Below are 57,671 nucleotides of genomic sequence, written 5' to 3'. Positions count from 1 at the left end.
TACGAGAATTGCGTTAATCTGTATTCAAACTTGGCTAGGGTTCCCGTTCATCTTTGCGATGACAACCGGTGTCCTACAATCGATTCCGGCAGATTTGTATGAAGCTGCCACTGTTGATGGTGCATCCACCTTTCAAAAGTTTAAAAACATTACCTTACCATTGGTCTTATTTGCAACAGCACCAGTGCTCATTACGCAATACACATTCAACTTCAATAACTTTAGTATCATTTACTTATTTAATGGCGGCGGCCCGGCAGTAACTGGGCAGAACGCCGGTGGTACAGATATCCTTATTTCATGGATTTACCGTCTAACGATGACTTCGGCGCAATATTCAAAGGCTGCAACATTGACGATGCTCTTATCTGTGATTGTTATCACCGTGGCGATTTGGCAATTTAAAAGAACAAAATCATTCCAAGAAGAGGATATGATGTAATATGAGTACGAAAAGACAGAAAATCACCAGACTTACCCTGACCTATCTAGTCGTATTGATTATGTTTGTGATTATTTTATATCCGTTGGCCTGGATTATCGGGTCATCGTTTAACCCTGGGCAAAGCTTATCGGGGTCAAGTATTATTCCGAAAAACGCGACACTTGCCCATTACCAGCATCTGTTTGATACAAGTAAAAGTAATTATCTTTTTTGGTACATCAACTCGTTAAAAGTAAGTATTTTAACGATGGTATTTACCGTTATTCTAGTCAGTTTAACAGCCTATTCTTTCTCCCGCTATCGCTTTGTGGGACGGAAAAATGGCTTAATGACCTTTTTGATTTTGCAAATGATTCCAAACTTCGCAGCACTTATCGCCATCTACATTTTAGCGACCCTTACACATTTAATTGATACTCATTTAGGTCTCATTTGTGTTTATGTTGGCGGTCAGATTCCAATGAATACATGGCTGATGAAGGGGTATCTCGATACCATTCCGAAGGAGCTTGATGAGTCAGCAAAGATTGATGGTGCCGGACATTTACGAATCTTTTTTCAAATTGTTATGCCGCTGGCTAAACCAATTATTGCCGTTGTGGCGCTGTTCGCATTTATTGGCCCATTTGCTGATTTTATTATTGCGAGCATATTGCTCCGGACCGAAAAAAATTATACATTAGCAGTGGGTCTATATGAAATGGTCGCTAAACAATTTGGCGCTGAATTCACGACATTTGCTGCCGGGGCCGTTCTAATTGCTGTTCCGATTGCGATTCTCTTCTTGTCATTCCAGCGATTCTTCGTATCTGGATTAACAGCAGGAGGAACGAAAGGTTAATATTGATAAATTGAATTACACCCTTTGAGAGGGGAAAAAATATGAACGTTACGATTAAGGATGTAGCTAGCTTAGCAAATGTTGCTCCATCAACAGTTTCAAGGGTTATTGCCGATAGTCCACGAATTAGTGAAGCCACAAAGCAAAAGGTAAAACAGGCAATGGAGCAGCTCGGCTACCATCCCAACTTAAATGCAAGAAATTTGGCGAGCCAATCAACGCAGGCAATAGGACTAGTGATGCCAAGCTCGAAGGACGTTGGGTTTCAAAATCCCTTTTTTCCTACTGTATTGCAGGGAATCAGTGAAGGGGCACAAGAGAAAAATTATGCCTTGCATATGACGACAGGGAAATCGGAAGAGGAAATTCTTCATGCCGTCGTTCAAATGGTGCAGGGAAAACGGGTCGACGGGATTGTCTTACTTTCTTCAAAAGTTGAGGACCAGGTCATCTCTTATTTAATAGAAAGAAGTTTTCCGTTTGTTTTGATTGGAAAACCATATAAAGATATCGAAGAAATTACTCACGTAGATAATGATAATATTCGCGCGATGAAAGAGGCTACTGCCTATTTAATCGGACTAGGTCACAAGCAAATTGGCTTTATCGGCGGAAGTCTTGAATTAATTGTAACGTCTGACCGTCAGGATGGTTATAAAAAGGCATTAGCGGAGGCAGGTATTGAGGCAAGAAGCGAATATATTATTCATCAGAAATTTTTAAGGGAGGGCGGACAGCAGGCAGTTCGGGAGTTAATGCAGCTCGAACATCCGCCGACAGCCCTTGTGGTAGCAGATGATTTTATGGCGCTTGGTGTTCTGAATACTCTGGATGAATTAGGAATTAGAGTTCCAGACGATATCTCGATTGTCGGCTTTAATAATGTTCTGCTTGCCGAAATGTCGAGACCGCCGTTGACTTCCGTTGATATTAATATCTTTGAACTTGGCTATCAAGCATCTAAAAACTTAATACAAATGATTGAAAACAGCAATGAACCGACAAAGCGCCTGATTATCTCGCATCGTTTGGTTGAGCGCTTATCATGCAGTCAGCCAAGTGTAGAGAAATCAGACAAAAGTAACGATTAGTGAGGAATTTAACATGAATAAATTATGGTGGAAAGAAGCAGTTGCATATCAAGTTTATCCCCGCAGTTTTATGGATTCCAATGGGGATGGAATTGGTGATATAAAGGGAATCATAGCTAAACTAGATTATTTAAAAGAACTAGGGATTGATGTGATTTGGGTCAGTCCAATGTATCAATCTCCGAATGACGATAATGGCTATGATATTAGTGATTATCAGGAGATTATGGCTGAGTTTGGAACAATGGCCGATTTTGATCTTCTATTAAAAGAAACACACCAACGCGGGATGAAGTTAATCCTCGATTTAGTCATCAATCATACAAGTGATGAGCATCCTTGGTTTATCGAATCCCGCACTTCGAAAGACAATCCGAAACGGGATTGGTATATTTGGAGAGATGGTAAGGACGGGAAAGAGCCGAATAACTGGGAAAGTATTTTCGGCGGTTCTGCATGGAAATACGACAAACAAACCGGACAGTATTTCATGCATATTTTTTCTAAAAAGCAGCCTGACCTCAATTGGGAAAATGGAGAGGTTCGGAAGGCGCTTTATGGAATGGTTAATTGGTGGCTTGATAAAGGCATAGACGGCTTCCGTGTTGATGCCATCAGCCATATTAAGAAGGAGCCAGGCCTTCTGGATATGCCAAATCCTGAGGGGCTGCCGTATGTATCATGCTTTGAAAAAATGATGAACGTCGAAGGAATTCATCCATTTTTACATGAGTTAAAGGAAGAAACATTTGCTAAATATGACATCATGACCGTTGGTGAAGCGAACGGAGTAACGGTTGATAATGTCGTTGATGTTGAGCAGTGGGTAGGTGAAAACCAAGGGAAATTCAACATGGTTTTTCAATTTGAGCATCTAAACCTTTGGGATGCAGAAACAAAAAAGGAACTTGATATCATCGAGTTAAAGAATGTACTATCCCGCTGGCAAAAAGGCTTAGAGGGAAAGGGATGGAATGCGCTTTTCATTGAAAACCATGACAAAGCACGTGTCGTCTCCACATGGGGAAATGATCAGGAATACTGGCGTGAAAGTGCGACGGCGTTTGCTGCAATGTACTTTCTTATGCAGGGGACACCATTTATTTATCAAGGTCAGGAAATTGGGATGACCAATGTCCAGTATGAATCAATTGAAGATTATGATGATGTTTCGGCAAAAAATATGTATCATTTAAAACGAGCGGACGGGGTTCCCCACGAGGAAATTATGGCAATCATCTGGGCGTCAGGCCGTGATAATTCCCGGACACCAATGCAGTGGTCAGATGAAGAAAATGCTGGTTTTAGCAATGGAACACCATGGTTGAAGGTGAATCCGAACTACAAGAAAATCAATGTAGAAGCCCAGCAAAATGATGCTGATTCCATCTTGAATTTTTATAAAAAAATGATTCGCTTGAAAAAGTCGAATGCCGTGTTTACTTACGGTATTTATGAATTGCTGCTTAAAGAGGATCCACAAATATATGCCTATACCCGGACTTCGACTGAGGAAAAGGTAATCGTAATCACAAACCTTTCCGTAGAACCGGCAGAGATTACAGGTGTTTCCTTGGACTATCAAAATTTGCTGTTAAATAACTATGAGGTTTCTGAGCATGAACCACTTCGACAGTTAACACTAAAACCGTATGAGACAAGAGTATATCGTGTTTAAATTTGGCTTTTTTCGTAAACATAAATATATTAATTGGGGATACCAAAGTACTGATGGTATCCCCTCTTTTTTTAGCAAAGTATTAACTTGGGTTTCGAAAGCAATTATGCTTTGCACAGCTAAGTGGTCAAATCTACACGTCTGTAAGCACCAGGGGCTACACCGTACTTCTTTCTAAAGACCCTGTGAAAATAAGGATAGGTACCAAAGCCACAGTCTTCGGCAATATGTTCAAGGGTCATTGTGGTATATTTCATCCGCTCGATTGCCGCGGAAAGCCGTACTTCTAGGGCATATTCTATCATCGTTTTCCCGACACTGCTTTTGAATAAATGAACGGATCGGGAAACACTAAGCCCAGCATAGCGCGCAACATCCTCTAATTTAAATGCCGTCGTAGCATGCTCTTCAATATATCGCATCATCCGTGTCACCGAATACGGATGACTGAAGGAGGGGCCGGTTTCGCTGACGGCACGTTCTAAAGTTATACAGAGAGCTCGCAGCAAATAGCCGGTAAGCTCTTCATTTTGACTGGGCTCTGGACGGCGTTTTTCGATCATGATATGACGCCATAAGGCTAGCAGCTTTTCATCAAGATCGATGCGGGAGACATCCGGCTTAGTGGAACGGTTCCACCATTGGTCTACCCAATTGCCTTCACAGACTAGGTGATAGTCCCCACTGTTTTGCCCCTCTTTAACGAGAAGTTCATAGTGATCCCCTGGTTTAATTAGAAGTAGATCGCCTTTCTCGAGGTTCATTTTTCTTCCCTTTACCACCACTTCACAATGCCCTTCTGTTTGCAAGCGGAATAGATACAAGGGGTATCCTGTTTTATGTTGAGAATGATATCCGTTTGTGTGATAAGAATAACCGCAATAGAATAGGTTCGTCGTCATAAGTTCCCTCAAAAATAATAAAATTCAAAAATAGCAAAATAGTAGATGTATTGATTATATCATCTATATTTATTTGCAGATACACAATATAAGATGGAAACAAATAAGTAATGTTCAATTTTTTCCACATTACGCGTCAATGGAAGCTTTTCATAAATTTCTTATTCTCTAAAACAAAAGTTAAAGAAATCTATTAAAAGGAGTGGTTTGTTTTATGTTGAGAGTAACTGTATGGAATGAAAACCGTCACGAACAAAAAAATCCGGTTGTCAGGGATATATACCCAAGAGGCATCCATGGAGCAATCGCTGAATTCCTTCAATCAGAAGGGATTCATACTAGAACAGCTACTCTAGATGAGCCGGATCACGGTTTAACGGACGAGGTACTCGCCAATACAGATGTATTAGTTTGGTGGGGGCATCTTGCACATGGTGAAGTTACCGATGAAATTGTGCAAAAGGTCCAGCAGTGTGTTCTTGATGGAATGGGGTTAATTGTTCTTCACTCCGGGCATTTCTCGAAAATTTTTAAAACGTTAATGGGAACAAGCTGTGATTTAAAATGGCGGGAAGCGGATGAAAAAGAGCGTCTTTGGGTTGTAAGCCCAAGCCACCTGATTACAGAAGGAATCACTGAATATATTGAATTAGATAAAGAAGAAATGTATGGCGAGCATTTTGATATCCCTCAGCCTGATGAGCTTATTTTTACAAGCTGGTTTGAAGGCGGCGAAGTATTCCGCAGCGGAATCACATACAATCGCGGGAATGGAAAAGTGTTTTATTTTAGACCAGGACATGAAACGTATCCGACCTATCATAATAAACAAATTCAGCGCGTCATTATCAATGCGGTGAAATGGGCACAGCCTGTCAAGCGTGAGCGTCCAGTCTATGGAAACGCGAAACCGCTAGAAGAAATCAAAGGGGGACAAATATAATGGAAAAGCTAAGAGTCGGAGTAATTGGATGCGGCAGTATTGCCCAGCACCGCCATTTACCAGAATATAAAGCAAATAAACAAGTGGAGCTTGTGGCAGTTTGTGATATTAACGAAGAACGTTCAATAGAAGTAGCCAAAAAATTCGATGCCGTGGCATATACAAGCTATGAAGAATTATTGAAAAATGGTGGAGTGGACGCAGTAAGTGTTTGTACTCCAAACTATCTTCATGCCCCAATCTCAATAACTGCATTAAATGCTGGTGTTCATGTTCTTTGTGAAAAACCGATGGCAACCTCTAAGCAAGAAGCAGAAGCGATGATTTCAGCAGCAAAAGAGAGCGGAAAAAAGTTAATGATCGCCCATAATCAGCGCTTCGTCCCTTCTCACCAAAAGGCATGTCAGTTAATTGCTAGCGGCGAAATCGGTAAAATTTATAGTTTCCGTACGGCATTCGGACATGGCGGCCCAGAAGGTTGGAGTGTTGAAGGAAAAGAGGGCTGGTTTTTCCAAAAAGAAAAAGCATTCGTTGGGGCGATGGGCGATCTAGGTGTTCACAAGACGGATTTGCTGCGGTATGTGTTAGGGGAAGAAATTGTCGAAGTAGGTTCCTTTGTGGAAACGAGCGCAAAGGATTTCGCTAATGTAGATGACAATGCCGTTTGTGTTTTAAAAACAGAAAGTGGGATTATCGGAACACTTGCTGCAAGCTGGGCTTATGTAAGCAAAGAAGATAACTCGACGATTATTTATGGCGAAAAAGCGATTCTTCGTTTAGAGGATGATCCGGTTAATTCCCTTGTTGTTCAATATGCGAACGGGGAAGTGGTGAATTATCAGCTTGGAAAAATCCAGTCTAATGATGAGGGCGGACAAAATAATTCCCACGTGATCGGGAAGTTTGTGGATTCGGTTCTTAATGACCAAGAGCCGCCAGTACCTGGTGAGGAAGGAATGAAATCATTATTGGTTATTTTGGCAGCGCTTGAGTCAAATGAAACAAAACAAATTGTGAGAGTGAAAGCATGATAAAACTTCGCATCGGAATTATTGGGGTTGGCGGCATTGCCCAAGGCCGTCATATCCCTGCATTTCTTCAGCTTCGTGACATATGTGAAATAACTTCCCTAAGTGATGTGAATATCGACCGAGCAAAAGAGATAGCCGAAAAATATAACATCCCTCATATCTTTGCTGATTACCGTGATCTCTTTTCAGAAGTGGATGCTGTTTGTATTTGTACACCAAATAAATTCCATGCCGAGATTACGGTTGCTGCCTTTGAAGCTGGAGTCCATGTTTTGTGTGAAAAGCCGATGGCTCTAAGTGCAAAGGAATGCGAGGCCATGATCGCCGCGGCCCAAAAAGCGGATAAAGTACTGGCGATTGCTTACCACTACCGTTTTATGAAGGAAGCTGTGGCGGCTAAGAAAGCGATGGATGAAGTAGGGACTCCGCTGGTGGTGAGAGTCCAAGCCTTGAGACGCCGCAAAGTACCAGGATGGGGCGTTTTTACCAATAAAAACCTTCAAGGCGGCGGCAGCCTGATTGATTATGGCTGTCATCTTCTCGATTTAGCCCTTTGGCTGATGGGAAATCCGAAACATATTGCAGTGTCAGGCACCATGTATAACAGGTTAAGTAAAATACCTAATCAAGTGAACCAATGGGGTTCGTTTGATCACGAATCGTTTAATGTCGATGATCATGTCACAGCTTATCTCAAATTTGAAAATGGGGCTTCGGTGTTGTTCGAAACCTCTTGGGCGGCGAATATCAAAGACGATCAAGAGCATTTAAGCATTTCCGGTGTGGACGGCGGTTTAAGTGTTTTTCCGTTTGAGCTATACATGACAAAGAACGGAATGCTGTTAAATAGTGAGGCTACTTGGATTCCAGGCGAGGAAAATCCAGGACTGCCGCAGGCGAAGAATTTTATCGATGCATGTCTAGGATTGGAAGAGCTGGTTGTAAAACCTGAGGAAGCACTTCAAGTTTCACAAATTATTGACCAGATATATGAGAATGGAGGAACTACTTTATGAAACTAGGTGTATTTACCGTTTTATTTGCTGAAAAATCATTCGAAGAAATGCTGGATACTGTAAAGGAAGCTGGTCTAAATGCGGTGGAAATCGGAACCGGGTGTTATCCTGGAAATAACCATTGTGATTTAGATGGATTACTAGAAAGTGAAAAAGCGCGCAGGGAGTATATCCGAAAAGTCGAGGACCGTGGGCTGATGATTAGCGCATTCAGCTGCCACGGTAACCCGATCTCTCCTGAAAAAGAATTTGCAAATCAGTCTCATGAAACTCTTTTAAAAACGATTAAACTTGCTTCACTATTAGGTGTTCCAGTTGTCAACTGTTTTTCAGGTACGGCGGGTGATCATGAAGGAGCGAAATTTCCTAATTGGCCGGTTACACCATGGCCGAATGAATATGGTGACGTGTTAAAGTGGCAATGGGAAGAGAAATTGATTCCATATTGGAAAGAAGTTGGCCAATATGCAAAAGATCATAATGTGAAAATTGGTCTTGAGCTTCATGGCGGCTTTTTAGTACATACACCATATACGATGTTAAAACTACGTGAGGAAACCTGTGATGCCATCGGCGCTAACTTAGATCCAAGTCATTTATGGTGGCAGGGAATTGACCCTGTTGCCGCGATTAAAATTTTAGCAAAAGAAAATGCGATCCACCATTTCCATGCAAAAGACACATCCATTGATCAGGAAAATGTGAATATGTATGGTTTAACTGATATGCAGCCATATGGGGAAGTGCGTTCGCGGGCCTGGTCCTTCCGTTCGGTTGGCTGCGGCCATAGTTTAAAAGAATGGTCTGACATGATGAGCGCACTTCGAACCTATGGTTACGATTATATAGTCAGCATTGAGCATGAGGACCCAATTATGTCGATTGACGAAGGATTTAAACGTGCGGTCGCAAATTTAAAATCTGTCTTAATTGAAGAACCCGTTTCGCAGATGTGGTGGGTGTAAGGGAAAATTAAGAGTTCCTCTTATTTGCCGAAAAAAAGACGATTCGGGCTTCCGAATCGTCTTTTTGTTTGGTCGTTATGCTGCTGCTTTAGGTTTTTTATGACCGACATGTTTTTTGCCAATGTTTCTGATGTAAGGAACGATCCATCTGTCTAAACCAATTCTTCCTGCATTATAACCAGCTGTTAAGATGATAAAGCCTAAGAAAATGTCTGTAGGGTTGTGAGATACAGTACCTGCTAGGAAGAAGCTAAAGTTCATCACTAAGCCAAAGAACATAGCCGCTGTCGTTAGACAGCCTAAGAGTAAACCTAAGCCAATTAATAGTTCACCCCAAGGGACGATGAAGTTAAAGATATCAACATTCGGTAGTGCAAAGTTTTTTAAGAATTCCACATACCAGCCGTAGACTACTGCGCCGTCTGGTCCTTTAACAGGGTTAGCCGTTACTCCCTTTAAGAATCCTGCAGCGTCAAAGCCTCCTGTTATTTTGTGTAAACCAGCTGTGAACCAAGAATATCCGAGGTATAAACGAATGACTGTTAGGATGACTGCTGAAATTTTATTCTCTCTTAATAATTTGTTAAACATGTTCCATTCCGCCTTTCCTTTTTTTATTTGTTTCTTTCTACTTCCAATATATTGGATTTCCACATAAAAAACATGGCAATAGTGATAAGTTCAAAGTTTGTTCGAAACTTTTTGACAAAATAATGAACAGCTCCCAAAAATCCTCTATATCAGGTGGGATATTCCACTGATAAAAACCAACAAGTCCTACATCCACAATATATGGGTAGGTGTGTAATCACTTCTAATTTTATAAAACTATTATTGTTAAATAAGTGAATTTTTGTTACTTTAAAGATGACTCATACTTTTTATGGCGTAGGGAGAAAACAAACATGGGAACCCGCAAAAAAGTAAATGAAAGACTTCTTTGGTTGCTAATATTTTGTTTGCTATGCAGTGTAGTGCTACTAGATGTGGTTATATCAAGCTTTTTTCCATCGATTACGTTCATTAAGTATATTTCCCTAATCATTCTTATCGGAACGCTACCTTATCTTATTCGCACTTTAAACAAGGAGCGAGAAATAAGTGAAGAGCATCGGGAAAATAAACTTAAATTGAAAAATATTTTTGATACACTAGATGTCGCCATTTGGTCGCATGATTTAAAGTCAGATAAGTTGTTAATTACTCCAGGGATTGAAAAGTTATATGGCTATTCATATAAGGATTTTTATAACGATTTTGACCTCTGGAAAAAAGTGATCTATCCAGATGATTTATATATAGTTCAAGCTAGAGAAAAAAAATTCGCTGCTGGGGAAACGGTCACAAGTGAATACCGGATCATTCGTCCCGATGGGGAAGTGCGCTGGATTCAGGACAGGGGGTTTCCAACGTTAGATAAACGGGGAAATTTTGTTGATTTTAATAGTGTCTTGTTTGATATTACCGATCGCAAGGAAAGTGAAGACCGCTATCGCAGCTTAGTAGAAATGTCCCCAGACATCATCGCCGTCGTAGGCAGCAAAAAAGTAGAATATATGAATGAAGCCGGCTGGAAATTAGTGGGGGCAACCAGCCCTGATGAAGTCATTGGCGAGTCTGCATTGAAATTTGCTTCTTCGCAAATTATTGAGACGATAAAAAGTAAAGTTGGTCGAATGGATAATCGTGAACCAGAAAGAGTAAGATTTGAATTTCAGGCAAAACGGCTTGATGGAGAGACGATTGATGTGGAAATGGCCGCTACGTCCATATTTTATGAGGGCAGGTTTGCCGTTCAAGTAGTCGGCAGGGACATTACCGAGCGCAAGAAAACAGAGAAAACGATTCAAAATATGGCCTACTTTGATTCATTGACAGGCTTGCCAAATCGCAATAGGTTTAGACACCACTTGAACGAAGCATTAAAACAACAAGCTGACCAAATGCTCGCTGTCTTATTTTTAGACTTGGATCGTTTTAAGATTATTAACGATACAAAAGGTCATTCAGTTGGGGATGTCGTTCTCCAAAAGGTTGCGAATAGATTGGAATTGGCAGTTCAAACTGGAGGGTTTGTCTCTAGACAGGGCGGAGATGAATTTATTATTTTGCTCGAGGACATCGACAAAGAGAAAACAACCAAGCTAGCCAAGCAGATTCTGAATGAATTCTCTTATCCATTAGAAGTAAATAATCAGGAGTTTTACGTCACTCCAAGTATTGGAATCAGCATTTTCCCTATTGATGGGATGGATGAGGAAACGTTAATAAAAAATGCCGATACTGCGATGTACCAAGCAAAAGAAAGAGGAAATAGCTTTTGTTTCTATTCCTCGAATTTGAATGGGATATCGATTCGGAAAATGGAGCTGGAAAACGGCTTAAGAAAAGCGTTGGAGCAGAACCAGCTGATGCTTTATTATCAGCCGCAGGTGTGCTTGGCAACAGGGAAATTAGTGGGGATAGAAGCATTAATTCGTTGGCAGCATCCTGAACTTGGCTTTATTGCCCCTTCTGAATTTATCCCGCTGGCAGAGGAAACTGGGTTGATTGTTCCAATTGGTAAATGGGTTTTGCAGGAAGCTTGCAAACAAAGAAAAGCATGGGAGAATGCAGGATTTCATAATTTTCCAATCGCCGTTAATGTTTCAGTTCGTCAATTTGAGGATGATTACTTTGTCGAGTATATTTCCAATCTTTTAGCTGAAGTCGGACTAGAAGCAAACCACTTAGAACTGGAAATTACCGAAAGTATTATGCAGAACCTTGAGAATTCAATGATTATTTTAAATCAATTGAAAGAGCTGGGCGTCCTGCTTTCGATTGACGATTTTGGGACAGGTTATTCTTCGTTAAGTTATTTATTGCACCTCCCGATTGATAAAATCAAAATTGATAAGTCGTTTGTCGATGATATTCTTTACCATTCAAACCAGGGAATAATGGTGAAAACCATAATTGATATGGGGCTAAACCTAAACTTTGCCGTTATTGCAGAAGGAATCGAGACAGATGAACAGCTTTCCTTCTTAAAGAAAAATGACTGCAGAACTGGTCAAGGATATTTATTTAGCAGACCTATTCCAGCTGAGCAAATGGATGAGTACCTCTTCAATCGCAAAAGTGGAATCCCTATATAACCGGGATTCCACTTTTTTTTAATAATTAACGTAAAGCAAGACCCTTCACTTTTTTCCTCCGCTCCCAAGGTTTCGTGAGCCAGCGTCTCAAGGCAAAGCAGCCTCGGAGCCATTCGTCGGTACCTTGTGCAAGCCATATTCCTAACAGTCCTAAGCCATAATGAACGCCAAGCAAGTAGCTAAGCGAAACAGCGACACCCCACATCGAGATGATTCCAATTATAACGGGGAATCGAACATCGCCAGCTGACTTTAACGAACTCATCAAGACAATATTCATCGCTCTGCCCGGTTCAACAAACACAATTGCCCATAATACAGGCAAACCAATAGCAATTATCATGGGGTCCATCGTAAAGGTCTCTAAAATAGGCGAGCCGATTAAGGCGATCATAAATGATGTAACTAACGAGGCGACCATGGCAATCTTTAATGTACGAATGCCGCGCTGAAGTGCCCGGCTGAACTGGCTGCCGCCAATATAACGGGCTACTAGCAATTGCGTGCCTTGAGCAATCGCTAGTGTGAATAAATAACAGAGCATGTTAATGTTTAAAATATACACGCGCGCTGCAAGGGAAGCAGTGCCCATCGAAACGACAAAGCTTGTTATCACGAGCTGTGACAATTGATAGGATAGATTTTCACCCGCTGAAGGAATTCCAATTGCAAGCAGCTCTTTCAAATCCTCTCTTTTTGCTTTAAAAATATCACTGATTGTTAGTTTCAAAGCAAGCCTGTTGTACACGAGGTAGACGAGCGCACATACTGCATAGGCACGCGCCGCAACAATAGCCCACGAAACACCGGTTACCCCTGTAATAGGTAAGCCAAAAACTCCCGAAATAGCGATGATATTTCCACCAGCGCTGATCAGGTCCATGACCACGGTCACGACCATTGATTCCTTTGTAAACCCATGACTGCGCAGAACGGCACTTAACGCCAGTGAAATCGATTCGAAAAAGAGGGAGATACCGCAAATACGGACAAATGTAAGTCCATAATCAAATACTTTTCCTTGGATGTCGAAAAGACGTAACAACTGCTCTCCAAAGAGGAAGACGGTGATGGACACAATAATACCAACCCAAAAATTTAAACCAAATACAGAGCGGGATAACTGTCTTGCATTTTTCAGACGTCCTGCTCCAAGGTTTTGGCTGATTAATACCGTTGCGCCAATCGAAGTTACGGTGAAAACTAAAATAAATATATTTAAAAGCTGATTTGCAACTCCTACTCCTGCAGCGGCAGCGTCCGAGTAGTGACTTAACATAAATGTAGCAATGATGCCCATACCCATATGAAGAGCCAGCTCAATAAAGAGCGGCCAAGAGATACTGAAAAGGGATTGTTCTTGATACTTATTAGTCAGATTTTCCAAAGGTAATACACCTATTTTCTATTAACTTATTAAGATACCATTTTACGCTTAAATTAATAAAAAAAAAATAGAAAATAATCACCTATGAAAACAAACAGGATCATCTGCTAACCTCGTTCATACTCCCCATTTCATTGCAATGGTTAAGGAGCAGCAATTTACTGATTGGTTTTGGCCGGTATCAGTTGATAATATAAAATTCACCCCAGTAGGAGAAAACTGGGTTGTTACAGGGACTTTTAGGCCAATGGATTTAATCATCCTGTCGACCTCGGCATTTTTCCCTTGCTGGGCGGCAGTCATCATGTTATGGGCAAAAGCTAAATTGCCCAATCTGTCTAGCAAAATACTTCCTTGTTCCATTAATAATCGAAACGATTTGACTGAGCTGGCAAATATTTTTGTATCCACTGGCGGGTAAGTACGGGGTATTTGATAGTTAATCAGATATGTCGGGTAGGATGGAATATGTGGATAGTTTGAATAATGAAATGGGTGTTGATACATGTGACCACTCTCCTTCCATACGAAACTTAATCCGTTTTTGCGGCAGGCACTATACGTTATGAATTTTTATGAGTAATGGTTACTTGTCATTTTTTAATAAAAGAGGGCGCTTGGAGATGGGAATCCATGCGCCCTCTTTAAATTAATGAATTCTGATGTTGCCGCTTGAGACATCCAGCTCGATTTGATACTTACCTGAGCCGTGCGTACCTTTAATTGATTTCTTGTTTAGGTTCTTTGTTGTTAATGGGAAATCGCAGGAGACATTTCCGCTGCTCACATGCCCGTTTAAAGTGAAATCAGCCTTATCCGGTAAGTCAAGTTCGGCATTCCCGGAACTTACATCCATTTCAATGGAATCAATTAACTTATCCAGTTGAATATTAAGCCTTCCTGAGGATACTTCCGCTTTAATTGCCCCGGTATAATGCTGAATATTAAGATTGCCAGAGGCAATATCAAAAGTGCCCGTTTTCGTTATTAATGAATCGATATCCACATTCCCTGAACCGCCACCATGGTCAAATTGCTTCACGTTCAGGTTTTTGAGTTTCATGTTGCCAGATCCAATATGGACTGTTAATTCATCCAAGTTCACCGGCTTGTTTTTTGACTCCCCGGAAAAATCGATATTCCCGGAGCCTAAATCGATGGACATGTTTCGCTGATAATCTTTCGGAATGTAGATTGTCAGCTTACTCTTTTCGGAAAAGGCGCTCCAGTCAAACCAATTAAAGCCCTTGCTTTTAAGTGTAATTTTGACTGTATCTCCATCTTCCTTAACCGTTAGCATTTGTTTTCCCGTATAAACAGCTTTCAAATCTTTTCTGTCTTCAGGAATTATGGTTGTATTTCCACTCGATACATCAATCGCAAGCATCTTGGTGTTTTTTGTTATGGCAGCCTGACCATTTGTATTGTTATTGCTGCTGCCTGTGCCAAACAGATTGAAATGAACGGACTGATTAAAGACAATATATAGCCCGGTAATGACCAAAAAAAGTATCAAAATTCTTTTCACTGTTTTCCATCCCCTTTTTCAACTATCTTCTATATTTATGATAAGAAATCCTTCGTTTTTCCTCAATGAACTAGGGATTTATTTATTCCTAAGGCTTGAGACGTATTTATCTACTCTAATTTATCGATTTCCGAAATATTTATATTAAGCCCATGATTTATTTGAAAAGAAATTATGGTATTCTTTGTAATGGAGGTGTGTGGAATGACAATTAGAAGAATTACACCGAGGGATCTCCATGAAAGGATGAAAGGTGGAGATAAACTAGTCCTTCTCGATGTTCGTGCCGAAGAGAAATACCATGAATTTCATATAGAGGAAAGTCGTAACATCCCTAAGACGACTATCTTTGGACTTAAAGATGACAGAGCAGATTCTCAGCTTCCCTTACCAAAAAGCGAGGAGATCATCGTTACCTGCACAACGGGAAATTCTGCTGCTAAATGTGCAGAAATTCTCGATAACCGCGATTATCAAGTAACTGTTTTAGACGGAGGTCTTACCGCTTGGAAGGCCTATATGAGTTCACTGAAGAACTAGAGGGAGAGGCAAAACATGCTGCAAAAGTTTAATAAACAACTAGAAAACATCATGCCTCTTATTACTCCCGTTAGTGTTGTGACGGGTGTACTGCTCAGTGCTTATCTGAAGGATTTCTCCTATTTAATTCCTTGGATTTTTGCCTTTATGACCTTTGCCGGTAGTCTAAGCTCCAATTTTCATTCAATAAAAGAAGTTATGGTACATCCATTTCCAATTTTCCTAGCGATGTTGATCTTACATGCCTTGATGCCGATTTGGGCCTGGGGCATCGGGCATATCGCTTTTTCTGGTGATGCTTACACGATTACCGGGCTCATTTTGGGAATGGTCATCCCAACTGGGGTCACGAGTTTCATTTGGGTATCCATCTATAGAGGAAACATACCGCTCGTCTTATCGGTTATTTTAATTGACACCCTGCTGTCGCCAATCCTTGTGCCGATCTCGCTTTCGCTATTTATCGGCCAACAAGTGGAAATGGATTTCCTGCATATTATGAAGGGTCTCCTGGGCATGGTCGTCATCCCTTCCCTGATTGGAATGTTATTAAATCAAGTAACAAAGGGGAAAATTAATCAACAATTAGGAACTCGTCTCGCTCCTTTTTCAAAAATCAGTATCGGCTTTGTTGTCATGCTTAACGGAGCGGTTGTTGCTCCCTATTTGAAACATATAAATATGAAACTTGTAAGTATTACGATGACCGTCTTTTTTATCGCCTTAACAGGGTACTTGTTTTCCTTTTTGTTGGGTCTGTTAATGAAAAGGGATCGAGATACAGTCGTCACACTGACCTTCTCAGGTGGTATGAGAAATATCAGTGCCGGTGCTGTACTTGCCGTCTCCTTTTTTCCGGCAGCAGTTGCCGTGCCGGTAGTTGTAGGCATGCTTTTTCAACAAGTCCTGGCCTCAACAAATGGACATTTTCTCGATCGCTACTTTAGTAAAAAAATAAAAAAACAGGAATCAGTATGTTTATAGAATAAGAAGGTGTTTAAAAAATGAATGACTTAACTAAAAAAGAAAGCGGCTTTTTGTCAGGGGTGCAGGGGATCCAGTGGGCAGTCTTTATGCTCACGAATATTATCGCGGTGCCTGTTGTTGTTGGAGCGGCCTTTCATATGTCGCCAGCAGAAATTTCGACCTTTATGCAGCGGATGCTCTTGGTCTCCGGCGCTGCCACATTAATACAAGTATTTATTGGTCATCGCATGCCTGTCGTCGAAGGAGCAGCCGGAATGTGGTGGGCCATCTTTATTCTCCTTGGAACGATGTGTGCTCCAGGAGAACAAGGGCTATTGCTGCAGCAATTAGAAATGGGCCTTATCATCGCAGGGATATTTCTTGCCATCCTAGGTTTTCTGCCGATTATTGAAAAAGTCCGCAATCTATTTACTCCAATTGTGACAGGTGTTTATTTAATCCTGCTGGTTGCCCAACTAAGCGGCTCCTTTTTCAAAAGTATTCTCGGCATCACCGCAACAAGCCAGTTAAATGGGAAAATCGCTGGAATTTGTTTAATTGAAATTGTCATTATCTTATTAATTTCCTTGAAAGCAAAAGGTATTTGGAAGAGCATGGGGCCACTTATTGGGATTGTTGTCGGCTGGTCGCTGTTCCATTTCTTCGGAGTCAATCATGTAGGAAAAATTTATGAGCCGCCAAGCTGGTTTGCAATACCGCAACTTTTAGAGTGGGGTTCACCTAAATTTGATGTCGGGATTGTGCTGACATCTATTATTACTTCGGTCGTTCTGATTTCGAACGTGATTGCCAGTATTTTAGTGGTTGGAATTGCCTTAGAAAAAGAAGTGAAGCCCAAACAGTATCAAAAGGGGATTTTTGGAAATGGCGTGAATTTATTTGTTTCCGGAATTTTTTCAGTTGTTGGAGTGGTTCCCTTGTCTGTCTCGGCTGGATTTATTACAACAACGGGAATTAAAAAGATGCGCCCGTTGATTATAGGTGCTGTATTAATTATGGCTGCGGGATTTTTCCCGAATATTGGCGGGTTTTTAGCTACGCTGCCATTGGAAGTTGCCTATGCTTCCTTGTTTATTCCCTTTTCGCAAATGATGGGCTTTGGCATTCGCGACCTTATGGGGCAGGAGCCGTCTGCTCGAAATTTATTGGTTATCGGACTTTCACTAATGGTCGGAATTGGGATGATGTTTTTGCCTCCTGATTCGTTTGGAAGTGTCGCTCCATGGCTTCGTAACATCTTCGCAAATGGATTGCTAGTAGGATTAATTTTCTGTTTATTGCTCGAACACGTGCTGTTTCGGGAAAAGAGACGTGTAGAAAGTACAAACAACTAGAGAATTGGGCTAGGGGAAATTTCCCCTGGCTCTTTTCCTTATGTTAAACTTTGAATAAAAAGGAGTCCACAGCCTATGAATATCATTGACCTTCATTGTGACGCATTGATGAAACTCCAAGAGGCAAAAGGGAGATTACGATTTGCAGATGCGCCTGAATTGCAAACAAATAAAACTCGATTACATAAGGGGAAAGTTAAGGTACAATGCTTTGCTATTTTCATTGAACCAGAAATTAAGGGCGATCAGAAATTTCAGGTTGCCCTCGAGCAAATCGATTATTTTTACAAAGAAGTGCTTGAGAAAAATCCAGATATGGTTCATATAAAAGAATGGTCTGATTTTGATCGGCTCAAAATTGGTCAGATTGGTGCGATGTTAACGCTTGAAGGCGTGGATGCGATTGGCAACGATTTAACAAAGCTGCATATTCTTTATCGGCTTGGTGTACGGTCTGTCGGTCTGACTTGGAATAATGCGAATCTGGCGGCGGACGGTGCTGGTGAACCACGAGGGGCCGGGCTTACCCTGTTTGGAAAAGAGATTGTCGAGTTTAATAACCAGCATCAGATCCTGACAGATGTCTCTCATTTAAGTGACAAGGGGATTTGGGAGGTCATTGAATTAGCCAAATACCCGATTGCCAGCCATTCCAATGCACGGGCGCTTTGCCATCATCCGCGTAACTTAACCGATGAACAGGCGAGAGCGATGTTTGCCAAAGGCGGATTGATTCATGTTGTTTACCATCCGCCGTTTATAAAAGAATCTGGAGAAGCGACGATTGCCGACCTTGTAAATCATATTGATCATTTTTGCTCATTAGGCGGGGTGAAGCAAATTGGCCTTGGTTCCGATTTTGACGGCATCTCAACGTTTGTCACGAATTTAGAGGACGCTTCAAAAAGTCAAAATCTCATTAATGAATTGTTAAAACACTTTAAAGAAGAAGAGGTAAGGGGTTTTGCCAGCCAAAATTTCCTTGATCTTCGGCCGGGGGTAGGGCGATGAAAGTTAGAGACGCTGGAATGACGATTGGGAAACTGCCAACCGGTGCTAAGAACTGCATTACGGATGTTGGGAGTGTCATGGTTGGTCATGTGACACTTGATTACTCTCTTGATAAGGAGGGAAAAGAGTATGCATGTACAGGGGTAACGGCAATTTTGCCTCATGGTGGTAATTTGTTTAAAGAGAAGGTAACAGCTGCAAGTTATGTGATCAATGGTTTTGGGAAAACAACGGGTCTCGTGCAGCTAAATGAATTAGGGGTGCTTGAATCGCCGATAATGTTAACCAATACATTTGGTGTTCCGGCTGTGACCCAGGGAACGTTAGAGTATATGCTGGCGGAAAGTCCCGAGATTGGCGAGACAACGGGTACCATCAATATTGTGGTTGGGGAATGCAACGACAGTTACTTGAATTCAATTCGTCTGTTCCCTGTTAAGCCGGAGCATGCTATTGAAGCAATTAAGATCGCCTCCTGTGATCAGGTTGCCGAGGGGGCTGTTGGAGCGGGAAAAGGGATGATTTGCTTCGGCTATAAAGGTGGAATTGGATTGTCATCTAGAATTGTTGAAGATTATACGGTTGGCTGCTTAGTTCTCAGCAATTTTGGCAAGAAAGAAGAACTTCAACGGCTGCGTTATTCGGCGGATGATGGATTGTCCGAAACCTCCGATGGCTCGATTATTATTGTCCTGGCAACCGATGCCCCGTTAAGTGACCGGCAATTACAGCGGGTTGCCAAACGATGCGGTATTGGACTTGGCCGAACGGGAAGCCATTTCAGCCATGGCAGCGGTGATATTGTCATTGCTTTTTCAACTGCGCAAAAAGTGGCACATTTTTCTGAGGAAATGGTGGAGACCCGGACACAGCTTCGTGAGGACCATCTAATAATGAACCAACTATTTACGGCTGCATCCGAAGCAGCAGAGGAAGCCATTCTAAATTCACTGTCTCAAGCAGCCACAACTAAAGGAAGATTGGGACGGATCGTAAACCATCTTAATTTTTACAAAGAGGAGTAGAAACATTGTATCTTACCATAAAAGAAACAGCAGAATACTTATCGGTTCCAGAGGCAACGGTCAAAAGCCTCATCCAACAAAAGAAAATTCGAGCTCTGTTTGATGGCAGCGAGTATTTAATTTATAAAGACCAATTCACGACCCACCTAAAACAAGTAGAAAAATACAAACACTTAATCGAAGAAATCCTTAGCGAACCAATCCCGGAAGATCTTGATATAAAGGACGAAGATTAAGTGCAGTAAAAAGTCCATAAAACGTGAGGCAATAATATGAAAAATATTTTCCTGAAAAGAGTCTATGAACCTGTTGACGAAGCGGACGGGCAGAGAATTTTAATTGACCGTCTCTGGCCGCGGGGAATATCGAAAGAGGAAGCTAGATTGACCTATTGGCTCAAGGAAGTAGCACCAAGCAGCGAGCTAAGAAAGTGGTTCGGACATCTGCCTGAGCGGTTCGAGGAATTCCAAAGCCGCTACCTTCAGGAGCTTCGTACAAATGAACGGCAATCCGTTGCTGTAGACCAAATTATTGAATGGTCTTTAAACAGGCCGGTGACACTGCTATATGGAGCTAAAGATCCAATACATAATCACGCACAGGTTCTAAAGGAAGAATTGATCTTTAGGATGGACGAATAGACGAAAGCAATAAGAGTACCAAAAGGAGGCTGAAAATTCAGCCTCCTTTTGGTACTAATTTGTAGGATCATGTATTTAAATAACGTATAGAAAAACACTTAGAAAATGCGCCAGGCTTCCCAGCAAAATAAAAATATGAAAAATCTCGTGAAAGCCCATGTGTTTTGATTGTAAAAACTTAGGCTTTGCCCCGTAAATGACCCCGCCGATGGTATAGAAGATTCCCCCAAGGATTAATAAAAACAAACCGACCGGGTTTAAACTACCGGTTAGCGGCGAGAAAACAAATACAATCATCCAGCCCATTGCTAAATACAAGGCAGTAGAAATCCAGCGCGGACAGTTAAACCAGACCATTTTAAAAACAATTCCGCTTAATGCCACCGCAGCAATAATCGAAAACAGAATCGCACCCGTTTTTCCGTTCAAGCTAATAAAACAAAAAGGCGTGTACGTACCGGCAATTAATACAAAAATCATCGAATGGTCAAGTCGTCTTAAAAAGGCTATCACCGTATCACGGGCAATGACCATGTGATAGGTGGCCGATGCCGAGTAAAGAAGAATCATGCTTACGCCGAAAATGATAACCGCTGTGATTGTTAAAGGTGAGGTTGTTGTCATGGCGGCCTTAATCACCATCGCAAGGAGTCCGACAAATGCCAAAATAGCTCCTGCTAAATGGGTCAATCCATTGATAGGTTCCCGAATATAATTGTTCATTTTAAAAGCCTCCCAGCGTAACATGTGGTTTTTATAACTACATATAATGATACTAACATATCTACATCTAGTCAACACCCAAATAGTTAGGTATAATAAAAAATATTACGTTAATGAACGGGGTTTTTTACGATGGAACATATCAATCAAATTATCAATTCGCTTGGCCTAGAAACGAGTTTAAACTTGGAGGAAATTCCAAATATTGATTTATATATGGACCAGGTGATTCAATTATTCGAAAATAAATTTAATGATACAAAGCGGAATGAGGATGAAAAAATCCTTACCAAAACGATGATTAATAACTATGCAAAAGGAAAGCTTATTTTTCCGATTCAAAATAAGAAATATTCGAAAGAGCATCTGATCTTAATGAGCTTGATTTACCAGCTTAAAGGGGCACTTTCCATCAATGATATTAAGGTAACCCTTGATGGGGTTAATAAGAAGATTATCAAAGAGGAGGTAAATTTAGATTCTTTCTATTCTAGTTATCTGAATCTAACTAGCCAAAATGTTGCGGACTTTAAAGGGGACATAGAGGAAAGAGTGAAGGACGTTAAAGAAGAAATTACTGAGAATGAAAAAGGAAATTCGCCCTATCTTGAGCAGGTGCTGATGATTTCTTCGCTTGTGCATATGAGTAATTTGTATCGAAAAGTGGCCGAAAAGCTTGTCGATGACATCGTTATTGAAAAGGAGGGAAAGCGTCAAAAGTGATGATTGACGCTATTTTTTGGTATCAATACTAATATCCTTGATGCCTGGCCCGACTTCAATTTTTTCAGATGAGCAATTTTGAATTTTTATAGAATCCGCCCGATTGGTGCCCCCAAAAACTTTTATTGCGGCACCGGATTTTATAAAATCTTTGAAAGAAATATGATTCAAAACCACATTCCTGGCCCGATACTGAACGGCAATCACGGGGTTCCCTTTGTAGTCATAATCGGAGTCACCAATCAAGGTGAAATGGTTAATGACAACATTTTTATAGGCGGAAACCACCATCCCGCGGGGTGGGGAATCTTTATATAAATCAGAAAAAATTGGGCCAATCGCAGCAAGATTTACAGCGCTAATATTGAAAGCTGTCTTCGATTCTGAATCAGTGCTTTTGTGATGGCCGATATGGCGGAAATTATAGGACCGGTTATCATTCACTGAAATATGGCCAACGATTGCGATGTTGGAAGCGGCAGAGGAATTTTGATGGGCCTTAATTTCCACCCCGCCAAAGCACCTTGCCGAAGAATTATTAACTAGCAAGACATCCCTTGAGCCATCATCAATTTCAAAACCATTAGAATTTGAAAAACCTTTCCGATGGGCACGGCCGCTTGTGTCGCACATATGGCAGCGAGAGATAAAGATATAATCGCTATGGTGGGTGGTAATTCCATCATCGCCGAAGCCATAACCAGTTAAGTTGTCGAGCCAAATATACTTGCTCCCGCCTCGGGCCAGATAACCGTCGCCTGCATAATTGTAAAGGGTCGACGAAATATCAAAACAGTGAAGCCCCGGATTTATTGCCTCGACATCTTTGACCCAGCCATATGTAACATTTGCGTAGGTCAAACAACTTGAATGATTGCCCCACGTACTTGTTTTTGCCACCTCGCAAAGCCTTTCCACATTCCAGTCCAAGGTCATCCCCTGAACGAAAAGATGGTGATTTCCACGGCAATGGTTTGAGTTGGTGATCAATCTAGTAGCTTTAACAGCCTGGTCATGCAGCCGAATCGTTGTGACTCCTTTTCCAGCTCCAACAAGCCAGATACAAGATGGCAGACGGATTCCCTTAACAATAAAGACACCCGGAGGTACAACCACCTTTACCAGTCCACGGCCGATTGCCTTTTTAAAAGCAGCTGTGGAGTCAGTTGTTCCGTCACCGATAGCACCAAAATCTGCAACATTCACTTCCTTTGTTATATTTGCCCTCAAACGGTCATATTCTCGATCCAGCTTGATTTTCCAATCAGGAATCACATTCCCTTCAGCATCCATAAAAATCCTCGTTGGTGCTAAAATCCGTGAACGTTTAGCTGAAAGACGGAATAAACCCTGCTGAATTTTTTCTGAAAAAGAAAGCGGATGCTCTTTTACAGTGATTGATGAACTTGGATTCTTGCAGCATTGCACAAATAATTGTTCTGTTTCTTGGAGTACCTGTTTCATATCAAGACGTTTTCCTGTAATTTGAGCAAGCAACTCTTTATTTTTCCGAGGGTCATGGGTTTTATCGTAAGTAGTCATTTCCATTCACTCCCAAAGTATCCTGTTACGACCTATTATAGCCTGTTGAACGATTAAAGGAAAAAGTACCCGTTTTGTCGAAGTTTATGTAATGGTTAAAGCAGTTTCTACTATATGCTGAGATTAAAAGTAATTAGGAAGTGGGGTTGGAAATATGGAAACACGATTAAAATGTTTGTCATTGCAGCAAGAGAAGGAAATCTAGCAAAAAATTTTTACGAAAGTCTGTTTAATTGGAAGGTCACCGATGTTGGGCCATTAATGCAAATTTCTGGTGCAGGCTTAAGCGGTCATATTTTAAAATGGCCGCATAAAGACCACCCGACCCATGTGAGTGTTTATATTAATGTCGACAATATCCAGGAATGTTTGGTAAAGGTCGAGGAAATGGGCGGGACAGTGATCCTCCCAGAAATGTCGGTTCCAACAGGCGGTTCGATTGCCCAATTCGTCGACCCAGACGGGATTATTATTGGTGCCTATCAAGGCACTACCCATAGCGAGAGCCAAAGCAAAGCTGATATTGATTTTAATCAAATTGGTTTCTTCGAAATTGCAGCCAGAGAAGGGCATCGTTCTCAAAGGTTTTATGAAGTGGTTTTCAATTGGCGGATTTCTGATGATGGCCCAATCATGAGTATTTCAGAAGAAGATGCTGGGTTAGCCGGCCACCTTTTCAATTGGACATATGAGGAACCACCTTATTTGACACTTTATATTAGAGTAGAGAACATGTCAGCGTATATAGAAAAAGTACCCCAGCTGGGCGGCAAAGTGATTATACCTGAAACGGAAATTCCTAGCGGCGGCACATTTGCCCAATTCCTTGACCTTGATGGAAATGCGATTGGTATTTATAGCGGGAGATAATTAGTAAAAGAGGTGTTAAAAAAGAGGTGTCAAAAAAGAGGTGTCAGGCACCGCTCGTGGACAAATGTCCTCTCGGAGTGGACGCATATTTTTCCAAATATCCATTTATTTAGTGAAAATTTCGATAAAGTGAAGGTCCGTCCATTTTGTTGTATGGAGGGCTTTTGTTTTTGAGTTTGTTCAGACCACGGATAATTTTTTCAAATAGAAAAATACTAACAAATGTTCGGAGGTGGACATTTAATGGAACAGGATTTTGAAAAAATATACGAACAGTACAAGGAGCAAAGTGAGCAGCAGGCCCAAATGGAAGCGAATCAACCAAATAGGGATGAAAAAGAAGCATTCGTCGCGGTCAGGAAAAACAATGATGGCGATCTTATTGCATTTAAGACAAATACAGGGCGGGAGCTGGATTATATAACGGCACTAGAGGAAGCAAAGCAAGGAAGGATTGCCAATATCGATGTTTTCCATAAGTACGGGAGAGACATCATCCGGAGTGAACCGGATGGGATTAAGGAAAATAATCTTGATCATTTACCTGAATTCTAATGAGCACCTAGGTAATGAAAAAGAGCTTAGGGATAGTCTAGTTTTTTCAGAATAGCTAAATTTCAGGACAAAAACACATGGCGAAATCATGAAAAGCCATGTGTTTTTGTGCATTATTTGCTTATCAATTTGCTTAATTTTGGGTAAGTTCGTATTGCTTGATTTTTTCCTCGTTACCTAAGGTAACACTAATTTCATCCCAGCCGTTAAGGAGCATTTGTTTCGAGTATGGTGCAATCTCGAATTTTATTTCAAAGCCCTCATGATCAAAAACTATTTGTTCCTCGAGGTTCACGGTTAATGTGTACTTCTCGGATTCGGCTTTTTTCATAATTGCTTGGACTTGTTCTTCACTAACTTGAATTGCAAGAATGCCATTTTTCACGCAGTTGTTTTTAAAAATATCGGCATAGCTAGGGGCGATAATGACTTTGAATCCAAAATCCTGAACAGCCCAGGGAGCATGTTCACGAGAGGAGCCGCAGCCAAAGTTTTTGCCAGCTACTAAAATGGATGCGTTTTTATATTTTGAATCATTCAACGGAAAATTGGGACGCGGCTTCCCATTGTCGTCAAAACGCCAGTGGTAAAATAAAAATTGCCCAAAGCCGGTGCGTTCGATTCGCTTTAAGAACTGTTTCGGAATAATTTGATCAGTGTCGACATTGGTCAGGTTTAACGGACAAACAATGCCTTGGTGAGTACGTAAAGGTTCCATTAATTAACCAACCTCCTGTGCCGTGAACTGACGAACATCAACAAAGTGACCAGCAACCGCAGCTGCCGCAGCCATTTCCGGACTGACAAGATGGGTGCGTGCTCCGTTTCCTTGACGACCCTCAAAGTTACGGTTTGAAGTGGACGCACAGCGCTCGCCAGCAGGGACGATATCATCATTCATCCCCAGGCACATACTGCATCCGGCCTCGCGCCATTCAAACCCAGCTTCTTTAAATACCTGATCTAAACCCTCTTTTTCGGCCGAGAGCTTGACACTATATGATCCAGGAACGACAATAGCTTGCACAGTAGGGCTAACCTTCCGGCCCCGAACGACCGCGGCTGCTTTACGTAAGTCACTTAAACGTGAATTTGTACACGAGCCGATGAACACATGATCAATTTTTACAGAAGAAATCAGTTGTCCGGCTTCAAGTCCCATATAGGAGAGCGCCCTGCTGATTTCATCCCTCTCGTTCGGCTTTTCTTTTTCGGCCGGATTCGGAACGGCTGCTGTAATCGGGATACACATGCCTGGATTCGTTCCCCAGGTCACCTGAGGCTCGACTTCAGCTGCATCGATTTCAACGACTGCGTCGTAGGCGGCACCTTCATCAGTAGCTAGGGCGCGCCACTTTGCAACTGCTTTGTCGAACGCTTCACCTTGTGGGACATGACGTCTTCCTCTTAAGTATTCAAATGTAGTTTCATCTGGAGTGATGAGTCCTGCTCTGGCGCCGGCTTCAATTGACATGTTACAAACGGTCATCCGCTCTTCCATTGATAGGGCGCGAATCGCTTCACCTGTGTATTCCATCACATAACCGGTTCCAAATTGCACTCCAAATTTCCCAATAATCGCTAAGATTAAGTCTTTAGCGGTAACGCCTGTCCCAAGCATGCCATTTATTTTGACGTTTAGCGTTTTTGGCGGTGCCTGCCATAGTGTTTGCGTAGCAAGGACATGCTCAACTTCACTTGTTCCGATTCCGAAAGCGAGTGCTCCGAATGCCCCATGTGTTGAGGTATGACTATCACCGCAGACAATCGTTTTTCCCGGTTGGGTTAGGCCAAGTTCTGGGCCAATCACATGGACAATCCCGTTATCCGGGTGGTGAATATCAGCTAATGTTACACCGAATTCTTGACAATTTTGTTGCAAGGTATCGATTTGTTTTTTCGAAATAGGATCATTGATGACCAGACGCTGGCGGGTTGGCACATTGTGATCCATCGTCGCGAAGGTAAGGTCCGGGCGGCGAACCTTCCGCATGGTCATTCGAAGGCCCTCAAATGCTTGAGGAGAGGTCACTTCGTGAACGAGATGCAAATCAATATAAAGTAAATCCGGCTTGCCTTCTTCTTGATGCACAACATGCTGTTCCCAAATTTTTTGAATAATCGTTTTTGGTGTCTGCATAGCTTCCTTCCTCACGTTTATAAATTTAATAGATAAGCAGCTTTACTGGCGGGTCCCCTAAGTTTACTGGCGGAATCCCCGACTTTACTGGCGGCAAATCTGACTTTATTGGCGCAAATTTAGCTTTACTGGCGGAATCCCAAACTTTACTGGCGCCCCTCGAATTCACTAATATAAATGGGAAGCCGCTGGGACAATTCTGCCAAGCGGTCCACCACTTAATCACTTAAAAATAACAACTTGCGATACACTTAGAAGCAGTTTGCGTTTTAATAAAATCAACAATCAGCTTTGTCATTTCCGTAGTGCCTACCTGGCGGCCATTTTCAACCCGGAGGTCAGCGGTATGGAAGCCGGCATCAAGCGCACCTTGGGCGGCATCTTCTATCATTTTTGCCTCATCATTCAATCCAAAGGAATATCTTAGCATCAGTGCAGCTGAGAGAATCATCGCTACTGGATTGGCAACACCTTTGCCGGCGATGTCAGGCGCTGAACCGTGGACTGGTTCGTATAGACCGACCCCCGACTCATTTAAGCTGGCAGAAGGGAGCAAACCTAGTGAACCTGTTAACACTGAAGCTTCATCGCTTAAAATATCGCCAAACATATTCTCGGTGACAATGACATCGAAATGAGTTGGATTCGTAATTAGCTTCATAGCAGCAGCATCGACCAAAACATGTTCAACCGCTACATCTGGATACTTAGCCTTTTTTTCTTCAACAATTTCCCTCCATAGCTTGCTGGATTCCAGCACATTCGCCTTATCAACAGAAGTAAGACGGCCACGGCGGCTTTGAGCAGCCTCAAAAGCTTTGTCAACAATTCTCTCAATCTCACAACGGGTATAAGCAAGCGTATCAACCACCGACTGACCATTATCCCGGCGTTCACTTGGAGTTCCAAAATAAAGTCCGCCCGTTAATTCACGTACAATAAGGAGGTCGCTTCCTGAAATGACTTCTTCCTTTAACGGCGAAGCATGGAGCAAGTTCTTGAATCCTTTAATCGGTCTTAAGTTGGCATATAAGTCAAGTGCTTTGCGAATCCCAAGTAAGCCGCGTTCAGGGCGTAGGTGAGAGGGGTTTTGATCCCACTTAGGCCCGCCGACAGCCCCAAGTAATACAGCATCGGCATGCTTACAGGCATCAACAGTTGATTCTGGCAGAGGAGTGCCATAAAGGTCAATGGCTGCTCCTCCGATTTCATGAGTCTCGAAACTAAACGAGTGATTAAATTCTTCAGCAATTGCGTTTAATACATCCTTGGCAGATTCAATAACTTCCTTGCCGATCCCATCACCGGGAAGTAAGACAATATGCTTTTTCACTAGAAGCAACCTCCTTATTTATTAAAAAAATATGTTGGTGCCTGACACTGTTTGGAAAAAACATCCAAAAGGTGCCTCCAAAAGGTGCCTGACACCATTTTACAAAAATTACTAAAACCTAAATTCTATAGTGCTGCTGGTTGTTTCACCATCGCTGTTTGGTTAAAGAATACTCGGTTTACGGCGTTTAGGAATGCTTTTCCTGATGCTTCCAATACGTCTTGTGCGGAGCCGCGGCCGCTGACGTCAGTTCCGTTCACGGTCATTTTGACATGGACCTCTGCAAGAGCATCGCGGCCGCGCCCGACTGAACTTAGGTTAAAATCAGTCAAATGAATTTCTTCTTTAATAAGTGCCTCTAAAGTGTTATATAGTGCTTCAACACTTCCGCTGCCTGTACGAGCAGTTTCCACATGGACCCCCTCAGGTGTGGTCAGGGCGACAGTTGCCGTCGGGAGGTTCGCAGAGCCATACTGAACCTGGAAAGCAACAAGCTCGTATTTTTTCACATCGACAGCGGCAGTTTGAATATCGATCAAAATCGTAAACAAGTCTTCGTCGGTTACTTCTTTTTTCCGGTCTGTTAACTGCTTAAATGATTGGAACGCTTCATTTAATTTCTCAGAAGATAACTCAAAGCCCATTTGCTCAATTTTATCCTTGAAGGCATGCCGGCCTGAGTGCTTTCCGAGGACAAGGTCATTGGAACTGACGCCGACTAATTCCGGCGTAATAATTTCATAAGTTAAGGTATTTTTAAGCACTCCATCTTGGTGAATCCCGGATTCATGGGCAAAGGCATTCTTCCCGACAACTGCCTTATTAGCAGGGACCTTCATCCCGGTGAAGCGGCTTACCAAGTCACTAGTACGTTTAATTTCTTTTAAAACTAGATTCGTAGTGTAAGGATATTTATCTTTGCGAATATTTAAAGCGACGGCAATTTCTTCCAAGGAGGCGTTGCCGGCCCGTTCGCCGATTCCATTAATCGTACCCTCCACTTGAGTAACGCCGTTTTCGATTGCTGCCAGTGAATTGGCTACGGCCATACCGAGGTCATCATGGCAATGACAGGATAATGCGGCTTTATGAATATTTGGGACGTTTTCCCGCACGTAGCGGAACATCCGTCCATATTCTTCAGGCGTTGTATAACCGACTGTATCCGGCAAATTGATGACAGTTGCCCCGGCATCTATAACTTTGGTAATGATTTGAACGAGAAAATCAAGGTCAGACCGGGAAGCATCCTCTGCTGACCATTCAACATGCGGGAACTTTTTTCTTGCATAAGAAACCATGTCGACGGCTATTTGCGAGACTTCCTCAGGTGTTTTCAATAGTTTATATTTCATATGGATAGGGGAGGTGGCCAGGAAAACATGTAATCTTGGTTCTGCTGCATCTTTTAACGCATCCCACGCAATGTCAATGTCCGATTGCGTTGCTCGTGCCAATCCTGTGACAGAAGCATTCTTGATCGTCCGAGCAATCGCTCTTACTGCTTCGAAATCCCCTTGGGAGGAAGCCGGGAAGCCGGCCTCCATAATATCAACGCCAAACCGTTCGAGCTGTCTGGCAATTTCCAATTTTTCCAGCTGGTTTAAATTAACACCAGGGGACTGCTCACCATCGCGTAAAGTTGTATCAAAGATGTTAACGTGAACCATGGACCACCACTTCTTTCTTTGCATTTACTGGTTTTTTAATAAATGGCATTAACGCGCGAAGCTCGCGGCCGACTACCTCAATCTGATGATTGTTTTCACTGCGGTTAATGGCATTAAACTGTGGACGGTTTGCTTGGTTTTCTAAAATCCAGCCTTTTGCGAATGCGCCAGTTTGGATATCTTTTAAAATATCTTTCATGCGCGCTTTTGTATCTTCGTTGACAACACGCGGTCCGGAAACGAAATCGCCCCATTGAGCTGTATCAGAGATAGAGTAGCGCATGTTTTCTAAACCGCCTTCGTATAAAAGGTCAACGATTAGCTTCAATTCATGTAAACACTCGAAGTATGCAACTTCAGGCTGGTAGCCAGCTTCAACAAGTGTTTCAAATCCGGCTTTGATAAGGGCAGTAGTTCCGCCGCAAAGAACAGCTTGTTCTCCGAATAAATCTGTTTCAGTTTCTTCTTGGAAAGTGGTTTCCAATACGCCGGCACGGGCTGCACCAATCCCTTTCGCATAGGCTAGAGCAACATCGCGTGCTTGGCCGCTATAATCTTGATAAACCGCATAAAGGGCAGGTACTCCAGCGCCTTCAGTATAGGTGCGGCGAACCAAATGTCCCGGTCCTTTTGGTGCCACAAGGAATACGTCAACATCAGCAGGTGGTACAATTTGGCTAAAATGAATGTTGAAGCCATGGGCAAAAACAAGGGCATTACCAGCTTCCAGATTTGGTTTAATGCTTTCTTCATACACCTTTGGCTGCATCTCGTCAGGAAGGAGGACCATTACCACATCGGCTTCGGCTGTTGCCTCGGCTACTGAACGAACATCAACACCATCTTCAACTGCCTTATCCCAAGATTTCCCGCCGCGTAATCCAACCACGACATCAAAGCCGCTTTCCTTTAAGTTAAGAGCGTGGGCATGGCCTTGTGAACCATAGCCGATAACTGCGATTTTTTTCCCTTGTAAAACTTCCTCTTGAATATCTCCGTTATAAAGTACTTTTACCATTATTGATCATCCTTTCAAGAATATGATTATTTTATTAGTGAATAAGTTGCTAGTTCGTTAACCTGTGGCTGGTAGCCGCGTAAAAAGGCGGTAAGTCCTGTTCGAGCAATTTCTTTAATTCCATAAGGGCGCAAGAGTTCGATTAAGGCATCAATTTTTTCCGGCCGGCCAGTGATTTGGACGGCTAAGCTTTCCTTGCTGACGTCAATAATCGAAGCACGGAATGGATCAATAATGCCATTGATTTCGCTCCGAAGATGTGAGCTGCTTGCCACTTTGATGAGTGCCAGTTCTCTGACGACAATCGCCTTATCGGTAATATCGGAAACTTTTAACACATCAATTTGCTTGTTTAGTTGTTTTGTTACCTGTTCGAGGCGCTGCTCATCTTCAATCTCAACAACAAGGGTCATTTTTGAAATTCCCTCTGTTTCTGTCGGACCGACGGAGATACTTTCAATGTTAAATTGCCGTCGCTGCAGGAGACCGGTGACACGATTGAGAACACCGCTGCGGTCCTGGACTGTTAAGGTTATAATTCGTTTCATGAAGGTTTCACCCCAATCATTTCATGGATTCCTTTACCAGGAGCAATCATTGGAAATACTTTTTCCTGCTGCCGCACGCGGCAATCAACAAGTACAGGGCCATCATGGGCAAACAGTTCAGGCAGAAAGGTAATGAGGTCCTCCTGGTTGTCAATTTTCATTCCGCGAATCCCATAGCTTTCAGCGAGCTTCACAAAATCAGGCTGGGTATGAAGAATCGATTCGGAAATCCGGTTGCCGTGCAGTAATTCCTGCCACTGCCGAACCATTCCGAGTGCACCGTTGTTGACGATGATAATCTTGACTGGCAGGTTTCGTTCGTAAATGACGGATAGTTCTTGCAATGTCATTTGGAAACCGCCGTCGCCGACAATCGCGACAACTGTACTTTCAGGCGATGCAATTTGTGCCCCAATCGCAGCTGGGAAGCCGAAACCCATTGTTCCAAGACCTCCTGATGTAATCCAGCGATGAGGCTCTTTAAAGGTGTAGTACTGGGCAGCCCACATTTGATGCTGGCCAACATCTGTTGTGACAATTGCCTCTCCGTTGGTGACTTTATGAACTGCTTCAATCAACCACTGTGGACACATTCCGTCTGGTTCGTGTTTATACCAAAGTGGATATTCTTGTTTATATTGATGGAGCGTTTCCAGCCATGCTTTGTTTTCGGGTGATTCCGCTGTTTGAACGATTAATTCAACTAATGCCTCTTTTGCATCCGATACAATCGGTATTTGGGTTGGTACATTTTTACCAATTTCTGCCGGGTCGATATCGATGTGGGCAACCTTCGCATGAGGAGCAAAGTGTTTAAGATTGCCTGTTAACCTGTCATCGAACCGGGCACCAATATTGATGAGTAAGTCAGTTTCATATAAAGCTATATTTGCTGCGTAGGTTCCATGCATGCCGCCCATCCCTAGCGAGAGCGGGCTATCTGCCGGAAAGGCGCCAAGTCCTAATAATGTTGTCACGACCGGAAGCTGATGTTTTTCGGCAAAAGCAGTTAATTCTCTTGAAGCTTTTCCATGGAGTACGCCAGCTCCTGCCAGTATGACGGGCTTTTTTGCCTTAGCAACCGAATCCGCCAGTTTTTTAATCTGCAATGGATTTGGTTTTGTTGTTGGCTGGTACCCTGGTAAATCGATACATGCCTTTTCAGGTTCCTCAACTAGAACTCCCGCCGAAATGTCTTTTGGAATGTCGACTAATACTGGTCCAGGCCGGCCGGTAGAAGCAATATGAAAAGCTTCCTTCACAATCCTTGGCAAGTCAGAAATGGATTGCACCTGATAATTATGTTTGGTGATTGGCGTCGTTATCGCCATCACATCAGCTTCCTGGAAGGCATCTGTGCCAATGACGCTGCGTGCAACCTGTCCGGTGAAAACCACGAGCGGTAAGGAATCCATCATCGCATCTGTAATTCCAGTAACCAAGTTTGTAGCACCAGGTCCTGAAGTAGCAATCACTACACCAGGCTTGCCGGTAATCCGGGCATATCCCTCGGCAGCATGGATCATTCCTTGCTCGTGACGGAAAAGAATGTGTTTAATGGTGCCCTGGGCCCGATAGATTGCGTCGTAAATTGGCAGGACAGCACCTCCAGGATACCCAAATAATGTGTCAACACCTTCATTTTTTAATAGGTCAATGAGAAGGTCTGCACCTGTTTTAGGTGCGATACTGGTTTGGAATTCCAGCTGTTTTGCTTCAACTTTCACGTCACAATCCCTCCTTGTGGATAATTGAATATTTAAAAAATTAAGCGTGTGACTTTGTTTTAAATACATAGTAAAAAAGGCCTTTTCGTCCCCGAATAAACTGCAATCTAGAACATCTAAGCAGAATAATCGGGGAGAAAAGGCCTTCTTTTTCTCGGTACCACCCGGTTTTACAGTATCCTTACGAATACTGCCTTATGAAGCGACAACTAAATTAAAAAACGCTTCTTTTGGTAACAGGTGATCGGTTAAGAGCACCCGATTGAGCCTACTAAAGTAAAAACCGTTCAGCTCAACACTCAGGGATGATGTCGGAATAAGTTGTATTACTGGGCTTCCAGCAACCCCAGCTCTCTGAAAATACGATTTCTTATTCCTTTATTCCCGTCATCGATTTTTTTATTAAAATGTCCGTTTGATTAGCACCTTAACTTCTTAGGAAGGGGAGGGGTACTAGTGAATCCCTGTATTTACAAATTGGACTTTTCGCTAGTAAAAAGAGTTTATCCGCCAGTAAAAGCATGTAACGCGCCAGTAAAAACCTGTTATCCGCCAGTAATCAAATAGCAGAGCGGCTAATATAAAATTAAATGTTTATATTTTCATTACCCCGCCAGTATTAGCGGAAGTAACAAGCTTTGCATATTTTGCGAGATAGCCAGATTTAATTTTTGGCTCCGGCTGCACCCATAAGCGGCGTCGCTCAGCCAATTCTTCCTCATCGACGAGAAGTTCGATAGAACGGCCCTCAAGGTCAATTAAGATTTTGTCACCGTTTTGAACAAAGGCGATCGGTCCGCCTTCAGCGGCTTCCGGTGAAATGTGTCCAACAGAGATTCCTCGGCTTGCGCCGGAGAACCTCCCGTCTGTAATCAACGCCACTTCTTTATCTAAACCGCGCCCAGCTATCGCTGAGGTTGGGGCAAGCATTTCCGGCATTCCTGGTCCGCCTTTAGGACCTTCATAGCGGATCACGACAACGTGCCCTGACTTAACGGTACCGTTATTAATGTTTTCCTGTGCCGCGTCCTGAGATTCGAACACAATCGCTTCACCCAGGAAGGTTTTAATTGAAGGGTCAACCGCGCCGACCTTGATAACGCCGCCATCCGGAGCAATGTTTCCATACAGGATTGATAACCCGCCAACTGGGCTATATGGATTGTCTTTCGGGCGAATAACCTGTTCATTAAGGATTGTTGCATCCTTCACATTTTCTGCTAGCGTTTTTCCGGTAATCGATAGGCAATCCTGATGAAGTGCACCATCAACTTTACAAAGCTCATTTAATATGGCACTAACGCCGCCAGCCTTATGGACATCATCCATCGAATAATCTGATGCTGGCATAATTTTGGCTAAATAAGGAACTTTTTCAGCAATTTTATTAATATCCTGTAAATCATAGTCAATTCCGGCCTCGTGGGCGATCGCCAAAGTATGTAGCACAGTGTTGGTAGATCCACCCATGGCCATATCTAAAGCAAAGGCATTATCAATGGCTTCTCTAGTAATAATGTCACGCGGACGAATATCTTTTTTCACTAAATCAATTAAATGACGAGCTGCTTGACGTATCAATTCGTGTCTTTCTTCTGAAGTGGCAACGATTGTGCCGTTACCGGGAACTGTCATTCCCAAAACCTCCATCAGACAGTTCATCGAGTTGGCTGTAAACATCCCAGAACAGGAACCGCAAGTAGGGCATGCCTGAGTTTCGATTTCAAGCAGCTGCTGCTGACTAATCGTGCCGTTATGGTATGCACCAACTCCTTCAAATACTGATGTGAGAGAGAGGTTCTTTCCAGTAGATGAAGAAACGCCTGCCTCCATTGGCCCGCCTGAAACAAATACCGAAGGAACATTGGTTCTAGCTGCGGCCATCAGCATTCCTGGTGTAATCTTGTCACAGTTCGGAATATAAAATACACCATCGAACCAGTGGGCGTTGATAACCGTTTCGGCACTGTCGGCGATAATTTCACGGCTAGGCAGCGAGTAACGCATACCGATATGCCCCATTGCAATGCCATCATCAACGCCAATCGTATTAAACTCGAACGGAATGCCGCCGGCTTCACGGATGGCCTCTTTGACAATCTCACCGAAATGATTAAGGTGTTTGTGCCCAGGAATAATTTCAATAAACGAGTTGCAAACACCGATAAACGGTTTTTCTAAATCTTTCACGGTTACCCCGGTTGCGTATAATAGGCTGCGGTGGGGGGCTCGATCAATCCCCTTTTTAATCATATCGCTTCGCATTTATCTATCTCCTAACTTACAACGGCATGGTTTGTACTAGCTGGATAACAAGCCACTCCGTCAGTTGTTACAATTTTTCTAAATTCTTCTAAAAGGTCGTTGGTTACGGCTCCCGGTTTTCCGTCTTGAATGACACGGGCGTCTACCTCAATAACAGCAATGACCTCCACTGCAGTTCCGGTTAAGAAAACCTCATCAGCAACATATACATCATGTCTTGTAAACGGCGATTCTTGAACCTCATAGCCCTTGGCCTTGGCCACATCAATAATGGCATTACGAGTAATTCCTTCTAATGCGCCTAAGTAAACAGGCGGGGTATAGACAACTCCATTTTTCACAATGAAGATATTGTCAGCTGAACCTTCTGTTACATAGCCCTGGTCGTTCAGCATAAGCGCTTCTTCGACTCCGGCTTGATTGGCTTCTAATTTAACCAAAATATTATTTAAATAATTTAGCGACTTTATCTGAGGGCTTAGAACATCTGGACGATTCCTGCGGCTTGCGACCGAGGCAATCTTGATGCCGCGTTCGTAAAACTCCTTCGGATACATCGTCAATTCCTCAGCAATAATGATGACATTTGGTATTGAGCAGGAAGAAGGGTCCAGGCCGAGATTTCCTTTACCGCGGGAAACAACGACACGAATATAGGCGCTTTCCAGCTGGTTTTTTCTGACCGTTTCCACGATTAATTGCGTCATTTCTGCTTGTGTGTATGGAATCTTCAGCATAATGGATTGTGCTGATTCAAATAGTCTTTTCAGGTGTGCATCGAGCCTAAAGACGTTTCCGCTGTAGACGCGAATACCTTCAAAGACTCCATCACCATATAAAAAACCATGATCAAAAACTGATACGACAGCATCCTCTTTCTTGACGAACTCGCCGCCAAGGAAAATCCATTGACTTCCCAACCTAACCACTCCTCTTTAATGTTAAAACGCTTTAAATGATTAAACCTAAATTTTAAAAAGAATTGCCTTGCCCCATCCCGCACTAATATGGCGGTGATGACCGAAGACAGTGTTTCTTATAGATGATTATTTTCGATAATCATACAACCATTTGAAGACATGGTCAATAATAAAATCAGATAATTCAAATTAGTCAAAATAATTGGTAGCGTTTTCATTCGTGCCCTCATAAGGTTAAGGGGGTAAAAAAATTTTTTAAAAATATTCAAAAAATCATAAAAAAACCTCACACTTTAAAAAAGGGGAGGAAGAATCCTTTATTTTATCCATCAGAATTAGATAGCCCTATTCACATGAGACCAAGTAATCCCATTCTTGTAAACAGGAAGGCTACATTGAAAATAAAATAGGGAGAATGTTTTGGACAAGGTCAACGTATTATAGTACAAAGCTGTTTTTCTCGTGGGTCTATTACAAAACTAGCGAACATATGAAAATAGTGGAACAATAAAATAGCAAAAAAATGGGGGGCAAAAAATGAAGAAATTAAAAATGTTCACAACCGTTTTGCTCGTTTCGTTAGCTCTTATTCTATCAGCCTGCGGAACAAGTAAAACAAGCGGGGATGGTGAAAAGAAGACCTTGAGGGTGGTAACAGATGCTGCCTATGCACCGTTTGAATATCAGGATAAAGGTGAGGTTGTCGGCTTTGATATTGATTTTGTCAAGGCAGTGGCAAAGGAAGCTGGCTACCCTGTGAAGGTTGAAAACGTCGGGTGGGATCCGGTTTTTATTGAAATTGAAGGGAAAACAGCCGATATTGCCATTTCTGCGATTACGATTACACCTAAACGACTGCAAACGTATGATTTTACCGTTCCGTACTTTCTATCTAAAAATGAAATCCTTGTCCCAAAAGGCAGTCCAATTAAGAGTGCCAAAGATTTGGAAGGAAAAAAGATTGCCGTTCAAAATGGGACGACAGGTCAGGAAGCGGTTGAGAAACTTTTTGGCGAGAATAATGATAAACTTAAAAAATTTGAAAATAACAATCTAGCCATCCTTGAGTTGAAGAAAGGTGGCGTGGATGCCGTTGTAGCGGATAATACCGTTGTTGAAACCTATGTGAAAAATAATCCGAACGACAATTTGGTTTTCATCGAAGACGATGGTACGTTTGAAAAGGAATTCTACGGCCTTTTGTTACCAAAGGGAAGCAAGCTCAAGGCAGATTTAGATAAGGCTGTGAATAAACTATTAGAAAATGGAACCTATGAAAAGCTTTATGAAAAATGGTTCAAAATCAAGCCTGATATTAAAATATTAAAAGAGCAGCAGTAGCGGATGAAATTGCGTAACTAGTTTTTCAAAGCAGTTACGCAATTTTTGATTAAGATAAATAAAAAGCAAAGCAAATTTCCACATTAGGCAGGGGATTGATAGATGGATTTTCGTTGGGATCTGATTGTAGAATACGCTCCTCTATTTCTAAAGGGAACGTTATTAACCATTGGCCTCTCCGTTGCGGGTATTTTGATCGGCGCAGTACTCGGATTACTTATCGGTTTAGGAAAAATGATGCGAAAAAAGCTGTGGGCTTTGCCCTTTAGATGGTATATCAACTTTTTTCGCGGGACTCCTTTTATGGTTCAAATCTTATTAATTCATTTTGCGGTTGTACCAGCATTTTTAGATACAACGAATGGCATCTTGGCAGCGATTTTGGCTCTTTCCTTAAACTCAGCTGCTTATGTTTCAGAAATATTTCGTGCCGGGATTCAATCAATCAATAGGGGGCAAATGGAGGCGGCGCGGTCGCTCGGCATGACGCATGGACAAGCCATGAGGTATGTTATTTTGCCACAGGCATTTAAACGGATGATTCCGCCGCTAGGCAATGAGTTCATTGTTTTAATTAAAGATTCTTCGCTTGCGGCGTTAATTGCCGTCCCTGAGCTAATGTATTGGGGCCGGGCGATGCAAGGACAATATATGCGCGCATGGGAGCCGTATCTTACAGCTACGGTAATCTATCTTGTATTAACTCTTTCGTTAAGCTCCCTATTATCTCTCCTTGAAAAGAGGTTGGCAACCGAATGATAGAAGTGAAAAATTTAAAAAAATCCTTTGGCACGAATGAAGTTCTCAAGGATATCAATGTGACCGTCAAGCCCCAAGAGGTAGTTGTTGTGATTGGACCTTCCGGCTCCGGTAAATCGACATTTCTACGCTGCATCAATATGCTGGAAACGATTACTGGAGGACATGTCTTTATAGACCGAACAGATTTGATGGATAAAAAAACAGACATTAATAAGTTGCGGTCTGAGGTCGGAATGGTTTTTCAGCAATTTAATCTATTTCCCCATAAAAAGGTGATAGAAAATATTATGCTCGCACCGATGAAAGTAAGAAAGCTTTCAGCAGAAACAGCGAGGGTGAAAGGATTAGAGCTTTTAAGAAAAGTAGGTTTAGTGGATAAAGCAGAGGCCTACCCTGATTCCTTATCCGGCGGGCAAAAGCAGCGGGCGGCGATTGCCAGAGCTTTGGCGATGGAGCCGAGCATCATGCTGTTCGATGAACCGACATCAGCCCTCGACCCGGAAATGGTCGGTGAAGTACTCGAAGTAATGAAGCAGCTGGCCAGAGAGGGGATGACGATGGTAGTTGTGACCCATGAAATGGGCTTTGCCAAAGAGGTGGGCGACCGGGTTCTCTTCATGGACGGCGGCCTGATTGTCGAAGAAAATACCCCGAAGGAATTATTTGATAATCCTCAAGAGGAACGGACGAAGGCATTTTTAAGTAAAGTTTTATAAAGCTTATTTTATTTACTTAAGGGCTGACAGCAGTCCTTTATTTTGTTACGATGAGTGGGAATGTTTCCCACTCGTTTTTTTTGGAGGCGATATCAATTAAAATTCGAAATAAACTGCCGGAATTTAATGAGCAAACACACAGGGAATTACTGAACAGTGCCTGGATTCCGCTAAAAGAGCCGAAAACGCTTACATCAGCTGTTGTATTTTCTATTCCATTCATGGTCATCAATGTGCTTATTTCGGTTGGTATTATCTATTTATTTACATATTTACCTTATTAATCCTTTTTTTACAGGGGATGCAATCATGTTTACGATTGATTTAAGGCTTATTATTGGGATATTTTTGATGCTCATCATTCATGAGTTTATTCATTTATTTTTCATACCCAATTTCATCAAATCAAAGGACACTTATATGGGGCTGACCTTTTTCGGCGGATATGTGCACACGGAACAATCATTAACTAAGGCAAGATTCTTGCTGATATCAATTGCCCCTTTTGTGATTTTATCGATTTTATTGCCACTAATTCTAGGCATTTTCGGACAGTTAACAGGCTCCTTAATGTTTTTCATTATCCTTAATTCAATGGGGGCATGTGTTGATATACTTGGATTTATGCTTGTACTCGTGCAAGTTCCGAAAGAGGGAGTTATAAGAATTAACGGAACACGGACTTATTGGAAAGTGGAACAATGAGTCAACCGAAGTCATTCGAATGAAAAGCGGAGCCAACTGTCGGGAAAGCGTCACTCACTGTCGGATAGGGGTGGCCAACTGTCGGGATAACGGCGCCAATAAAAAAAGACGACACTACGTCATCTCTTCCATCTTTCCAGTTTAGGAATATTTCTAGTAAACAAACCAGCCATAAACTTTGGCATACCGAATTCAACAACCTTCTGTTTCACTCTTTCCTTCATTTCGTCCATTGTTATATTGGGAAGAGTGAATTCTCCGTTCAAATAACAGTGGCTGCAATACTTGGTGCTTTTTGACCCGTCCTTTTCGGTTCCGCCTCCATGCTCGTCCTTTGCTAAAGGCATTCCACAGCTTTGACAATTCTTATAGACTGCCATTTTCCACACTCCAATCAATTTTCAAAATCAAAAACATCGACAATTCGATCTGCTTTTATCCGGTTTTGGCATAGCTTAAATACTTGTTCAAAAAATGCCTCCACTTTCTCTGCGGCTGTCGGAAGCTCGATGTGCACCGTTCTTGAGCCAAACATTTGCGTAAAATAAGCTTTCCGCTGATCGTTTTTTCCATCACGTTTAAACGGTTTGTATGACCAGACGATTTGCGAGACATCGTCAATTTCCTGAATTTGCCGGAGCTCTGCAACCGTCGTCTTTTTATCATGGGCGTAAATCACCAAATAATAAATGCCATTGCGGTGCCAATCAATAAATACAAAGTAATAGCCGGTTTCCGTTGCAGGCCGGGTCACCTCATAGGCTGCTAACGTTTTCTTCCCATTTGTCCATTGGTGAAACTTTGGAAGAGTTCCGCCAACCATATCTAATTTCTTTATCTCATAGGCGGCGGGAGTTGATTTTTCGATGCAATTGGCTAAAAAAAGTGCTTGTTCCTGTTCCAAGGTTAATTTCTCCTTTAGGTCTTTGTTTTAATTATAACCCGTAGAACTCTCTTACGATACTAGCCCGAAAGTTTTAATTTGTCTCCAAAATGAAATACTACTGACATCCTTTTAAAAAACTCCTTTGGTAGAATCGAACTAATTGAGACTTATATTTTACATATCCGTCGAATAGTATGAGGAATAATTACGCCTCTTTTCCATATGAATGACATAGAGTGTTGCAATTGGAGGGAATGAAATGTCAATAGAGAAGCAATTAAAACAGAAAACATATCATGAAATGTTCATCAATGAGCATGAAAATAGTCATCCGATTCGTGTTCTTGGCGAAGCGTTTCAGGAGGAAGCAGAAAAGGATTTGCCTGATTTATCCCAAATTCGCTTTGCCCAGGGTGAAGTTTATTTTCATTATAAAGATTTTGAAGCGGCGATTTTCAAATGGGAAAACATTAGCAATGATCTTGAGCCATGGGCGAAGAAAAATACCGCCGATGCTTACTATGAGTTAGGGATGCTATCGACGGCTGAGGATATTTACACAGCGATTGTCACAGATAATCCAACCTTAAATACAGAAGTAGCGTTACAGTTATTTTCACTCTATATCGATCGCGACAAGCTAGATGCAGCAGTTTCGGTGATGAAAAAAACGATTAATGCCAATCCTGATTACCCAAATGTTACCGAAATCGCCCGTACTTTTTTCGAGGAACAACAGGATTGGAATAATGCGATTGAACTAGCTGTAAATGAAGCCAAACGGACAGAATCGCCTGTTTGGTTTGATATGGTTATTACGTATGTAGAAAAGGGTGTAACGAAAAGCCTAGCACCTAGTTATTTTTCCCAAGCCTTAATCTTACTGTTTGGACTAGACAAGGAGAAATTTGAGCAGCTCGTTTCCGCGCTTTGGAACAGCTATAAGAATGAGGAAACTTACTTATCGTGGTTAAGCGAAATCAACCACCTTTTATTAAATCTTGACTTGGATCGAAATGAAAACTGGCCAGGGCTTTCCATGCTTCATAAGGAAACTTATTTTAGCTTTATTGACGGCAGATATTTTATTAAAAAAATTCAGGAATTTATCCCTGACCTGTTAACGAACTGGCTGCGGTTGGCTGACCAAGCTAATGTGGTCCTAGCATCAGCAGCCGTGCTCTCTTGGAATGAGCTTTTTCCAGCAAGTATCAGTACGACAATTGTGAGTGAAGCAGAAAACCTAATCAGTATGACAGAAACAGACATGGATGAACTGGATGAGTGCCTGACACTATTTGATTCCATTATGAATTGGGCAGAGGACCATGAGATGGGTAAGAATCACCGTTTAAAATGGCTTGTCGATCAATTAATTGACTTTGACACCCAACATATTTTCATTACCGGGTTAAGTGGCAGCGGGAAATCTTCGTTTGTTAATACAATTTTAGGGGAAGATTTGCAGGATAGCCCAACCTCTTCTGTCGTCATGTTTAAAAACGATGAAGAATTAGCCATCACTGAAATTACCGACTGGGAGATTACCAATCTAGCTGGATTTTCTGATTTCCAAGAACGAATGGATCGCCGCCGCAATGCGCTCGAATCGATTATTGAATTTAAGCTGCCGAACGCATTTTTACAAGGAAATAGGGTTGCTTTCATTGATACACCAGGACTGAAGGGCAGCCTTCACGAGCGAAATGAAATTCTGAAGAGTCTCCATGTTGCTGACAATGTCCTATTTGTGGTTGATGCTAATGTCCCGTTTACGGAAAAGGAGCGTAGTGTTCTAACACAAATTCAGGAAGTAGCACCTGATATTCCGATTCATTTTATCATAAGTAAAATGGATACAATTACCGGTGAGCAGGAAGTAATCAGGATTTTTGAGGAAACTAGGTCCACCATTCAAACTTATCTGCCGGAATCCCAAGTTTTTGCGTTTTCTTCGCAATATGAGGGCGGTTCACAGTTGAAGGATTTAAAAGAGTTTATTCAATCAATTAACAATTCGATAAACATAGAAGATAAGCGTCTGGCAAAGCTATTGTTCTATATTAGAACGACGATTGCCAGCCTGCTGCAAAAGCGGATTGATGTGGAGAATCAATTGCTAGAATCGGTGCGCTGGAATGAAGAAATGTTGATGAAGTTAACCGGAGCCGTCAATCAATTGAAGGATACGGAGGCACAAAAAGCAAAAGCGTTCACGAAGTCATATCGCGCATTTAAAGATGCGATTGAAATCGATATTGCAGAGACCGTCCCGAGTTTGCTAAAGGAATGTTCGGTCCTAATCAAGGAAGATAGCAATTTTAGCAAAATCCACTTGGAACTAAATGACGAGATGAACAGAAGACTTCAAGCTTACTTGGAGGAGCAGGTGATGCCGAAATATTACCGCTTGCTTCAGGATTGGATTGTGCGCTGCAAAGAGGAGTTTGAGGAAGGTCAGGAATTTTTGAATGAAATGGCAGAGAGTTTTAATCAGATGTACGGGGACGAGCGCCTCAAGCTAGAGTGTGACTTCAAAGTGCTTGATGATTGGCGCCGCGATATGGACCGGATGACAAGCCGTTTTCAGCTGGATTCAATCAATATTCTGCTCCGTCGGACACCGTCGCAATTTTTATTAAAAAGCGCTGGAAAACTGTTTGGCGCCATATCGCAAAACAAAGCAATGCTTTATAACAAATACAAATCATTTGTCGAAAATGAGGATTATGCCGAAGCGGCTAAGTTGGTCTGCGATCAGTTTTTCCGCCCGTTTGAATTGTTTGAAAAATCATTGGAGCGGGATGTCACGATGTTTTTCAAGAGCCCGCTAACGATGTTGAATCGTTCTGTTGAAGAAGCAAGTGCCGGGATTCAGACGAACCAGGAAATGCTAAATAACATGAATGCTAATCCAGAAATGTTCCGCGATCCTCTAACACTATTTGAGGTGCGCCTGCGTCAATTTGAATGGATGACAGTCGCTGGAAAAGGCATGCAAACGATTTATTAATAGTTTTGAAGATCACTGCGGTCACCAATAGGTCTTATTGGTGACCGTTTTTCGGATTTTAAGAGTATAGCGGTCACCAATAGTCTAAATTAAAGAAATCACAAAAAAGAAGCGTGGTATCCACGCTTCAAAAAAGGTTATTCTTTTGATTTTTCTACCTTAAAAAGTTAGTATGCTCCCATGAAAGAAGCACCAACGATAATCAAAAGGATGAAGAGAACAACAATTAACACAAAACTGGATCCGCCTCCGTATCCGCCGCCATATCCATACATAAGTAACACCTCCTTTTTTTATGAGGTAGTACATTTTATGCAGATACGATTTATGTCGTAAGGGACAAGCATGGAATTATGGCAAAATAATGTATGGAAATATTCGAGAATTAATCGCCACAGCATCATTTTTACGGTAAAAAAGGATTTCCCCAACAAGTTATAGAATACTAATTTTTAAAAAATTAAGGTAGTGAGGCTAGTGGCGTTAGGAGCCTATATTAATTTGTTTCTTGTCATTTTAGTATTCTACGGCTGTAGGATCCTTTTTGATTCAAAGTATAAATACGGGGGAATAAAAAGACTATTAATGGAAGTTGGTATTACGGCTATTTTAGTTCTGTTTGTGCAGTGGTTAATTAAACTGCTTTTTTAAAAAATTCTCTGATCAATAACGATGGTTTTACAAAGCAAAAGACGGTAAATGCCTTTTATCAATAATCGACTCATTTAAGTTTAAGAAGCATTAATGATAAAATGAATTTATCAAAAATCGGGAGGTATTTTTTTGAAAAGTGCTAGTCCATATGTATTCATAGATAACTGCCGTGATGTCATGGAGTATTACCAAAGCCTTTTTGGCGGGGAAATAACTAATTTTCAAAAAAGCAATGATGGCAAGTGTTTGCATGCCGAACTACACCTTGGTAACAGCATCATTCATTTTTCAGATACCTTCAGCAAGACCCATGAAGGTGATAACGTCCGAATTAGCTTGGAATGTGAAAGCGAAGAAGAAATTAGAAGAGTGTATGACGCTCTTAGCAAAGACGGAAAGATAACTGCTCAGCTGCAGGATACATTCTGGGGAGCGATTCATGCAAACTTAGTTGATAAGTTTGGCATTGGCTGGCTGCTCAACTTTCAGAAATAATACGCATTTTAAAAAATACATAAAGGGATGATTTAGTGTATGAACAACGTAACAAAAATGAAAATATTCAAACCAGCAAACGAAGTATTTGAAGCCTTCGTCGATCCTACGAAAATCGGGAATTTCTGGTTCACGTCGAGTTCGGAAAGATGGGAACAAGGTAAGATGATTACATTGCGATATGTTGAATACAATGCGCAACTAGATATAGAAATAAAGGAAATCGAGGGAAATAAGAAAATCGTATTCCAGTGGGGAGCAAATGGCGAAGGGCATATTGTTACGATTACGCTGAATGAGTTAGATCATTCAACTACAATTATTGAAGTAAATGAAGCTGGATTTGATGAAAATGATGAAGCGCTAATTAGTCAATTGCTAGATAATAAAGAAGGCTGGGTTTTCATGCTGACCTGTTTAAAGGGTTATTTAGAATTTGGTGCCAACCAATTAAGAGGCGGATTAGTGAAGGATTGACCTGTATAAAGAGCCAAATGGCTCTTTTTTGTTGCAAATTAATATTTATGTAATTATGCAGAGACATTCTATTTATGAAATAAGAAAAAATAAAATAAAAATGAGCAGTCCAAAAATTTACATCAGAACATATATTCGTGTTATAATTATTCTAATGTTGCAAAAATTGGAGGGCTTTTATGAAGCTAAAAAATATAAACATTTGCGAGCGTATGGAACATTATATTGTTGCTGGTCTAAGTATTGCATTAATTGATAAAGGTCAAATCAATATGACAGCAGGCTTTGGTGTCCTTGAAGCAGGAACCACAAATATTGTAAACAGTAATTCTATATTTAATGCTTGTTCAATTAGTAAATTTGTAACGTCAATGCTAGTTATGAAATTAACGGAACAAGGTGTCTTCGATTTGGATGAAGACGTAAATAATAGACTTTCATCGTGGAAGGTTCCTGAAAACGAATTCACGCAAAAAAATAAAGTAACATTACGGCGGCTGCTTTCTCATCAATCAGGGGTTACAGATCCGGATGGTAGTTTTGCTGAACTTAATTTCACACAAGGATTTCCAGTAATGGTCGATTTATTGGAAGGAAGAACGCCTTATTGCAATGTGCCTATTAATGTGATGTATGAACCAGGGAGTGACTTTCAATATTCAGATGCAGGTTTTTGTATCATACAACTTCTAATTGAAGATAGCTTCGGAAAACCATTTTACGAGGTAATGAATGAACATATATTTGAACCATTAAATCTGAAAAATAGTTCCTTTCCACAGACAATATCAAAAGCAAGAAGAGAAGATTTTTCTTGTGGTCATAAAAATGGAAAGATTGTCAATGTTAAATATCCGATTTATCCCTATCCGGCAGCTTCTGGACTATGGACAACACCATCTGATTTAGCTATTTTGGTAATTGAATTTATGAGGTCACTTAGAGGTGAAAGTGAGATTGGTCTATCTGCAAGTATGGCAAAAGAAATGATTAACCCACAGGGGTGTAAGGCGTGGACTGGTCTAGGTGTTTTTCTAGATGGATCCAAGCACGAAATTGAAATTTCATCACTCGGATGGGGTGTAGGCTTTCAATGTATGATGGTGGCGTATCCTTATTTAGAAACTGGAGCAGTGATAATGACAAATACCGATCTAGGAGTTCATCAATTGAAGAGTATTATCGGGGAAGTATACAATTCCCTTATTTTTTTTAATATTTAATGTTGAACTACCAAGCTGTTTTAGTGGAAAAGCCACAATTTTTATTTCCGGAATATTCAAGTAAATAGAACCTATTAAGAAGAACCAATTATTTCAATATCCTATTTAGGGGGAAAATGAATGACTCAAACTAGGTATAGAGAAGTTTGGGACTTAGAAAAATTATTTCCTGGGGGAAGCCAATCAATTCAAATTTGTAAACATATCGAACAGATAGAGACAAAAGTTGATGAATTGGAGGAAAGATTAGAATTTTTTCATATACCACTTGAAATAAATGATTCGTTAAAAGTAGCCGATATTATTGAGCAAATAATTGGTATTCAGCTGAACCTGTCCCAAGCCAATTCTTTTATAACTTGTCTTCTAGCGCAGAACTCCAAGGATCAGAAGGCTGCCAGACTCCGAGGAAGGACATCTTCTATTAGTGCCCGCTTTGAGTCTGCATTTCAAAAAATAAAAAACGTCCTTGTAAACACAAACGAACATTTGTGGAAAAACCTACTTGATACTGATCGGTTAAATGACTATAAATTTATTCTGAACGAATGGCGAGAGAATACGGAAAATCAACTAACCGAAACAGAAGAAAGTTTAGTGTCCAATCTAATGGTTGATGGCTATCATGCTTGGGGACAGTTTTATATTTCTCTTATTAGTAGTATTAAAGTTAATATTTCAATCAACGGAGAAAATAACGAATTATCAGTTGGCCAAACGATTAATTTGCGTTCCCATCCTGATGAATTAGTTCGAATGGAATCCCATAAGGCTTTAGAAGAAATATGGACTGAGAAAGAAGACCTGTTTGCAAAGATTCTCAATCATATTGCAGGCTTTCGATTACAAGTGTACAAACAGCGAGGTTTAAAAAATGTTCTAGAAAAACCTCTTAAGGACAACCGCATTAAAGAGGAAACACTTAACGCCATTTGGTCAGCAGTTAATAAATATAAACAACCGTTTGCGAATTACCTAAACCAGAAAGCAAAAACGTTTGGTGATGAAAAGATGCACGCGTATAATTTTTGGGCCCCTATTACACTAAGTAAACAAAAAATTAAATATGAAGAAGCAGTCGATTTTATAATAGAGCATTTTAGTCAGTTTGGACCTGAATTAGAACGTTTTTCGCGCAATGCCTTTGATAAGGGCTGGATTGAAGCAGAAAATCGTCCGAATAAATCGGCTGTTGCGTTTTGTGCAGGGTTTCCACTTTCAGGAGAATCCAGAGTTTTTATGACATATGACGGGAGAATCACAAATGTCTTAACTCTAGCACATGAATTAGGGCATGCCTTTCATAACCAAGCAATGATTCCCGTCAAAGGTATGAATAAAAAATATCCAATGATTTTGGCTGAAACAGCCTCAACATTTTCTGAGATGATCATTTTAGATGCAGCTATGGAAAAAGCGGACAGCACTAACGAGCGATTATTTTTACTGGATGAAAAATTAAAACGCGGTGTGATGAACTTCATGAATATTCCTTCTAGGTTCTTGTTTGAGACGAGATTTTACGAGGAACGAAAACATGGAATCGTTTCTTCATCACGGATAAATGAATTAATGCAAACGGCAATGGAAGAAGCGTATCAAGGCTCACTTGATGGTGCTTCTATTCATTCGTGGGTTTGGACACCACATTTTTATATCACTAATACTCCATTTTATAATTTTCCTTATACTTTCGGTTACATATTTTCGCTTAACCTTTATGCACGGGCAAAGGAAATAGGAAAAGAATTTGAAAAAAGTTATTTAGAACTGCTACGTGATTCAGGCAGGATGACCATAGAAGATTTGGTAATGAAGCATTTAGGAGAAGACATTACTTCACAAACTTTTTGGGAAAAAGGAATGCAATTATCCATTAAAGATGCTGAAGAGTTTATTAGTTTAACATAAGGTTCTGGAGCTTAATAATGTTTTCAGTGTGATAGCTCAAATAATCAGAGGGATTTAGGATTTTTAATCGAATAGTAACTAGAAAAAATAATGTTTGAAGGTGAATTCTATGAAGTCAGATGTATATTTAGCTCGACCAACAATGGAATTAGAAACAGAATACCTGTCCTTTTACCAGGAATGGAAGGAAAGCGGAGAGGACATGATCCCGTGGGTCATTGGTAAGGATCCCTCAAATTTCCAAGACATGATTCAATTTTTACTTGATTCCGAGAAAGGAATAAATCTCCCTGATAATTGGGTGCCTGACTCTACGTTCTGGTTAGTTAATGATGATAAAAAAGTTATCGGTGCTGTTAATATTCGACATCGACTAACTGAAAAACTATTTAACTGTGGCGGACATATTGGTTATGGCATTCGTCCCTCTGAGCGGCGAAAAGGATATGCTACTAAACTTTTATCATTATCTTTAGAAAAAGCGAAAGAACTAGGAATCCAAAAAGTTCTTGTTGTTTGCGACAAGAGTAATATTGGTTCGGAAAAAACAATATTAAATAATGGCGGCATACCAGATACGGACTTTATTGAGGAAAATGGAAATATTATTAAGAGGTATTGGATTGAATTATAGATCTAGTCTCTCCTCTTGTAAACTAAGTTCTAGGCGTCAACTAAAATTTCCACTCAATATTTTAAATGATTATAGTAGAAAAAATCCTTGTTTAAGAGATTTCCTGGAACGATAGGGAGTTGAATTATTTGTTTGAAACAGATAGATGTTTTATTAATATCTTTCAAGAATCGGATTATTTTGATGTGAAAAAATTATATGTAAATCATGAAGTAAGAAGATTTCTTGGTGGCATACGTCAAGAAGCTTCGATTGGAGTAGTAATGGATGAAATGCTTCATTCAAGTGACGACTCTTTTTATTGGGTTGTAAGGGAAAAACACACAGATGATTTTATTGGTTTGGTTTCTCTTGACCCTCACCACGAAGGCGTTTACCCCGAAATCTCGTATCAATTTTTACCGGATTGGTGGGGATCTGGCTATGCAACTGAAGTAGTTCAAGTGATACTCAATTTTGCATTAAATGAATTGAATCTTGTTAAAGTAGTGGCGGAAACTCAAACTGCTAATAAGTCTTCATGTAAGCTTCTAGAGAAAGTAGGTATGGAATTGGAAAGAACAATTAGCAGATTTGGATCCGAGCAAGCGATTCATTCCATTCAATCCTAGTTAAAATCAAATTAAAAAGTGCTAAAAGTGCGATTTATTATTTTTTTAATTTAGGTCTTTTACTTTTTCTAATGGAAATTCTTTAACGATATTTACACCGTCTAATATTATCAAAGTCGAATCAATAGCCAGTTTATTAATACCTTTTAGGTCAGTGCCATTTTTTATTTTATATTCAAGGTGAAATGATTCCTCAGTCCCAGAGTCGAGGATTCCATTACTTCCAGCACCCATTTGAAGCATCTTAATAAACTTGCTTCCTTCGACCAACATCATTTTTGAGGCTAACTTTTTGTTTGGTCGTACCACAACTTCAAGTCCGTAATCATGTTGGCCAGGATAATCAAATTCAGATTTGAATGGGGTGGCAGCGGTATTTTTTATTTTTATATCGTAACGTAGAATCCCTTCTGCTTTAATGATCGTAGTTTCTATATTTGTAATAACCAACTGATTTGCTCTATGAAATCCAGTAAGAGGAATCAATGAAATAACCAAGAAAACGAATGCTAATTTTCTGATGATGAAACATCCCTTTCTATGAGATATGATTTTCCTATTTATTATTTATGGTTATTTTCGAGATTATTCAACAAAAGGGTGCGCTGCATAGAAAATAACCATATCAAAAAAAAGGGATTTTTCAGTCGAGGGAGTTAATTTTGAAGTAATTGAATTTGGGATAGGGAATCCCTGGTTAGTAAGAACAGAAACGGAGTTGGAAGATAATTGGTGATTAGAAAATGACTCAAAATGGCATCGTTTTAGTTGCTAGTGTATCAATAATCAAAGACGACGAAGTTTTGATTATTAAAGAAAATAAACCATTTGCAATCAATAAGTGGAATTTTCCATCCGGACATATTGAGTATAAAGAAGACATACTTGATGCAGCCTGCAGGGAAGTAAAAGAAGAAACAGGATTTGATGTGAAACTTACTGGCACAACTGGTGTATATAACTTTATCAGCAGTTCAAATGACCAAGTGATATTATTTCATTTTACCGGTGAAGTTATTGGCGGAGCATTGAGAATTGAAGAGGACGTAATAATAGATAGCAAGTGGATAAAGGTATCTGAACTCATGAATTTTGATAATAATCAACTTCGTGAACCACGTGTTATTTGGCAGATTGTAGATAGAATAGTAAATCAAAAGGTTCTTCCAATTACAATTTTTAATGATCGATTAGTATAAGCCAAAGAAGATTGAATATAAAACGGAGTTCTAAGATACAAACAGATGCGGCCATCAATAATGAAGGTCGCTTTTTTTCGAATAAAATAATTAAAGGTTATTTTCTCAAAATTACCGAATATATAAGGATGACAATTGGTAATTAGGAAGTGTTTATTTTGAACTATGTATTTATGGTGCTTATTTTTATTTTTTCATTTTATCAATTTTTCATAAAAGGATTCAATAAAGAAATAATGGATACGTTCAATTCCAATTCAATATCAAATATTGCTCACTATTTGTCATTTGGGGCAATAAATTCATTTTTTGCAAATCGTTTCTTTGAAATTGACTGGATGCTATGGATAACCTTTTATTCAATAATAGGAATACTAATTTGTAAAAAAACCGAAAAAGGTGAAAGGAAGTATTCTCAAAAGTTAATCATTTTTCTCATTGTTTTCTTGTTCTTTTCTATTTACCGAGTTCCAACGCATCCAGCTTCATTTGAAAAATATATTAATAGTAAAGAAATGTACCAATGTGTTACAAGGTGGGAATGTGTGAAAATATCTTCAGAGATTAGTGAACATGACTCATTAAGAGCCAAGGCAGAAATTCTTTCAATAAATGGTTATACATTTGATTGGTATGTGTTATATGCAAAGGGGTATATTCAACTTGCTAACGATAAAGGAAATATTGAAGAAATCAATGGTGTAAATATTTGTGGATTTTGGATTGAATATTGAAATGCAATTCTTGTAGAAAAGAGGATGTTAGATGACACCGAAACATATTGTTTCAGCGGCAGCTATTGTGCTGAACAACCAGAATGAGATTTTATTAATCAAAGGGCCACGAAGAGGTTGGGAAATGCCCGGGGGACAGGTTGAAGAAGGAGAATCTTTGAAGGATGCAGCCATAAGGGAAACAAAAGAAGAATCTGGTATCGATATTGAAGTTACAAAATTTTGCGGAGTGTTTCAAAATGTAAATGATTGCATTTGTAATACATTATTTTTAGGAAAGCCTGTGGGGGGAAAACCAATAACAAGCTCGGAAAGTCTAGAGGTAGGATTCTTTCCAATTAACGAAGCATTAGAAATGGTCACTTGGAAAAATTTCAGACAACGAATTGAGTATTGCTTAACAGAAAAACTTCATCCTTTTTATATAGAATTTTAAATAGTCTATTAGTAATTGGAAGAAAAGGAGGTCAATAGTGGATGACCAATTTATATTTCGTTCGACACGCACATTCTACATATACCCCTGATGAAATCGGAAGACCTTTATCAGCTCTAGGATTGGCTGATGCAGAAATAATTACGCAAATGCTCATAAATGAAAATATTAACAGAGTCATTTCAAGTCCATACAAACGAGCTATTCAAACTGTCCAAGGTGTCGCTGAATTCTTTGGAAAAGAAATTGAGATTGTGCATGATTTTAAAGAAAGGACTTTGTCCGATAAACCTCTTGAGGACTTCAATTCGGCGATTGCAAAAGTATGGGCTGATGAAAGCTATTCATGGGAAGGGGGAGAATCTAACATTCTTGCCCAAGCAAGGGGAGTTAAGGCTACAATGAATGTTTTAGAAAAGTATGCAGATGAAAATATTGTCATAGGAACGCATGGAAATTTGATGGTTTTAATTATGAAACATTTTGATAAGCAATTTGGTTTTCGTTTCTGGCAAGAGCTTGCTATGCCTGATATATATAAATTAACGTTCGATAAAATAAAGCTGGTAGAAGTTAATAGAGTATGGCATTAAAATAAATAAAGGAATCCGGGGGTGACGTATGCAGTTATTATTTTGGCCTTGTACGATTGCTTCACTCATTCTCTCCATTATTGCCATAGGCACAAGGAAACCTAAACTCCTTGTAATATCCTCAATCCTTATATTACCAATGTCTTTATACCTAGCGGCTACACCACTTTTTCTAGTTTGGGGTTTAATATTTCCAGTCCTTTATCTTGGTGCAGGGAAATTTATAGCAAAGAAAAGGATCTGGTTGGCCATTTTGTTTGTCATTCCTAATTTTATATTAGTCGGATGGCTGGGATGGGTTGTTTTAAATCAGTAAATAGTATTTTTCAAAGATTAATCATAGTATTTCTAAAGGGGGGCTATAAATTTATAACGGGTTCCGTTTCCTATCACAAAACGTTAATTTACAGCTAAAAATGTTAAGTAAAATGTGTATCAAATTACACCGCAATCTGCGGTGTTTTTTGTTTTGTTTTCAACAAAAAGATAGCCCAGTCTGATATGATACGAACTTAGCTATTTTCTGTATTTATTTTTACTTCCTATTCCACTAAAGCATCCGTTTGTTTAAGTACAATTGAAACCAACAGTTATCCAAAGTGATTATGAAACCACCAAACAATAAGAATCATACTCACTATTCCCCAAGCTGTGGTACTCACTATCCACCAAATTATGGATTCAGCTTTTTTTGAACTTTCCCCGTTTTCCATATTTGCTGTTATAAAAGCGAGCTTACTTTCCATACCTTTTTTCATAGAAGTGAGAACAACAAATCCGATTATTATGAAACCAATAGTTATCCAGAGTAATAAGTCCACCTTTTATACCTCCCTTTTTTTGTGAATTACTTTCCTTTCAATCTTCTTTATTCAATTATCCTGCCCCGTTAGCGTGAGTACATATTTTCACAAACTTTATTTCATCTTAACATATATATCCAATTTTAACATCCATTCTAAGCACTTTTGTAAATCATTTTGTATATCAAATTGTGGGTAAAATTGTAGGGGTACAACAGCCATTGTACCCCTACAATTTGGGGTGCATTTTCCTATACAAATTTTTATGTAATTCCCGTAAAAAAGGCTTTACACCAATAAAAAATGAGTGTCAATTTCATAAGCAAATTGGCACTCATTTTAACCTACATTTTTAATGTTTGCGATAGGAAACGGAACCCGTTAATAAATTTAGTCTCTCTTTTTCCAACAAAAAAAGGATTTTTCAGAGATAATATGGAAAATAACTATATAGGAATGAACGGGTGGGGGATTAAATGCAGCATAAAATTTTATTAGTAGAAGATGATGCGGCCATTAGCGATATGGTTAAGGGGCAATTTACCAAAGAAGGTTTTGAGGTAGTGCCAGCGTTTGACGGGGAAGAGGCGCTTGAGGTGTTTGCAAACGACTCATTTGATTTGATTCTCCTTGATTTAATGCTGCCGAAGCTTGATGGAATGGAATTTTTGAAAATTATTCGTGAGAAGAGCATGATACCTGTACTGATCATGTCGGCTAAAGACGGGGACTTAGATAAAGCTTTAGGATTGGGTTTCGGAGCGGATGATTATATCGCCAAGCCGTTTTCGATGATTGAGCTGACGGCTAGGGTGAAAGCAGCAATCAGAAGGGCAACTCATTATTCCCGTACAGAACAAAAGCAAGAAAAAAAGCTGCTGGCGGTCGGGGAGTTGAAACTTGACCTTGAAAATTTCTCCTTACAAAAAAACGGCATAGAAATCAAGCTGACCGCAAAGGAGTTTCATATTCTAAAACTATTTATCTCACATCCAAGCCGTGTCTATACGAAGGCACAGATTTATAGCTTAGTATGGGAAGACGAATATTACGGTGATGAAAATGTGATAAATGTTCATATGAGAAGGTTGAGGGAGAAAATTGAGGATGAACCGTCTAAACCACAGTATATCCAAACATTATGGGGCATCGGTTATAAGCTTGGGGAGTTTTCCTAATGATTATTTTTTTATCCATCGTCATCATTGTCTTAGCATTCCTTAATTTTTTCCAATATAAAACGAGGAACAATGATAAAGAAAATTTCACTTATATACATAAAAAACTTAAGCAGATTATTGAGAGGAAGACGGATGAAAAGCTGCTTTTGCATACAGATAATGAGGATTTAAAACAAATATTAATCGAAATCAACCGCCTCTTAGAATATAATCAAAAAATGGTAGCCAACTACAATAAAACGGAGATGTCGATGCGGAAAATGCTCTCCAATATCTCGCATGATTTAAAAACGCCTTTGACGGTGGTGCTCGGGTATATTGAGATTATGTTGAATGACCCGAATAGAAATCACGACGAAACCGAGGAGCTCCTGCAAAAAGTTCACGCAAAAGCGGTCGAAGTTTTAGACTTAATTAACAAGTTCTTTGATCTTGCGAAACTGGAGTCGGGGGATAAAAATCTGCCGCTCACAAGGGTGAACATAAATGAAGTATGCCAGAAGAATATATTAAACTTTTATGAGGTTTTAACCGCAAAGGGCTTTGATGTAGCGATTGAGCTGCCGGAAAACATTCTTTATGCTCTAGGGAATGAGGAAGAACTTAATAGGGTCTTAAATAATTTACTTTCAAATGCGATTCAATATGGCGGAGATGGGAAAGTACTTGGTTTAACGCTTAAAGGTGATGAACAATTTGTTTATATAGACGTGTGGGATAAAGGCAAGGGAATCAGTGAGCTCCACAAGGATTTAGTGTTTGAACGAATGTACACATTAGAGGATTCACGAAACAAATCCTATCAAGGCAGCGGTCTCGGCCTCACAATTACCAAACGGCTTGTGGAAAAAATGGACGGGCAAATTTTTCTAACCAGCAAGCCCTATGAAAAAACGACTTTTACTGTTCAATTAAAGCGAATTACATATTAAAACAGCTAAGGGTGCCTCGCTTCAGAGACATCCTTTCTTTCTTAAGATTTTTGTAAGAATTGGTTAATAAAAAAGAAAAGTCTGCTGACTAAAATAAAAAGTAGTTAAAGACGAAGAGGAGCTGAAAATTGATGAGCTACATTATCAAAACAAATCAACTGACGAAAGCCTTTAAAGGCAAGGAAGTGGTTTCAAATGTCAATATGAAGGTCAAAAAGGGAGAAATTTATGGGTTTCTTGGGCCAAATGGTGCCGGTAAAACAACAATCATGAAGATGCTGACAAATCTTGTGAAGCCAACGAGCGGTGAAATTGAGATCTTTGGTGAAAAACTGACGAATACCTCCTATGAAGTGTTAAAGCGGATGGGGAGCATCATCGAATATCCTGTTTTCTATGACCGGCTTACGGCACGTGAAAATCTGGAGCTGCACTGTGAGTATATGGGCTATTACGACAAAAAGGCGATTAATGCAGCCTTAGATTTAGTCAAATTAAAAAATATCGAGGATAAGTCAGTAAAAGATTTCTCACTCGGAATGAAACAGCGTCTTGGGATTGCCCGCGCAATCATTACGAAGCCTGAATTATTAATTCTTGATGAACCAATTAATGGCCTCGATCCAGTAGGGATTAAAGAACTGCGCGAATTATTCCATATGCTCTGCCGTGAATATGGAATAACCATGCTGATTTCGTCCCATATCCTTGGTGAAATGGAGCAAATTGCCGATACGATTGGGGTAATCAGTGACGGAAAATTAATTAAAGAGGTTTCGATGGATGAAATCCAGGAACAAAATAGGGAGTATATTGAACTTGCAGTTAACGATGTGAAGAAGGCATTTTATGTTCTTGATGAAATACTCCATCTCACGAATTTTAAAGTGGTCGACGGGTCTCGGTTCAGAATCTATGATACAGGAGCATCACAATCAGAAATATCTAAGACTCTCATTCTAAATGGGGTCATGATTGAAGAAATTAATAAAAAGAATCATTCACTAGAAGATTATTTCTTAACATTAATTAATGGGGGCGGAATCAGTGCGTAAATTAATCAGTCTTGAAATAAAGAAATTTAAATTGTATGGCTATTGGAAAGGAATTGCGATTGCCAATCTTGCCATCATGGCCCTCCTTTGTTCGATTTATTTCACTGGAAAAGGTGATGGAGAAATTCCCTCTATAAGTTATGAATTAGTATTTATTGATTTCGGGAGTATTATTAGGGCAACGTTTACAATTTTTGCTGCGACACTTATTGCCAAACTGATCATTGACGAGTATAAAAATAACTCCATCTCCCTGATGTTTATGTATCCGATTAAACGGAAGCAAATCATGGCTGCTAAGCTAATTATTGTGGCGTGTTTTACATTTTTAACAATATGCGTATCGAGTCTATTGATTGGCAGTCTCTTTTATTTAGCTGATTCCTTTTTCCACTTTGTTCCGCAGGCACTAACAGCAGAAGTTTTAAGGAATGGAATCATTGATATGCTTCTTGGAGCTATTGCTTCAGCTGGTATCGCCTTAATTCCACTATATTTTGGCATGCTGAGAAAGTCTGTTCCTGCAACAATCGTATCATCGATTATCCTCGTATCGCTTACCGGTTCAACAACTAATGGTGTATCTGCCTTCTCCTATATTGCCATACCGCTTGTACTTGCGGCAATTGGCTGCTTGATTGCTTATTTCTCGATTAGGAATATTGAGAAGGTGGATGTAAACTAAAAAAAGGGCTGCCCATTTGTACTGCACCCCAAAAGTTAGAGTGAACTCTAACCTTTGGGGTGTATTTTTATGGCAAAATATAGTGA

General features: G+C 40.5%; 59 protein-coding genes (1 of these 59 running past the window's edge). 38 read left to right on the top strand and 21 right to left on the bottom strand.

Annotated features, from left to right (window positions below):
* The 4 genes in view from AA980_RS10890 to AA980_RS10875 are tightly spaced (at most 41 nt apart) and all read left to right on the top strand, a layout consistent with a single transcriptional unit that may run on beyond the window.
* On the top strand, positions 1-442 hold the 3' end of the coding sequence (locus AA980_RS10890) for a carbohydrate ABC transporter permease (protein WP_024026334.1). The gene continues 845 nt to the left of window position 1, outside the view; the window shows 442 of its 1,287 coding nt (coding positions 846-1,287); its start codon lies off the left edge, out of view; it ends in the stop codon at positions 440-442.
* A gap of 1 nt (position 443) precedes the next feature.
* A complete protein-coding gene (locus AA980_RS10885) occupies positions 444-1,286 on the top strand; it encodes a sugar ABC transporter permease (protein WP_024026335.1) in 843 nt (280 codons plus the stop codon).
* A gap of 41 nt (positions 1,287-1,327) precedes the next feature.
* Positions 1,328-2,377: a LacI family DNA-binding transcriptional regulator gene (locus tag AA980_RS10880; RefSeq protein WP_024026336.1), complete on the top strand. Its 1,050-nt coding sequence runs from the start codon at positions 1,328-1,330 to the stop codon at positions 2,375-2,377.
* A 13-nt stretch (positions 2,378-2,390) separates the two neighbouring features.
* A complete protein-coding gene (locus AA980_RS10875; protein ID WP_024026337.1) occupies positions 2,391-4,055 on the top strand; it encodes a glycoside hydrolase family 13 protein in 1,665 nt (554 codons plus the stop codon).
* A gap of 119 nt (positions 4,056-4,174) precedes the next feature.
* Here the strand turns inward: AA980_RS10875 and AA980_RS10870 are convergent, their stop codons facing one another.
* Entirely contained in the window at positions 4,175-4,957 is a 783-nt protein-coding gene (locus AA980_RS10870) for an AraC family transcriptional regulator (protein ID WP_034723017.1), read from the bottom strand.
* A 214-nt stretch (positions 4,958-5,171) separates the two neighbouring features.
* On the opposite strand from AA980_RS10870, the gene AA980_RS10865 reads away from it, so the two are divergent.
* From AA980_RS10865 to AA980_RS10850, 4 genes are read left to right on the top strand one after another with little or no spacing between them, the layout of a single operon-like run.
* Positions 5,172-5,900 carry a ThuA domain-containing protein gene (locus AA980_RS10865; protein WP_034723018.1) on the top strand — a complete coding sequence of 243 codons (729 nt, stop codon included), beginning with the start codon at positions 5,172-5,174 and terminating at the stop codon, positions 5,898-5,900.
* Positions 5,900-6,931, top strand: coding sequence for a Gfo/Idh/MocA family protein (locus AA980_RS10860; RefSeq protein WP_024026345.1), 1,032 nt, complete (start codon positions 5,900-5,902; stop codon positions 6,929-6,931). The genes AA980_RS10865 and AA980_RS10860 overlap by 1 nt, the downstream gene beginning before the upstream one ends.
* Positions 6,928-7,947: a Gfo/Idh/MocA family protein gene (locus tag AA980_RS10855; RefSeq protein ID WP_024026346.1), complete on the top strand. Its 1,020-nt coding sequence runs from the start codon at positions 6,928-6,930 to the stop codon at positions 7,945-7,947. The genes AA980_RS10860 and AA980_RS10855 overlap by 4 nt, the downstream gene beginning before the upstream one ends.
* Positions 7,944-8,912, top strand: a complete 969-nt coding sequence (locus tag AA980_RS10850; RefSeq protein ID WP_024026347.1) for a sugar phosphate isomerase/epimerase family protein — start codon at positions 7,944-7,946, stop codon at positions 8,910-8,912. Before AA980_RS10855 ends, AA980_RS10850 begins: the two co-directional genes overlap by 4 nt.
* A gap of 75 nt (positions 8,913-8,987) precedes the next feature.
* On the opposite strand, the gene AA980_RS10845 is transcribed toward AA980_RS10850, so the two are convergent.
* Positions 8,988-9,503, bottom strand: coding sequence for a DoxX family membrane protein (locus AA980_RS10845; RefSeq protein ID WP_024026348.1), 516 nt, complete (start codon positions 9,501-9,503; stop codon positions 8,988-8,990).
* 314 nt (positions 9,504-9,817) lie between these two features.
* On the opposite strand from AA980_RS10845, the gene AA980_RS10840 reads away from it, so the two are divergent.
* Positions 9,818-12,052, top strand: a complete 2,235-nt coding sequence (locus AA980_RS10840) for a sensor domain-containing protein (protein ID WP_024026349.1) — start codon at positions 9,818-9,820, stop codon at positions 12,050-12,052.
* A gap of 25 nt (positions 12,053-12,077) precedes the next feature.
* On the opposite strand, the gene AA980_RS10835 is transcribed toward AA980_RS10840, so the two are convergent.
* The 3 genes from AA980_RS10835 to liaG form a co-directional block, all read right to left on the bottom strand.
* Positions 12,078-13,439: an MATE family efflux transporter gene (locus AA980_RS10835; protein ID WP_024026350.1), complete on the bottom strand. Its 1,362-nt coding sequence runs from the start codon at positions 13,437-13,439 to the stop codon at positions 12,078-12,080.
* Positions 13,440-13,556: 117 nt separating this feature from the next.
* Positions 13,557-13,946, bottom strand: coding sequence for a hypothetical protein (locus AA980_RS10830; RefSeq protein WP_024026351.1), 390 nt, complete (start codon positions 13,944-13,946; stop codon positions 13,557-13,559).
* Positions 13,947-14,088: 142 nt separating this feature from the next.
* Entirely contained in the window at positions 14,089-14,967 is an 879-nt protein-coding gene (gene liaG / locus AA980_RS10825; protein WP_024026352.1) for a LiaG family protein, read from the bottom strand.
* A gap of 204 nt (positions 14,968-15,171) precedes the next feature.
* On the opposite strand from liaG, the gene AA980_RS10820 reads away from it, so the two are divergent.
* The 7 genes from AA980_RS10820 (at position 15,172) to AA980_RS10790 (ending at position 20,505) form a co-directional block, all read left to right on the top strand.
* Positions 15,172-15,507, top strand: a complete 336-nt coding sequence (locus AA980_RS10820; RefSeq protein WP_024026353.1) for a rhodanese-like domain-containing protein — start codon at positions 15,172-15,174, stop codon at positions 15,505-15,507.
* Between the two features lie 15 nt (positions 15,508-15,522).
* Positions 15,523-16,491, top strand: a complete 969-nt coding sequence (locus AA980_RS10815) for a bile acid:sodium symporter family protein (protein WP_024026354.1) — start codon at positions 15,523-15,525, stop codon at positions 16,489-16,491.
* A 20-nt stretch (positions 16,492-16,511) separates the two neighbouring features.
* Positions 16,512-17,828, top strand: a complete 1,317-nt coding sequence (locus tag AA980_RS10810; protein WP_024026355.1) for a purine/pyrimidine permease — start codon at positions 16,512-16,514, stop codon at positions 17,826-17,828.
* A 75-nt stretch (positions 17,829-17,903) separates the two neighbouring features.
* Entirely contained in the window at positions 17,904-18,839 is a 936-nt protein-coding gene (locus tag AA980_RS10805) for a dipeptidase (RefSeq protein ID WP_024026356.1), read from the top strand.
* Positions 18,836-19,864: a DmpA family aminopeptidase gene (locus tag AA980_RS10800; protein WP_024026357.1), complete on the top strand. Its 1,029-nt coding sequence runs from the start codon at positions 18,836-18,838 to the stop codon at positions 19,862-19,864. Before AA980_RS10805 ends, AA980_RS10800 begins: the two co-directional genes overlap by 4 nt.
* A 5-nt stretch (positions 19,865-19,869) precedes the next feature.
* On the top strand, positions 19,870-20,100 hold the full coding sequence (locus AA980_RS10795) for an excisionase family DNA-binding protein (RefSeq protein WP_024026358.1): 231 nt from the start codon (positions 19,870-19,872) through the stop codon (positions 20,098-20,100).
* 36 nt (positions 20,101-20,136) lie between these two features.
* Positions 20,137-20,505, top strand: a complete 369-nt coding sequence (locus AA980_RS10790; protein WP_024026359.1) for a DUF488 domain-containing protein — start codon at positions 20,137-20,139, stop codon at positions 20,503-20,505.
* A 75-nt stretch (positions 20,506-20,580) separates the two neighbouring features.
* On the opposite strand, the gene trhA is transcribed toward AA980_RS10790, so the two are convergent.
* On the bottom strand, positions 20,581-21,228 hold the full coding sequence (gene trhA, locus AA980_RS10785; protein ID WP_024026360.1) for a PAQR family membrane homeostasis protein TrhA: 648 nt from the start codon (positions 21,226-21,228) through the stop codon (positions 20,581-20,583).
* 132 nt (positions 21,229-21,360) lie between these two features.
* On the opposite strand from trhA, the gene AA980_RS10780 reads away from it, so the two are divergent.
* Positions 21,361-21,951 (top strand): DUF1836 domain-containing protein, encoded by a 591-nt coding sequence (locus AA980_RS10780; RefSeq protein WP_024026361.1) that lies wholly within the window; start codon positions 21,361-21,363, stop codon positions 21,949-21,951.
* A 9-nt stretch (positions 21,952-21,960) separates the two neighbouring features.
* Here the strand turns inward: AA980_RS10780 and AA980_RS10775 are convergent, their stop codons facing one another.
* Entirely contained in the window at positions 21,961-23,493 is a 1,533-nt protein-coding gene (locus AA980_RS10775; protein ID WP_024026362.1) for a glycosyl hydrolase family 28-related protein, read from the bottom strand.
* Between the two features lie 114 nt (positions 23,494-23,607).
* Here AA980_RS10775 and AA980_RS25785 point away from each other — a divergent pair, with 114 nt between their 5' ends.
* Together AA980_RS25785 and AA980_RS10765 are read left to right on the top strand one after the other, a co-directional pair.
* Entirely contained in the window at positions 23,608-24,363 is a 756-nt protein-coding gene (locus AA980_RS25785) for a VOC family protein (RefSeq protein WP_024026363.1), read from the top strand.
* 243 nt (positions 24,364-24,606) lie between these two features.
* On the top strand, positions 24,607-24,918 hold the full coding sequence (locus AA980_RS10765) for a DUF3892 domain-containing protein (protein WP_024026364.1): 312 nt from the start codon (positions 24,607-24,609) through the stop codon (positions 24,916-24,918).
* A 133-nt stretch (positions 24,919-25,051) separates the two neighbouring features.
* Here the strand turns inward: AA980_RS10765 and leuD are convergent, their stop codons facing one another.
* The 9 genes from leuD to ilvE form a co-directional block, all read right to left on the bottom strand.
* Entirely contained in the window at positions 25,052-25,636 is a 585-nt protein-coding gene (gene leuD / locus AA980_RS10760) for a 3-isopropylmalate dehydratase small subunit (protein ID WP_024026365.1), read from the bottom strand.
* Positions 25,637-25,639: 3 nt separating this feature from the next.
* Positions 25,640-27,058 (bottom strand): 3-isopropylmalate dehydratase large subunit, encoded by a 1,419-nt coding sequence (leuC, locus tag AA980_RS10755; protein WP_024026366.1) that lies wholly within the window; start codon positions 27,056-27,058, stop codon positions 25,640-25,642.
* Positions 27,059-27,284: 226 nt separating this feature from the next.
* Complete coding sequence (gene leuB / locus AA980_RS10750; protein WP_024026367.1) at positions 27,285-28,391, bottom strand: 3-isopropylmalate dehydrogenase; 1,107 nt, start codon at positions 28,389-28,391, stop codon at positions 27,285-27,287.
* 125 nt (positions 28,392-28,516) lie between these two features.
* Positions 28,517-30,061, bottom strand: coding sequence for a 2-isopropylmalate synthase (locus tag AA980_RS10745; protein ID WP_024026368.1), 1,545 nt, complete (start codon positions 30,059-30,061; stop codon positions 28,517-28,519).
* Positions 30,048-31,079, bottom strand: a complete 1,032-nt coding sequence (gene ilvC, locus AA980_RS10740; protein ID WP_024026369.1) for a ketol-acid reductoisomerase — start codon at positions 31,077-31,079, stop codon at positions 30,048-30,050. The genes AA980_RS10745 and ilvC overlap by 14 nt, the downstream gene beginning before the upstream one ends.
* A gap of 26 nt (positions 31,080-31,105) precedes the next feature.
* On the bottom strand, positions 31,106-31,627 hold the full coding sequence (ilvN, locus tag AA980_RS10735) for an acetolactate synthase small subunit (protein WP_024026370.1): 522 nt from the start codon (positions 31,625-31,627) through the stop codon (positions 31,106-31,108).
* Positions 31,624-33,354 carry an acetolactate synthase large subunit gene (ilvB, locus tag AA980_RS10730; protein WP_024026371.1) on the bottom strand — a complete coding sequence of 577 codons (1,731 nt, stop codon included), beginning with the start codon at positions 33,352-33,354 and terminating at the stop codon, positions 31,624-31,626. The genes ilvN and ilvB overlap by 4 nt, the downstream gene beginning before the upstream one ends.
* Before the next feature lie 594 nt (positions 33,355-33,948).
* A complete protein-coding gene (gene ilvD / locus AA980_RS10725; protein ID WP_024026372.1) occupies positions 33,949-35,619 on the bottom strand; it encodes a dihydroxy-acid dehydratase in 1,671 nt (556 codons plus the stop codon).
* A gap of 11 nt (positions 35,620-35,630) precedes the next feature.
* Entirely contained in the window at positions 35,631-36,539 is a 909-nt protein-coding gene (ilvE, locus tag AA980_RS10720) for a branched-chain-amino-acid transaminase (protein ID WP_047771565.1), read from the bottom strand.
* Positions 36,540-37,076: 537 nt separating this feature from the next.
* Here ilvE and AA980_RS10715 point away from each other — a divergent pair.
* From AA980_RS10715 to AA980_RS10700, 4 genes are all read left to right on the top strand, one after another.
* Positions 37,077-37,880 carry a basic amino acid ABC transporter substrate-binding protein gene (locus tag AA980_RS10715; RefSeq protein ID WP_024026374.1) on the top strand — a complete coding sequence of 268 codons (804 nt, stop codon included), beginning with the start codon at positions 37,077-37,079 and terminating at the stop codon, positions 37,878-37,880.
* A gap of 102 nt (positions 37,881-37,982) precedes the next feature.
* Complete coding sequence (locus AA980_RS10710; RefSeq protein WP_024026375.1) at positions 37,983-38,639, top strand: amino acid ABC transporter permease; 657 nt, start codon at positions 37,983-37,985, stop codon at positions 38,637-38,639.
* Entirely contained in the window at positions 38,636-39,358 is a 723-nt protein-coding gene (locus AA980_RS10705; protein ID WP_024026376.1) for an amino acid ABC transporter ATP-binding protein, read from the top strand. Before AA980_RS10710 ends, AA980_RS10705 begins: the two co-directional genes overlap by 4 nt.
* Before the next feature lie 309 nt (positions 39,359-39,667).
* Complete coding sequence (locus tag AA980_RS10700) at positions 39,668-40,063, top strand: DUF3267 domain-containing protein (RefSeq protein WP_024026378.1); 396 nt, start codon at positions 39,668-39,670, stop codon at positions 40,061-40,063.
* 119 nt (positions 40,064-40,182) lie between these two features.
* Here the strand turns inward: AA980_RS10700 and AA980_RS10695 are convergent, their stop codons facing one another.
* Both AA980_RS10695 and AA980_RS10690 read right to left on the bottom strand, forming a co-directional pair.
* The gene (locus AA980_RS10695) at positions 40,183-40,443 is read right to left on the bottom strand and encodes a zinc ribbon domain-containing protein (RefSeq protein ID WP_024026379.1); all 261 of its coding nucleotides are present in this window, start codon (positions 40,441-40,443) and stop codon (positions 40,183-40,185) included.
* Between the two features lie 14 nt (positions 40,444-40,457).
* Entirely contained in the window at positions 40,458-40,967 is a 510-nt protein-coding gene (locus AA980_RS10690; RefSeq protein ID WP_024026380.1) for a hypothetical protein, read from the bottom strand.
* A gap of 241 nt (positions 40,968-41,208) precedes the next feature.
* Here AA980_RS10690 and AA980_RS10685 point away from each other — a divergent pair, with 241 nt between their 5' ends.
* On the top strand, positions 41,209-43,962 hold the full coding sequence (locus tag AA980_RS10685) for a dynamin family protein (RefSeq protein WP_024026381.1): 2,754 nt from the start codon (positions 41,209-41,211) through the stop codon (positions 43,960-43,962).
* A gap of 167 nt (positions 43,963-44,129) precedes the next feature.
* Here the strand turns inward: AA980_RS10685 and AA980_RS26290 are convergent, their stop codons facing one another.
* Entirely contained in the window at positions 44,130-44,237 is a 108-nt protein-coding gene (locus tag AA980_RS26290; RefSeq protein ID WP_034723022.1) for a YjcZ family sporulation protein, read from the bottom strand.
* 508 nt (positions 44,238-44,745) lie between these two features.
* Here AA980_RS26290 and AA980_RS10675 point away from each other — a divergent pair.
* From AA980_RS10675 to AA980_RS10650, 6 genes are all read left to right on the top strand, one after another.
* On the top strand, positions 44,746-45,111 hold the full coding sequence (locus AA980_RS10675) for a VOC family protein (RefSeq protein WP_024026382.1): 366 nt from the start codon (positions 44,746-44,748) through the stop codon (positions 45,109-45,111).
* A gap of 39 nt (positions 45,112-45,150) precedes the next feature.
* On the top strand, positions 45,151-45,588 hold the full coding sequence (locus AA980_RS10670; protein ID WP_024026383.1) for an SRPBCC family protein: 438 nt from the start codon (positions 45,151-45,153) through the stop codon (positions 45,586-45,588).
* Between the two features lie 179 nt (positions 45,589-45,767).
* On the top strand, positions 45,768-46,811 hold the full coding sequence (locus AA980_RS10665; protein WP_024026384.1) for a serine hydrolase domain-containing protein: 1,044 nt from the start codon (positions 45,768-45,770) through the stop codon (positions 46,809-46,811).
* Positions 46,812-46,931: 120 nt separating this feature from the next.
* Positions 46,932-48,722, top strand: a complete 1,791-nt coding sequence (locus tag AA980_RS10660) for a M3 family oligoendopeptidase (protein ID WP_024026385.1) — start codon at positions 46,932-46,934, stop codon at positions 48,720-48,722.
* A 109-nt stretch (positions 48,723-48,831) separates the two neighbouring features.
* Positions 48,832-49,356: a GNAT family N-acetyltransferase gene (locus AA980_RS10655; protein WP_024026386.1), complete on the top strand. Its 525-nt coding sequence runs from the start codon at positions 48,832-48,834 to the stop codon at positions 49,354-49,356.
* A gap of 128 nt (positions 49,357-49,484) precedes the next feature.
* Complete coding sequence (locus tag AA980_RS10650) at positions 49,485-49,967, top strand: GNAT family N-acetyltransferase (RefSeq protein ID WP_024026387.1); 483 nt, start codon at positions 49,485-49,487, stop codon at positions 49,965-49,967.
* Positions 49,968-50,012: 45 nt separating this feature from the next.
* Here AA980_RS10650 and AA980_RS10645 read toward each other — a convergent pair whose 3' ends face one another.
* The gene (locus tag AA980_RS10645; RefSeq protein WP_152681130.1) at positions 50,013-50,465 is read right to left on the bottom strand and encodes a hypothetical protein; all 453 of its coding nucleotides are present in this window, start codon (positions 50,463-50,465) and stop codon (positions 50,013-50,015) included.
* 245 nt (positions 50,466-50,710) lie between these two features.
* Here AA980_RS10645 and AA980_RS10640 point away from each other — a divergent pair, with 245 nt between their 5' ends.
* The 4 genes from AA980_RS10640 to AA980_RS10625 all read left to right on the top strand — a co-directional run bounded on the left by AA980_RS10640 (position 50,711) and on the right by AA980_RS10625 (position 52,929).
* Entirely contained in the window at positions 50,711-51,166 is a 456-nt protein-coding gene (locus tag AA980_RS10640; protein ID WP_024026389.1) for an NUDIX domain-containing protein, read from the top strand.
* 158 nt (positions 51,167-51,324) lie between these two features.
* The gene (locus AA980_RS10635) at positions 51,325-51,900 is read left to right on the top strand and encodes a hypothetical protein (RefSeq protein WP_024026390.1); all 576 of its coding nucleotides are present in this window, start codon (positions 51,325-51,327) and stop codon (positions 51,898-51,900) included.
* 31 nt (positions 51,901-51,931) lie between these two features.
* On the top strand, positions 51,932-52,336 hold the full coding sequence (locus AA980_RS10630; RefSeq protein ID WP_024026391.1) for an NUDIX hydrolase: 405 nt from the start codon (positions 51,932-51,934) through the stop codon (positions 52,334-52,336).
* A gap of 41 nt (positions 52,337-52,377) precedes the next feature.
* Positions 52,378-52,929: a histidine phosphatase family protein gene (locus tag AA980_RS10625; protein ID WP_024026392.1), complete on the top strand. Its 552-nt coding sequence runs from the start codon at positions 52,378-52,380 to the stop codon at positions 52,927-52,929.
* Between the two features lie 590 nt (positions 52,930-53,519).
* Here the strand turns inward: AA980_RS10625 and AA980_RS10615 are convergent.
* A complete protein-coding gene (locus AA980_RS10615; RefSeq protein ID WP_024026394.1) occupies positions 53,520-53,750 on the bottom strand; it encodes a hypothetical protein in 231 nt (76 codons plus the stop codon).
* Positions 53,751-54,208: 458 nt separating this feature from the next.
* On the opposite strand from AA980_RS10615, the gene AA980_RS10610 reads away from it, so the two are divergent.
* The 4 genes from AA980_RS10610 to AA980_RS10595 all read left to right on the top strand — a co-directional run bounded on the left by AA980_RS10610 (position 54,209) and on the right by AA980_RS10595 (position 57,585).
* The gene (locus AA980_RS10610) at positions 54,209-54,910 is read left to right on the top strand and encodes a response regulator transcription factor (RefSeq protein ID WP_024026395.1); all 702 of its coding nucleotides are present in this window, start codon (positions 54,209-54,211) and stop codon (positions 54,908-54,910) included.
* Positions 54,910-55,845 carry a sensor histidine kinase gene (locus AA980_RS10605; RefSeq protein WP_024026396.1) on the top strand — a complete coding sequence of 312 codons (936 nt, stop codon included), beginning with the start codon at positions 54,910-54,912 and terminating at the stop codon, positions 55,843-55,845. Before AA980_RS10610 ends, AA980_RS10605 begins: the two co-directional genes overlap by 1 nt.
* A 131-nt stretch (positions 55,846-55,976) precedes the next feature.
* Positions 55,977-56,900 (top strand): ABC transporter ATP-binding protein, encoded by a 924-nt coding sequence (locus tag AA980_RS10600; RefSeq protein ID WP_024026397.1) that lies wholly within the window; start codon positions 55,977-55,979, stop codon positions 56,898-56,900.
* Positions 56,893-57,585 carry an ABC transporter permease gene (locus tag AA980_RS10595; protein ID WP_024026398.1) on the top strand — a complete coding sequence of 231 codons (693 nt, stop codon included), beginning with the start codon at positions 56,893-56,895 and terminating at the stop codon, positions 57,583-57,585. Before AA980_RS10600 ends, AA980_RS10595 begins: the two co-directional genes overlap by 8 nt.
* Positions 57,586-57,671 lie beyond the last annotated feature (86 nt).

Origin of the sequence: Neobacillus vireti, from assembly GCF_001026695.1 — a bacterium.
Lineage (GTDB): Bacteria > Bacillota > Bacilli > Bacillales > Cytobacillaceae > Neobacillus > Neobacillus vireti.
Note: the sequence above shows the minus strand (reverse complement) of the source record. Positions and strands in the feature narration are given on the sequence as shown.

Coding starts and splice junctions, on each gene's coding strand:
- AA980_RS10885 (WP_024026335.1), top strand. CDS start 444: ATGAGTACGAAAAGACAGAAAATCACCAGACTTACCCTGACCTATCTA.
- AA980_RS10880 (WP_024026336.1), top strand. CDS start 1,328: ATGAACGTTACGATTAAGGATGTAGCTAGCTTAGCAAATGTTGCTCCA.
- AA980_RS10875 (WP_024026337.1), top strand. CDS start 2,391: ATGAATAAATTATGGTGGAAAGAAGCAGTTGCATATCAAGTTTATCCC.
- AA980_RS10870 (WP_034723017.1), bottom strand. CDS start 4,957: ATGACGACGAACCTATTCTATTGCGGTTATTCTTATCACACAAACGGA.
- AA980_RS10865 (WP_034723018.1), top strand. CDS start 5,172: ATGTTGAGAGTAACTGTATGGAATGAAAACCGTCACGAACAAAAAAAT.
- AA980_RS10860 (WP_024026345.1), top strand. CDS start 5,900: ATGGAAAAGCTAAGAGTCGGAGTAATTGGATGCGGCAGTATTGCCCAG.
- AA980_RS10855 (WP_024026346.1), top strand. CDS start 6,928: ATGATAAAACTTCGCATCGGAATTATTGGGGTTGGCGGCATTGCCCAA.
- AA980_RS10850 (WP_024026347.1), top strand. CDS start 7,944: ATGAAACTAGGTGTATTTACCGTTTTATTTGCTGAAAAATCATTCGAA.
- AA980_RS10845 (WP_024026348.1), bottom strand. CDS start 9,503: ATGTTTAACAAATTATTAAGAGAGAATAAAATTTCAGCAGTCATCCTA.
- AA980_RS10840 (WP_024026349.1), top strand. CDS start 9,818: ATGGGAACCCGCAAAAAAGTAAATGAAAGACTTCTTTGGTTGCTAATA.
- AA980_RS10830 (WP_024026351.1), bottom strand. CDS start 13,946: ATGTATCAACACCCATTTCATTATTCAAACTATCCACATATTCCATCC.
- AA980_RS10820 (WP_024026353.1), top strand. CDS start 15,172: ATGACAATTAGAAGAATTACACCGAGGGATCTCCATGAAAGGATGAAA.
- AA980_RS10815 (WP_024026354.1), top strand. CDS start 15,523: ATGCTGCAAAAGTTTAATAAACAACTAGAAAACATCATGCCTCTTATT.
- AA980_RS10810 (WP_024026355.1), top strand. CDS start 16,512: ATGAATGACTTAACTAAAAAAGAAAGCGGCTTTTTGTCAGGGGTGCAG.
- AA980_RS10805 (WP_024026356.1), top strand. CDS start 17,904: ATGAATATCATTGACCTTCATTGTGACGCATTGATGAAACTCCAAGAG.
- AA980_RS10800 (WP_024026357.1), top strand. CDS start 18,836: ATGAAAGTTAGAGACGCTGGAATGACGATTGGGAAACTGCCAACCGGT.
- AA980_RS10790 (WP_024026359.1), top strand. CDS start 20,137: ATGAAAAATATTTTCCTGAAAAGAGTCTATGAACCTGTTGACGAAGCG.
- trhA (WP_024026360.1), bottom strand. CDS start 21,228: ATGAACAATTATATTCGGGAACCTATCAATGGATTGACCCATTTAGCA.
- AA980_RS10780 (WP_024026361.1), top strand. CDS start 21,361: ATGGAACATATCAATCAAATTATCAATTCGCTTGGCCTAGAAACGAGT.
- AA980_RS10775 (WP_024026362.1), bottom strand. CDS start 23,493: ATGACTACTTACGATAAAACCCATGACCCTCGGAAAAATAAAGAGTTG.
- AA980_RS25785 (WP_024026363.1), top strand. CDS start 23,608: ATGCTGAGATTAAAAGTAATTAGGAAGTGGGGTTGGAAATATGGAAAC.
- AA980_RS10765 (WP_024026364.1), top strand. CDS start 24,607: ATGGAACAGGATTTTGAAAAAATATACGAACAGTACAAGGAGCAAAGT.
- leuD (WP_024026365.1), bottom strand. CDS start 25,636: ATGGAACCTTTACGTACTCACCAAGGCATTGTTTGTCCGTTAAACCTG.
- leuC (WP_024026366.1), bottom strand. CDS start 27,058: ATGCAGACACCAAAAACGATTATTCAAAAAATTTGGGAACAGCATGTT.
- AA980_RS10745 (WP_024026368.1), bottom strand. CDS start 30,061: ATGGTTCACGTTAACATCTTTGATACAACTTTACGCGATGGTGAGCAG.
- ilvC (WP_024026369.1), bottom strand. CDS start 31,079: ATGGTAAAAGTACTTTATAACGGAGATATTCAAGAGGAAGTTTTACAA.
- ilvN (WP_024026370.1), bottom strand. CDS start 31,627: ATGAAACGAATTATAACCTTAACAGTCCAGGACCGCAGCGGTGTTCTC.
- ilvD (WP_024026372.1), bottom strand. CDS start 35,619: ATGCGAAGCGATATGATTAAAAAGGGGATTGATCGAGCCCCCCACCGC.
- AA980_RS10715 (WP_024026374.1), top strand. CDS start 37,077: ATGAAGAAATTAAAAATGTTCACAACCGTTTTGCTCGTTTCGTTAGCT.
- AA980_RS10710 (WP_024026375.1), top strand. CDS start 37,983: ATGGATTTTCGTTGGGATCTGATTGTAGAATACGCTCCTCTATTTCTA.
- AA980_RS10705 (WP_024026376.1), top strand. CDS start 38,636: ATGATAGAAGTGAAAAATTTAAAAAAATCCTTTGGCACGAATGAAGTT.
- AA980_RS10700 (WP_024026378.1), top strand. CDS start 39,668: ATGTTTACGATTGATTTAAGGCTTATTATTGGGATATTTTTGATGCTC.
- AA980_RS10695 (WP_024026379.1), bottom strand. CDS start 40,443: ATGGCAGTCTATAAGAATTGTCAAAGCTGTGGAATGCCTTTAGCAAAG.
- AA980_RS10685 (WP_024026381.1), top strand. CDS start 41,209: ATGTCAATAGAGAAGCAATTAAAACAGAAAACATATCATGAAATGTTC.
- AA980_RS26290 (WP_034723022.1), bottom strand. CDS start 44,237: ATGTATGGATATGGCGGCGGATACGGAGGCGGATCCAGTTTTGTGTTA.
- AA980_RS10670 (WP_024026383.1), top strand. CDS start 45,151: ATGAACAACGTAACAAAAATGAAAATATTCAAACCAGCAAACGAAGTA.
- AA980_RS10665 (WP_024026384.1), top strand. CDS start 45,768: ATGAAGCTAAAAAATATAAACATTTGCGAGCGTATGGAACATTATATT.
- AA980_RS10660 (WP_024026385.1), top strand. CDS start 46,932: ATGACTCAAACTAGGTATAGAGAAGTTTGGGACTTAGAAAAATTATTT.
- AA980_RS10655 (WP_024026386.1), top strand. CDS start 48,832: ATGAAGTCAGATGTATATTTAGCTCGACCAACAATGGAATTAGAAACA.
- AA980_RS10640 (WP_024026389.1), top strand. CDS start 50,711: ATGACTCAAAATGGCATCGTTTTAGTTGCTAGTGTATCAATAATCAAA.
- AA980_RS10630 (WP_024026391.1), top strand. CDS start 51,932: ATGACACCGAAACATATTGTTTCAGCGGCAGCTATTGTGCTGAACAAC.
- AA980_RS10625 (WP_024026392.1), top strand. CDS start 52,378: ATGACCAATTTATATTTCGTTCGACACGCACATTCTACATATACCCCT.
- AA980_RS10610 (WP_024026395.1), top strand. CDS start 54,209: ATGCAGCATAAAATTTTATTAGTAGAAGATGATGCGGCCATTAGCGAT.
- AA980_RS10605 (WP_024026396.1), top strand. CDS start 54,910: ATGATTATTTTTTTATCCATCGTCATCATTGTCTTAGCATTCCTTAAT.
- AA980_RS10600 (WP_024026397.1), top strand. CDS start 55,977: ATGAGCTACATTATCAAAACAAATCAACTGACGAAAGCCTTTAAAGGC.